The sequence below is a fragment of the Gordonia asplenii genome, assembly GCF_012933505.1.
Taxonomy (GTDB): domain Bacteria; phylum Actinomycetota; class Actinomycetes; order Mycobacteriales; family Mycobacteriaceae; genus Gordonia; species Gordonia asplenii.
The window spans coordinates 1-57,671 of record NZ_JABBNB010000024.1; the positions used below are offsets into that span (position 1 = coordinate 1).

50 protein-coding genes (1 of these 50 running past the window's edge) are annotated in these 57,671 nt (G+C 66.6%); 29 read left to right on the top strand and 21 right to left on the bottom strand.

Going from position 1 to position 57,671, the window contains the following annotated elements; all coding sequences use genetic code 11:
- A partial coding sequence (locus tag HH308_RS19980; protein WP_211188665.1) for a hypothetical protein occupies nucleotides 1–1,003 on the top strand: 1,003 nt, incomplete at its 5' end.
- 136 nt (nucleotides 1,004–1,139) lie between these two features.
- Nucleotides 1,140–1,598, top strand: coding sequence for a fimbrial biogenesis chaperone (locus HH308_RS19985; RefSeq protein WP_170196008.1), 459 nt, complete (start codon nucleotides 1,140–1,142; stop codon nucleotides 1,596–1,598).
- Nucleotides 1,599–1,696: 98 nt separating this feature from the next.
- Here HH308_RS19985 and HH308_RS19990 read toward each other — a convergent pair whose 3' ends face one another.
- The 5 genes from HH308_RS19990 to HH308_RS20010 all read right to left on the bottom strand — a co-directional run bounded on the left by HH308_RS19990 (nucleotide 1,697) and on the right by HH308_RS20010 (nucleotide 7,619).
- Nucleotides 1,697–1,948, bottom strand: a complete 252-nt coding sequence (locus tag HH308_RS19990) for a DUF6752 domain-containing protein (protein ID WP_170196009.1) — start codon at nucleotides 1,946–1,948, stop codon at nucleotides 1,697–1,699.
- Nucleotides 1,936–3,501, bottom strand: coding sequence for a class I SAM-dependent methyltransferase (locus HH308_RS19995; protein WP_170196010.1), 1,566 nt, complete (start codon nucleotides 3,499–3,501; stop codon nucleotides 1,936–1,938). The genes HH308_RS19990 and HH308_RS19995 overlap by 13 nt, the downstream gene beginning before the upstream one ends.
- Nucleotides 3,502–4,005: 504 nt before the next feature.
- Nucleotides 4,006–5,394, bottom strand: coding sequence for an NAD(P)/FAD-dependent oxidoreductase (locus tag HH308_RS20000; RefSeq protein ID WP_170196011.1), 1,389 nt, complete (start codon nucleotides 5,392–5,394; stop codon nucleotides 4,006–4,008).
- Between the two features lie 28 nt (nucleotides 5,395–5,422).
- On the bottom strand, nucleotides 5,423–6,883 hold the full coding sequence (locus HH308_RS20005) for an MFS transporter (protein ID WP_170196012.1): 1,461 nt from the start codon (nucleotides 6,881–6,883) through the stop codon (nucleotides 5,423–5,425).
- Between the two features lie 31 nt (nucleotides 6,884–6,914).
- On the bottom strand, nucleotides 6,915–7,619 hold the full coding sequence (locus HH308_RS20010) for a transporter (RefSeq protein ID WP_170196013.1): 705 nt from the start codon (nucleotides 7,617–7,619) through the stop codon (nucleotides 6,915–6,917).
- A gap of 270 nt (nucleotides 7,620–7,889) precedes the next feature.
- Here HH308_RS20010 and HH308_RS20015 point away from each other — a divergent pair, with 270 nt between their 5' ends.
- Genes HH308_RS20015 through HH308_RS20025 form a run of 3 tightly spaced genes read left to right on the top strand, consistent with a single transcriptional unit; the run spans nucleotide 7,890 to nucleotide 11,810 of the window.
- Nucleotides 7,890–9,425: a flavin-containing monooxygenase gene (locus tag HH308_RS20015; protein ID WP_170196014.1), complete on the top strand. Its 1,536-nt coding sequence runs from the start codon at nucleotides 7,890–7,892 to the stop codon at nucleotides 9,423–9,425.
- Nucleotides 9,418–10,362, top strand: a complete 945-nt coding sequence (locus HH308_RS20020; RefSeq protein ID WP_170196015.1) for an alpha/beta fold hydrolase — start codon at nucleotides 9,418–9,420, stop codon at nucleotides 10,360–10,362. Before HH308_RS20015 ends, HH308_RS20020 begins: the two co-directional genes overlap by 8 nt.
- Entirely contained in the window at nucleotides 10,359–11,810 is a 1,452-nt protein-coding gene (locus tag HH308_RS20025) for a flavin monoamine oxidase family protein (RefSeq protein ID WP_170196016.1), read from the top strand. Before HH308_RS20020 ends, HH308_RS20025 begins: the two co-directional genes overlap by 4 nt.
- Here HH308_RS20025 and HH308_RS20030 read toward each other — a convergent pair.
- Complete coding sequence (locus HH308_RS20030) at nucleotides 11,738–12,967, bottom strand: PucR family transcriptional regulator (protein ID WP_312870739.1); 1,230 nt, start codon at nucleotides 12,965–12,967, stop codon at nucleotides 11,738–11,740. The two genes, HH308_RS20025 and HH308_RS20030, sit on opposite strands and share 73 nt — an antisense overlap.
- 10 nt (nucleotides 12,968–12,977) lie before the next feature.
- Entirely contained in the window at nucleotides 12,978–13,661 is a 684-nt protein-coding gene (locus HH308_RS20035; protein ID WP_170196017.1) for a TetR/AcrR family transcriptional regulator, read from the bottom strand.
- Nucleotides 13,662–13,855: 194 nt separating this feature from the next.
- Here HH308_RS20035 and HH308_RS20040 point away from each other — a divergent pair, with 194 nt between their 5' ends.
- From HH308_RS20040 to HH308_RS20070, 7 genes are read left to right on the top strand one after another with little or no spacing between them, the layout of a single operon-like run.
- A complete protein-coding gene (locus HH308_RS20040; RefSeq protein ID WP_170196018.1) occupies nucleotides 13,856–15,367 on the top strand; it encodes an APC family permease in 1,512 nt (503 codons plus the stop codon).
- Nucleotides 15,368–15,408: 41 nt separating this feature from the next.
- Nucleotides 15,409–16,059, top strand: coding sequence for a hypothetical protein (locus tag HH308_RS20045; protein ID WP_170196019.1), 651 nt, complete (start codon nucleotides 15,409–15,411; stop codon nucleotides 16,057–16,059).
- On the top strand, nucleotides 16,052–17,398 hold the full coding sequence (locus tag HH308_RS20050; protein WP_170196020.1) for a glutamine synthetase family protein: 1,347 nt from the start codon (nucleotides 16,052–16,054) through the stop codon (nucleotides 17,396–17,398). Before HH308_RS20045 ends, HH308_RS20050 begins: the two co-directional genes overlap by 8 nt.
- Nucleotides 17,395–18,159, top strand: coding sequence for a gamma-glutamyl-gamma-aminobutyrate hydrolase family protein (locus HH308_RS20055; protein WP_170196021.1), 765 nt, complete (start codon nucleotides 17,395–17,397; stop codon nucleotides 18,157–18,159). Before HH308_RS20050 ends, HH308_RS20055 begins: the two co-directional genes overlap by 4 nt.
- Nucleotides 18,149–20,548, top strand: a complete 2,400-nt coding sequence (locus HH308_RS20060; RefSeq protein ID WP_170196022.1) for an AMP-binding protein — start codon at nucleotides 18,149–18,151, stop codon at nucleotides 20,546–20,548. Before HH308_RS20055 ends, HH308_RS20060 begins: the two co-directional genes overlap by 11 nt.
- The gene (locus HH308_RS20065; protein WP_170196023.1) at nucleotides 20,545–21,663 is read left to right on the top strand and encodes a Zn-dependent alcohol dehydrogenase; all 1,119 of its coding nucleotides are present in this window, start codon (nucleotides 20,545–20,547) and stop codon (nucleotides 21,661–21,663) included. Before HH308_RS20060 ends, HH308_RS20065 begins: the two co-directional genes overlap by 4 nt.
- Nucleotides 21,660–23,108: an aldehyde dehydrogenase family protein gene (locus HH308_RS20070; protein WP_170196024.1), complete on the top strand. Its 1,449-nt coding sequence runs from the start codon at nucleotides 21,660–21,662 to the stop codon at nucleotides 23,106–23,108. Before HH308_RS20065 ends, HH308_RS20070 begins: the two co-directional genes overlap by 4 nt.
- A 1,154-nt stretch (nucleotides 23,109–24,262) precedes the next feature.
- Here HH308_RS20070 and HH308_RS20075 read toward each other — a convergent pair.
- From HH308_RS20075 to HH308_RS20095, 5 genes are all read right to left on the bottom strand, one after another.
- Entirely contained in the window at nucleotides 24,263–24,880 is a 618-nt protein-coding gene (locus HH308_RS20075) for a dihydrofolate reductase family protein (RefSeq protein ID WP_170196025.1), read from the bottom strand.
- Nucleotides 24,880–25,356: an SRPBCC family protein gene (locus HH308_RS20080; protein WP_170196026.1), complete on the bottom strand. Its 477-nt coding sequence runs from the start codon at nucleotides 25,354–25,356 to the stop codon at nucleotides 24,880–24,882. The genes HH308_RS20075 and HH308_RS20080 overlap by 1 nt, the downstream gene beginning before the upstream one ends.
- Nucleotides 25,353–25,688 (bottom strand): ArsR/SmtB family transcription factor, encoded by a 336-nt coding sequence (locus HH308_RS20085; RefSeq protein WP_170196027.1) that lies wholly within the window; start codon nucleotides 25,686–25,688, stop codon nucleotides 25,353–25,355. Before HH308_RS20085 ends, HH308_RS20080 begins: the two co-directional genes overlap by 4 nt.
- 73 nt (nucleotides 25,689–25,761) lie before the next feature.
- The gene (locus HH308_RS20090) at nucleotides 25,762–26,904 is read right to left on the bottom strand and encodes a hypothetical protein (RefSeq protein WP_170196028.1); all 1,143 of its coding nucleotides are present in this window, start codon (nucleotides 26,902–26,904) and stop codon (nucleotides 25,762–25,764) included.
- Nucleotides 26,905–28,445: 1,541 nt separating this feature from the next.
- Nucleotides 28,446–29,207 (bottom strand): enoyl-CoA hydratase, encoded by a 762-nt coding sequence (locus tag HH308_RS20095; protein WP_170196029.1) that lies wholly within the window; start codon nucleotides 29,205–29,207, stop codon nucleotides 28,446–28,448.
- A gap of 175 nt (nucleotides 29,208–29,382) precedes the next feature.
- Between HH308_RS20095 and HH308_RS20100 the strand changes: the two genes are divergently transcribed.
- Nucleotides 29,383–30,363 (top strand): alpha/beta hydrolase, encoded by a 981-nt coding sequence (locus tag HH308_RS20100; RefSeq protein ID WP_170196030.1) that lies wholly within the window; start codon nucleotides 29,383–29,385, stop codon nucleotides 30,361–30,363.
- Nucleotides 30,364–31,096: 733 nt separating this feature from the next.
- Here HH308_RS20100 and HH308_RS20105 read toward each other — a convergent pair.
- The 5 genes from HH308_RS20105 to HH308_RS20125 all read right to left on the bottom strand — a co-directional run bounded on the left by HH308_RS20105 (nucleotide 31,097) and on the right by HH308_RS20125 (nucleotide 35,126).
- On the bottom strand, nucleotides 31,097–31,603 hold the full coding sequence (locus tag HH308_RS20105; protein WP_170196031.1) for a nuclear transport factor 2-like protein: 507 nt from the start codon (nucleotides 31,601–31,603) through the stop codon (nucleotides 31,097–31,099).
- Between the two features lie 72 nt (nucleotides 31,604–31,675).
- The gene (locus HH308_RS20110; protein ID WP_170196032.1) at nucleotides 31,676–32,173 is read right to left on the bottom strand and encodes a flavin reductase family protein; all 498 of its coding nucleotides are present in this window, start codon (nucleotides 32,171–32,173) and stop codon (nucleotides 31,676–31,678) included.
- A gap of 44 nt (nucleotides 32,174–32,217) precedes the next feature.
- Nucleotides 32,218–33,381, bottom strand: a complete 1,164-nt coding sequence (locus HH308_RS20115) for an acyl-CoA dehydrogenase family protein (protein WP_170196092.1) — start codon at nucleotides 33,379–33,381, stop codon at nucleotides 32,218–32,220.
- Between the two features lie 7 nt (nucleotides 33,382–33,388).
- Entirely contained in the window at nucleotides 33,389–34,606 is a 1,218-nt protein-coding gene (locus HH308_RS20120; RefSeq protein WP_376767241.1) for an acyl-CoA dehydrogenase family protein, read from the bottom strand.
- Nucleotides 34,593–35,126, bottom strand: coding sequence for a hypothetical protein (locus HH308_RS20125; protein WP_170196034.1), 534 nt, complete (start codon nucleotides 35,124–35,126; stop codon nucleotides 34,593–34,595). Before HH308_RS20125 ends, HH308_RS20120 begins: the two co-directional genes overlap by 14 nt.
- A gap of 662 nt (nucleotides 35,127–35,788) precedes the next feature.
- Here HH308_RS20125 and HH308_RS20130 point away from each other — a divergent pair.
- The 3 genes from HH308_RS20130 to HH308_RS29935 are packed head-to-tail and all read left to right on the top strand — an operon-like array spanning nucleotide 35,789 to nucleotide 38,378.
- A complete protein-coding gene (locus HH308_RS20130) occupies nucleotides 35,789–36,241 on the top strand; it encodes a VOC family protein (protein WP_170196035.1) in 453 nt (150 codons plus the stop codon).
- A gap of 32 nt (nucleotides 36,242–36,273) precedes the next feature.
- Nucleotides 36,274–37,470 carry an amidohydrolase family protein gene (locus tag HH308_RS29930; protein ID WP_312870741.1) on the top strand — a complete coding sequence of 399 codons (1,197 nt, stop codon included), beginning with the start codon at nucleotides 36,274–36,276 and terminating at the stop codon, nucleotides 37,468–37,470.
- A complete protein-coding gene (locus HH308_RS29935) occupies nucleotides 37,467–38,378 on the top strand; it encodes an LLM class F420-dependent oxidoreductase (protein WP_312870742.1) in 912 nt (303 codons plus the stop codon). The genes HH308_RS29930 and HH308_RS29935 overlap by 4 nt, the downstream gene beginning before the upstream one ends.
- Before the next feature lie 855 nt (nucleotides 38,379–39,233).
- On the opposite strand, the gene HH308_RS20140 is transcribed toward HH308_RS29935, so the two are convergent.
- Nucleotides 39,234–40,286 carry a 2,3-butanediol dehydrogenase gene (locus HH308_RS20140; protein ID WP_170196037.1) on the bottom strand — a complete coding sequence of 351 codons (1,053 nt, stop codon included), beginning with the start codon at nucleotides 40,284–40,286 and terminating at the stop codon, nucleotides 39,234–39,236.
- Nucleotides 40,287–40,691: 405 nt separating this feature from the next.
- On the opposite strand from HH308_RS20140, the gene HH308_RS20145 reads away from it, so the two are divergent.
- From HH308_RS20145 to HH308_RS20170, 6 genes are all read left to right on the top strand, one after another.
- Nucleotides 40,692–42,383, top strand: coding sequence for a thiamine pyrophosphate-requiring protein (locus tag HH308_RS20145; RefSeq protein ID WP_170196038.1), 1,692 nt, complete (start codon nucleotides 40,692–40,694; stop codon nucleotides 42,381–42,383).
- Between the two features lie 82 nt (nucleotides 42,384–42,465).
- Nucleotides 42,466–44,136 (top strand): AMP-binding protein, encoded by a 1,671-nt coding sequence (locus tag HH308_RS20150; protein WP_170196039.1) that lies wholly within the window; start codon nucleotides 42,466–42,468, stop codon nucleotides 44,134–44,136.
- A complete protein-coding gene (locus HH308_RS20155; RefSeq protein ID WP_170196040.1) occupies nucleotides 44,133–45,614 on the top strand; it encodes an aldehyde dehydrogenase family protein in 1,482 nt (493 codons plus the stop codon). The genes HH308_RS20150 and HH308_RS20155 overlap by 4 nt, the downstream gene beginning before the upstream one ends.
- Nucleotides 45,615–45,624: 10 nt before the next feature.
- Nucleotides 45,625–46,542 carry an enoyl-CoA hydratase gene (locus tag HH308_RS20160; protein WP_211188668.1) on the top strand — a complete coding sequence of 306 codons (918 nt, stop codon included), beginning with the start codon at nucleotides 45,625–45,627 and terminating at the stop codon, nucleotides 46,540–46,542.
- Nucleotides 46,539–47,558: an acetyl-CoA C-acetyltransferase gene (locus HH308_RS20165; RefSeq protein WP_170196041.1), complete on the top strand. Its 1,020-nt coding sequence runs from the start codon at nucleotides 46,539–46,541 to the stop codon at nucleotides 47,556–47,558. The genes HH308_RS20160 and HH308_RS20165 overlap by 4 nt, the downstream gene beginning before the upstream one ends.
- 75 nt (nucleotides 47,559–47,633) lie before the next feature.
- Entirely contained in the window at nucleotides 47,634–48,626 is a 993-nt protein-coding gene (locus HH308_RS20170; RefSeq protein WP_170196042.1) for an oxidoreductase, read from the top strand.
- Nucleotides 48,627–48,695: 69 nt separating this feature from the next.
- Here the strand turns inward: HH308_RS20170 and HH308_RS20175 are convergent, their stop codons facing one another.
- Nucleotides 48,696–49,301, bottom strand: coding sequence for a TetR/AcrR family transcriptional regulator (locus HH308_RS20175; RefSeq protein WP_170196043.1), 606 nt, complete (start codon nucleotides 49,299–49,301; stop codon nucleotides 48,696–48,698).
- A 62-nt stretch (nucleotides 49,302–49,363) separates the two neighbouring features.
- Here HH308_RS20175 and HH308_RS20180 point away from each other — a divergent pair, with 62 nt between their 5' ends.
- The 5 genes from HH308_RS20180 (at nucleotide 49,364) to HH308_RS20200 (ending at nucleotide 52,913) form a co-directional block, all read left to right on the top strand.
- Nucleotides 49,364–49,702, top strand: a complete 339-nt coding sequence (locus HH308_RS20180; protein WP_170196044.1) for an NIPSNAP family protein — start codon at nucleotides 49,364–49,366, stop codon at nucleotides 49,700–49,702.
- A gap of 5 nt (nucleotides 49,703–49,707) precedes the next feature.
- Nucleotides 49,708–50,475: an SDR family NAD(P)-dependent oxidoreductase gene (locus HH308_RS20185; RefSeq protein ID WP_170196045.1), complete on the top strand. Its 768-nt coding sequence runs from the start codon at nucleotides 49,708–49,710 to the stop codon at nucleotides 50,473–50,475.
- Nucleotide 50,476: 1 nt separating this feature from the next.
- On the top strand, nucleotides 50,477–51,100 hold the full coding sequence (locus HH308_RS20190; protein ID WP_170196046.1) for a Clp protease/crotonase-like domain-containing protein: 624 nt from the start codon (nucleotides 50,477–50,479) through the stop codon (nucleotides 51,098–51,100).
- Between the two features lie 116 nt (nucleotides 51,101–51,216).
- Complete coding sequence (locus HH308_RS20195) at nucleotides 51,217–51,858, top strand: TetR/AcrR family transcriptional regulator (RefSeq protein WP_170196047.1); 642 nt, start codon at nucleotides 51,217–51,219, stop codon at nucleotides 51,856–51,858.
- Nucleotides 51,858–52,913 (top strand): helix-turn-helix domain-containing protein, encoded by a 1,056-nt coding sequence (locus tag HH308_RS20200; protein ID WP_170196048.1) that lies wholly within the window; start codon nucleotides 51,858–51,860, stop codon nucleotides 52,911–52,913. Before HH308_RS20195 ends, HH308_RS20200 begins: the two co-directional genes overlap by 1 nt.
- A 572-nt stretch (nucleotides 52,914–53,485) precedes the next feature.
- On the opposite strand, the gene HH308_RS20205 is transcribed toward HH308_RS20200, so the two are convergent.
- Nucleotides 53,486–54,784: an MFS transporter gene (locus HH308_RS20205; protein ID WP_170196049.1), complete on the bottom strand. Its 1,299-nt coding sequence runs from the start codon at nucleotides 54,782–54,784 to the stop codon at nucleotides 53,486–53,488.
- A gap of 62 nt (nucleotides 54,785–54,846) precedes the next feature.
- Between HH308_RS20205 and HH308_RS20210 the strand changes: the two genes are divergently transcribed.
- Nucleotides 54,847–55,299 carry a MarR family winged helix-turn-helix transcriptional regulator gene (locus HH308_RS20210; protein ID WP_170196050.1) on the top strand — a complete coding sequence of 151 codons (453 nt, stop codon included), beginning with the start codon at nucleotides 54,847–54,849 and terminating at the stop codon, nucleotides 55,297–55,299.
- A 1,368-nt stretch (nucleotides 55,300–56,667) separates the two neighbouring features.
- Here HH308_RS20210 and HH308_RS20215 read toward each other — a convergent pair.
- The gene (locus HH308_RS20215; RefSeq protein WP_170196051.1) at nucleotides 56,668–57,294 is read right to left on the bottom strand and encodes a CGNR zinc finger domain-containing protein; all 627 of its coding nucleotides are present in this window, start codon (nucleotides 57,292–57,294) and stop codon (nucleotides 56,668–56,670) included.
- A gap of 61 nt (nucleotides 57,295–57,355) precedes the next feature.
- On the opposite strand from HH308_RS20215, the gene HH308_RS20220 reads away from it, so the two are divergent.
- A protein-coding gene (locus tag HH308_RS20220; protein ID WP_170196052.1) for a VOC family protein crosses the window boundary here: on the top strand, nucleotides 57,356–57,671 show its 5' portion. The gene runs 158 nt beyond the window's last position; only the first 316 of its 474 coding nucleotides appear in the window; its start codon is at nucleotides 57,356–57,358; its stop codon lies beyond the right edge, outside the window.

Here is a 57,671-nt window from a genome sequence, read left to right on the forward strand (position 1 = left end):
GGCTGACCTCCGACAACGCATTGGAGACCAGATGCAGGAGCTCGTCGGGCGACTCACCGCCCTGGACCCGGTGGCCAGTGAAACCCTCAAGGTCGTCGCCTATTTCGACGCCCTGGTGGCGTCCGGGGTGGGGCTCGACGGGCTGTTGCGCGCGGCGGCGGCGATGTCGGGGACGGTCGCCGGCGCGCAGCGTCGCGGACGAGTCAGCAGGTTCAGCGCCGGCGGTCGACGCCTCGACGCGGAGGTCACGGCACGACACCCCGAACGCGTCCAACCAGGCTTCGACATCTGGCTGGAGCGCGACGGTGAACTGCATGCCAACGACGAGATGGTGGTCGAGCGGCTCGCATTGGCCGTCGAACTGCTCGACGCCCGACGCGGTTCGGGCAATGGGCTCGACACCGTCGTCGACGAGTCGACGCCCATCGGCGAGCGGGCAGCTGTGCTGGCACGGCTTCGGGTCGACGCGGGGGCGCGGATTCGGCTGATCGCGACGGCGATTGGTGACGCGATCCCCGGCGCGACGTCGACGATCGTCTCCACCCGCTACGGGATGCTGCGAGCGACTCTCGACACAACGGGAGTCGCGCCCGATGTCGTTGCTGGGCTCGGCCGGTGGGTACGGGCTGATCACGCCCCGACGTCGTGGAACGGTGCGATTGTCGCATACCGTCTGGCCGACACCGCCGATCCGGTCATCGACGCGACCTCTCTGGGAGCGATTCTCCAGCTCGCACAGGTCTACGACCCAGACGTTCCGCACGACGACGTGACCGCGATCGGTCGCCTCAGCGCCCTCGAATTCGAGGTTCTGCGTGCGCTCGTCGAATCCGACAGCATTCGCGCGGCGGCAGCCCGGCTCGGGATGCACCATTCATCGGTGCAGGCCCGCCACGAGGCGCTGACGAGGGAACTCGGCTACGACCCGCGAAGTCCGATCGGCCGGATGAGGTGCGGCGCGGCGACGATTCTCTGGCGATTGACGACGCCGGACGCGCAGTAGGTCCCCTGATCGGTGGACAGCGGAATCCTCCGCCCGATCAACCGGTCGGCGGAGTTCGCATCGGTCGCTTCAACGGCAGAGTAAGTGTCATCGCCGGAAGCGACCAACGCCCCCGACACCGACAGAAGGAGACATCATGAAGACCTCGCAGCGGATCACCGCAGGTGTGGCCGGACTCGCCGCCACCGTTGGAATCGCACTGGGCGCCGCCGGCGTCGCCAATGCCGGAACGATGCCCGTGACACACCCCGGCGAGCCCACCACCACGATGACCATCACCAACCGCTCGGCACAGCCGGAGTTCCTGATGGGCTCGTCCACCGGCGGCACCGGACACTGGATCAACGGTCCCCGCGGCTACCTCGCACCCGGCGCCACCGAAACGGTCACCGCCGTGGCCCCCACCGGCGACTACCTCACCGTCAACGTCGTCTACCGGGTGGGCATGGTCGGCCCCAAGGCCAACTACGAGGTGGAGAACATGAAGGGCAACGTCAACACCGCGATGAGCGGAGTCAGCGGCGGACACCACTTCCTCAACGCTCACGTGTCCAGCGGCTACCCCAACGTCAACGCCGACTTCACCCAGTGGTGACCGACTGATCCCGCATCTGCCGCAGAGCCCCGGCGCTCAGCCTGCGCCGGGGCTCGACCGCGCCGATCTGCAGGGCGGTCCACAGTCACCGCCCGAGCCTAGAACGACGTCGCGTTGTACTTCGTCAGCACCGCCTTGAGCCGCTCATCGTCGCGATCTGCCGCGGGCACAAGTACCTCGGCGACGATGTCGGTGAGTTCGGCGACGCGTTGATGCAGACGCTGCGTCTCCTGCACCTCGCGTTCCAATTCTCGCAAGCGCGTGGGCAATCGACGCAGCCTGGCCACCGCGTCCGTCGCCCGGGTGAACCGTTCGCCCGACGATGTGAGTATGGATTTCAAAGTCGCCATGTCGCCACCAATCTGCATACGTGAGGGTCTTCTTGCTTGTAGACGGCGAAACCATGACCGGCTTCGCAGTATTCGACGCGGCCGCCGGCCTCTTCGATTTCGGCCACCACGGCGTCGGGTTCGAGGTAGCGGCGGAAGTGTTCGCCGAACTCGTGCTCGGCGTCGGCGTCGAGCCCGGTCCGGAACTCGAGGTAGAACCGGCCGCCGCGCCGCAACGCCATTCTGGCGATTCGCCACAGATTCTTTCGTCCGGCGTCCTGCAGAGCATGAATGAGGAAGCGGCCGTATAGAACTGGCGCCTCGTCCCGGTGTGCGAGTTCGCCGCCGATGCCGAGCACCTGCCGGGCGTCGTAGAGGTTCAGTGTCTTGAATCGTGCCGGCAGACCTTCCTCGTCGGCGAGGATCCCGGCGCGCTCGGTTGCCGCCGGCACGTAGTCGAGGCCCAGCACCTGATGGCCTTGCCGTGCGAACCACAAGGCGTCCCGCCCGGTGCCGGTGCCGATGTCGACGATCTGGGTGTCCGGCGACTCCCGGCCGTCGACCCATCGTGCAAAGGCCGACGGCTCGGTCGGCACGGACTTCTGCGACTGCCCGAAGTAGAACGGCCACCAGTGGTCGTGGTTGCCGTCGTTGCCCCGGAACCAGCCGTCGAGTCGATGCCGCGCCCAGCGCGGGACGTCGAACTTGAACGACGGGTCGGGTACCCGCCAGCCCGGGCCGTAGGTGATCTCCAGCAGTGCCTCGGGGTTGTTCGGTGCGACGATCGACCGGCCATGCAGTTCGACTTTCCCAAGCGGCAGAACGACTTCGGGGCGGAACGTCGTCGATGCCACTTCCGGCAACAGGTAGAAGACATCCTCGACGACGAACCCGGCGAACACGTCGATCGCGCGTCCGCCCTCGGCGTCGGGCACGATCACCTTGAAGTCACCCGCGGAGAATCGCCAGGTCCAGTAGCTGGCCTCGATCATCAGGCGTTCGAGAGCGAATGACTCGCGCATCACCTCGACCGGGGTCCGGTGTCGGCTGAGGTAGGCGACGTCGGCGTCGGAGTCATGCGCGATGAACCTCCCCTCGCGGACCGCGCCGAGCAGAGCCCCGTAGGCGAGAAAGGCGTCGACGCCGGCGTCGGTCAGCCGTCCCAATACGTCTTCGACGGCATCGAGCAGGGTGTCGATGGTGGCCTGACCGCGCTCGGCGAAGGCGCACTGCAGGTCGCCCGCCTTGTCGACCGTCAGCGGGCGTCCCGCACGATCGACGATGCTGACGCGGCCACCCGAATCATCGAACGCGTAGTCGTCGTCGAAGAGTGTTCGTGCTGAAGTACGTTCTCGCACAGTCACATGCGCGGTTCCCCGCAGGTATGGACGTAGGCTCTGCGGCCACGTCGCGAGATGGTTCGGCGAACCGACTCGCCACACTCGACGCGTGTCGCGGCCCGATTGGAAGGACCACACCCACGTGTCGTCGAAGAGTACGTCGACGACGGTTGGTGCCGCCGAGCCGACGGACACGCCGTCGCCGTCGACCGTCGCCAGTCGATGCTCCGCCACGAAGGGCCGCCGTAACGCAAGGTGAACTACAGGCGTCTTGGAGGTGGACATAGGAAGGGGACGCTATCGCGGGTACCCGCCCGAGGTGATAGATGAAATCACGGTGAACTGAAGTTGACGCGACATCGCGTTGGGAGGGTCGGCCCATCCGCTGGTTGCCGCCGTTCATCCGCTGGTTGAGCCGGGCCATCCGCTGGTTGAGCCGGGCCGGAGCGTTAGCGTAGGCCCGTGTCGTAACCACCTGAGCACAACACGCCACCGCAACCGAACTCCTTGGGACAGTTGGGAATTTGTCTCGCCGGGTTTCGACACGAGCGCGGCTCGCTAGCGCTCGTCGAGCTCGGCTCAACCAGCGGGGAGGGGAGAGCTCGGCTCAACCAGCGCGGGGGAGGGGCGAGCTCGGCTCAACCAGCGGGGAGGAACGACCTCAGCGTCAACCAGCGGGGGAGGGGCGAGCACGACCCCGGCTCAACCAGCGGGGGAAGTAACGAGCACGACCTCGGCTCAGCCAGCAGACAGGAACGAGCGCTGCTCGACCTGCGGCTCCCCGACGTCGACCCGGCTGCCTTTCCGTGCGTTGCGTCGGCTCCCGTTGATCAGGTCGTTGAAGCGATCGACCAGCCAGATCGTCCGCAGTCCCAGTGGGCCCATCATCATCGGCGGGGCGAATTTCGGCTCGGCCTGCCATACGGCGTCGAGGTCGTCGTGCCGGGTGCCGTCGACGATCAGGTCGGCGATGAGTGACCCGAGATAGGGAGCTTGGGCCAGCCCGTGCCCATTGCACGCGACCGAGTAGTAGACGTGCTCGCCGAGCTGGCCGGCCAGCGGCAACCACGACGAGGTGATCGCGATCCAACCGCCCCAGGCACGTTGCACGCGCACGTCTGCCAACGTCGGGAACCGGGTTGCGAACCCGCGCGCCAGTTCGGCGACGAGTTTCGGATCGGGCGCTCGGTCGGGCAGCGGATAGCTCGTCGCGCGCTCGATCCGGCGGACCCCGAACACGATGGTGTTTCGCGAGGTCAGCCGGTAGTTCTCCATGATGTTGTGCTGGGTCACCAACCCGGACCGGCTGGTCCAGCCCAGTGCCGCGAGTCGTTGCGGATCGATCGGTTCGGTCTCCGCCTCGGTGACCCACATCGGTGAGGACAGCCGCCTCGGTGTGACGTCCCATTCTCCGGCGAACGCATTCGTCGCAAGCACGACCTTGTCGGCGCGAACTACTCCGCCCGGCGTCGACACCACCACGCCGCCCGCGCTGCGCGTCAAGTCGGTGACCTTCGACTGCTCGAACACTCGTACCGGCGACGCCAGCACGGCGTCGCGGACTCCGCGGGTGAACTTACCGGGGTTCATGATGCCGCCGTTCACCTCGCGCATGCCCCCGACGAATCCGCGCGGGATGCCGAGCTCTTCGCTGGTGCCGAGTTCGGTCTCGATGCCCGCGCCGCGCAGGATCTTCGCGACCCGCCGCACCCGACCGAACTGGCCGCGCGACACCGCGGCGAACACGTTGCCCGTCTGTTCGTAGTCGCAGTCGATGTCGAATGTCGCCATCAGCTGCTCGACGTAGGCGGCGGCGTGCTCGGTCAACCGCGCCATCGCCGGCATCCGCTTGCCGAAGAACAGATTGAGCAGCTGGATGTCGCCGCCGGGCGCGCTGGCCAGTTGGCCGGCGTTGCGGGAACTCGACCCGTGCCCGCAGAACCGCGCTTCCAGCAGCACCACGTCGACGCCCCGCTGGGCGAGTCGCAGTGCTGTCGACATCCCGGCCAGACCGCCGCCGATCACGGCGACCTGGCAGGTGAGGTTGTCGGTCAAGGCGTCGCGCACATCGGTCGGCGGGTCTACCCAGCCGGTGAACGTGCTGTACTGGACGTTATCGGTAGTCATCGAGATCATCTCCATTCGGTTGTTCAGGTCAGGCGGCGCTCGGTGCGCCGCGTCGCGATCGACGTGCTCGGGAGATCCCGACGGTGAGCAGGACACCCGCCGCGAGTGCGGCGGACAGCCAGTAGCCGACGCCGTACAGGCCCTTGGCCGCCACCTCGGTATGGGTCCCCGGTACCGGAATCAGTGCCGCGCTCAGATCGCCGCTGATCAGGGCGGTGCCCAAGGCGAATCCCACCGCCATGAAGGTGCCCGCGACGCCCGACGCCATCCCGGCCGCGGCCTCCGGCACGGCCCGCTGCACGGTGGCGAATCCGGCGGCGTAGCCGATGCTGCAGCCCAGACCCATCACCGCCGCTCCGACGAGGTACTGCCATCGTGCGTCGTGGAAGTCGGCGAGCCAGGCGAGACCCGCCACGCTGATGACGGCGCCGACCAGGAAGACCGGAATCACCCGGCCCGCCGCGACCGGCCGGTCGACGACGATGCCGCCGATCAGGAAGGTCACCGCGAACGGGACCATCAGCCACCCGGTCTGCAGCGCGGATAGACCGAGGCCGTAGGCGTCGGCCGGTCGCAGGGCCGTCGGGATGATCTGGGTGTAGGTGCTCACCAGCAGCAGGAAGGCCGCGTTCACGGCCGCGAACAGGGCGATGCACAGGCACGACGCGGCGACCAGTGGGGATTTCATCAGCGCGACGTCGAAGACCGCGGCCGATGTACGACGCTGATGACGCACCCAGGTGATACCGCCGACGATCCCGACCGACAGCGGAATCAACGCGGCGGCGCCCCAGACGAGTCCCTGCGTCAGCGTCAACAGGATCGCCGCGACCCAGCCGATCATCCACAGGGTGCCGACGACGCCGATACGTGCGGTGGGCTCGGCGGGCGGAGTGTGCGGAATGACGGCGAGCGCCGCCACGATCATCGCGGCGCACAGCACGGCGAGGATCACATAGAAGGCCCGCAGCGACAGATTCTCCACGACGTACCCGCCGCCGATCATGCCGACGACGATGCCCACCCCGGTCGCGACGACGAGCACTGCGACACCGATCGCGGTACCGCTCTCGCCCAGACCACGGCGCAGGAATCCCAACGGCAGCAGCTGGGCGGCGCCGCCGACACCCATGATCGCGCAGCCGACCAGCAGCGTCGGATACGAATCGCCGACTGCCGGGATGGCCGCGCCGGCGGCCATCAGCGCCGAGGCGAGGACTGCTGCGTTGCGGTCGCCGTGAACGTCGGCAAGCCGGGGTAGAAGGATGAATCCCGCTCCGCCACCGAGCGTGAGCGCGGTGTAGATCCAGGTGGTCTGGGCGATCGTCTCCAGGCCGTAGCTGGCTTGGATGACGGTCAGCAGTGGTGGCAGGACGAAGATCACCGCGTTGGTAATGGTGACCATGAATGCGCCCATCGCGATGAGCGCCCATCGTCGTGACGGGCCGGCGAGCACAGTGTTCTCGGGCACAAGGCCGATATCGGTCATTGTTCTTTCCTCGTGATAATCGTGGTGTCGATCACCGAAGTGCCGAGCGTTCACGGTCGGCCGCGGCGGAATCCAAGGCGTCGACGCGCTTGTTGTGAGCGTCGAATGCCGTGTAGCCGTAGTAGACGACCATCATCGCCAGACCCCATGTGAACAGGGCGAATGTGTAGAAGATGGTGTGATTGGCGTCGTCGCCGGGGATGTGCCAGAAGTCGTAGATCGAGGCGATCACGATATTGAGTACCGTGGCGACGCCGATCCAGATCGAGTGAGTGCGCTCGCCGATCGCCCACAGGCGCGCCGCGAAATAGAACAGGAATCCCGACACCGCCAATGCGGTGAACAGCATGAACGCTTTTCCTGCCGTACCGAGCTGAACCGAATATTCCGACAACACGAATCCCAACACCGCGGCCAGGGCGAACAGTGCGATATCGACCGACTTCGGCGGATGGAACCGGTGGGTGACTTTCATCAGCCCCAACGCGAGGATCAAGGTAAACCCGATCGATCGGGAGAATGCGTCGAAGAAGAATGCGAGGTGATAGATCGGCGTACCCGGGCCGGCTTTGATCAGACCGTAGATCAGGAAATTCGTTCCCGAGGTCGCCATGACGAGCCATTCCAGGCCGATGAGATAGTTCCGATGATTTCGGATGAATCGGATTCCGAAGACGGCTCCGATGATGATCATCCAGATATCCGAGACGGATATCAGTAATTCCCAGACGGCCATGACCTGCTCCCTGTGTGATGTGGGTCTCTTTCTCGATGCAGTAAGCGTCGCGCGAGCCGAGCGCCGCTCGCTACGGCGTCGTGCACCTCGAATCGCGAGCAACACGACATGGTGCAACATCGAGTGCCACATGGCAGGACAATTCGGGCACGATGGTGCATCCTGCAACATGCAGTCCATCGAGTTGGGGCACGACGGTGTGGTAGATCACATCGCGGGGCGGGCATTGTGTTGGACATACCGCAATCGCACCGACCGAAGGGAATCGCGATGAGCACATCGGCACCGAGTACCGACAAGCACCCCATCACCGAGGAATACGACCTCGTCGTCATCGGTGCCGGAATCTCCGGCATCGGTGCCGTGCAGTATTTCCGGGAGGCATTCCCGAATAGGCGCATCATCGTCTTGGAGGGGCGCTCCAATATCGGTGGGACATGGGACCTGTTCCGCTACCCGGGAATCCGGTCCGATTCGGATCTGCACACGTTCGGCTACGAATTCAAGCCGTGGGAGGATCGTTCCGCGATCGCCGACGCACCGCTGATTCGAAACTACCTCCGCGACACCGTCGACGAGTTCGACCTGACCGGCCTGATCGCCCTCCGACACCGGGTCGCGCGGGCGAGCTGGTCGAGCACCGACGCGCGCTGGACGCTGCATGTCGAGGTCGTCGACGCCGACGGCGCAGTCGTGGCCACCAAGTGCATCAGCACCAACTGGATCTTCGCGGGGACCGGCTACTACCGCTACGACGAGGGCTTCACCCCGCACTTCGACGGCCGGGAGGATTTCGCCGGCGACATCATTCACCCGCAGCATTGGCCCGAAGACTACGACTACAGCGGCAAGAAGGTCGTGGTGATCGGCAGCGGCGCCACCGCGATCACGCTGGTGCCCGCGATGCTGAACGGACCCGGCGCAGCCGCCCACGTGACGATGCTCCAGCGCACCCCGACCTATGTGCTGCCCTTCCCGCGCGTCGACACGCTCGCGCTGAAACTGACCAAGGTCTTCGGCGTACGCCGTGGCTACGCGCTCACCAGGTTCAAGAACGTCTGGATGGACCGCGGCATCGTCAAGGGACTGCGGACCTTTCCCCGTGCCGGCCGGAGACTGATCCGCTCGGTCAACAAGAAGGCGCTGCCCGCCGGCTACGACGTCGACACGCACTTCAACCCGCCCTATGATCCGTGGGATCAGCGGCTGTGCATGGCGCCCGACGGCGACTTCTTCGACGTACTCGGCACCGGTGCCGCCTCGGTCGTCACCGACCGTATCGTCCGCTTCACCGAGACCGGGATCCTGCTGGAATCCGGTGAGCACCTCGACGCCGACGTCATCGTGACCGCGACCGGGCTGGTGATGCGGATGCTCGGCGGCATCGACATCGTCGTCGACGACGAGCCGGTCGACATCACCAAGTCGGTGGTCTACCGCGGCACGCTGCTGTCCGGGGTCCCGAACCTCGCGATGGCCGTCGGCTACACGACGTCGTCGTGGACGCTGAAGATCGGCATGCTGTGCCGGTACGTGGTCGGACTGGTCAAGCACATGGACGAACACGGCTACGACACCGCCCGCGTCGAGCCTGACCCGGCCATGGCGCTTCGCCCGATCATGGACTTGAGCTCGGGCTACGCGCTACGCGCCCGCGCCACCATCCCCAAGCAGGGCGAGGGGCCGTGGAAGATGTCGATGTCGTACCCGGAGGACGCCAAGCGGCTGCGCGGGCCGCTGCTCGACGCCGCCAACTTGAAGCTGAGCTCCAGCGCGGTTCGGGCGAGCGAGGTGGCACATGTCTGACCACATCCCCGCCGACCACGTCCCGTCCGACTATGTCACTGACGAGTTCGCGACACTGCGCAGCGGCGTGCGTGTGTGCTACCGGGTCGACGGTGCACCCGATGCGCCGCCGATCCTGCTGATCGCGGGTCTCGCCGAAGATCTCACCACCTGGTCGCCGCGTTTCGTCACCTCCCTGGTGACCGTCGGCTACCGGGTGATCCGGCTCGACAACCGTGACTGCGGACGGTCGACCTTCATCGACGCCGCGCCGCCGAACACCCTGCGACAGCTGTTCGCCCGCCCCCGACGCGACGCCTACACCCTCGCCGACATGGCGGCCGACGCCGTCGCCCTACTCGACCACCTCGACATCGGGGCTGCGCACGTGGTCGGCCGGTCGATGGGCGGCATGATCGCGCAGACGATCGCGGCCCGGTATCCGGAGCGTGTCGCGACCTTGACGTCGCTGTATTCCACAACGGGCGACAAGAAGGTCGGGCAGCCGGCGACGTCGACGATGTTGATGCTGGTCAGTCCACCGCCGAAGAACCGCGTCCAGTTCGTCCGGGAACACCTGCGGATGACCGCGCACCTGGCCGGCGTCGGCTATCCGCTCGACGAGGTGGAGGAGACCGCGCATGCCGTGACCACCTGGAATCGCACCGACGGTGATTCTGCCGCCGGAACCGCCCGCCAGATCCAGGCGATTCAGGCCTCCGGTGACCGCACCGCCGAGGTGGCGACGATCACCGCCCCGACGCTGATCGTCAACGGCGACCGCGATCTCATCGTCGCACCGTCGGGCGGGGAGGCCACCGCGGCCGCGATCGGCGACAGCAGGCACATCGTCGTACCGGGGATGGGACATCACCTGCCCGACGCGCTGGCGCTCACCATCGCCGATCACGTCGTCGCACACGTCGGAGCCACCACCGGACAGGAGATCGGGAAATGAGCACGGCACGGCGCAGCGCCGACTACGTGATCGTCGGCGCGGGGGTGTCCGGCCTCACCGCGGCACGACGACTCGCCGGCGCCGGAAAATCTGTGGTCGTCGTCGAAGCGAGTGATCGAGTGGGTGGTCGTACCGTCAACCTCGACGTCGGTGACGGCGTGATCACCGAGGGCGGTGGGCAGTGGGTCGGACCCGGTCAGGACAGCGTGCTCGCATTGATCGACGAACTCCGGCTCGACACGTTCAAGACATTCGTCGACGGCAAGTCGATCTACCTGCGCAACGGAAAGACGAAGAAGTACGACGGCACGGTCCCGCCGCTGAGCCCGCTGGTACTCGCCGACTTCGCCCAGCTGCAGATCCGGCTGGAGCGGATGGCCAGGTCCGTGCCGATCGACGAGCCCTGGCGGGCCCGCAAGGCGCGTGCGTGGGACAGCCGGACCTTCGGACACTGGCTCGACGCCAACGCGTGGACCGACGAGGCGAAGCTGATCCTCACCGTCGCGCTCACCGTGACCAACGCCGAAGACCTGCACAGCACCTCGATGCTGGTGCAGCTGCAGCGCATCGCCGCGAGCGGCGGACTCAACCACATGATCGAGATCACCGACGGTGCTCAGGAGTCGCGGGTCGTCGGCGGCTCCGCGCTGATCGCGCAGCGGATGGCCGACGCTCTGGGGCCCGACGTCGTCCTCGACTCTCCGGTCACCGAGATCCGCCAGGACGCCGACGGTGTACTCGTCCGGTCCGCCCGGGTCGACGTCGACGCAAAGCGGGTCATCGTCGCGATGTCGCCCGCCGACGTCGGGCGGATCGCCATCGCCGATCTACCGGCGCGACGGCGGATGCTGCAACGCCGCCTGTCCGGCGGGTCGGAGAGCAAACTCTTCGCCGTCTACGACACGCCGTTCTGGCGAGAGCAGGGCCTCAACGGCCAGGCGCTCACCGACCTGCCGATGGCCGGCTACGTCGTCGACAATTCCCCGCCCGACGGCAGTGTCGGAATCCTGCTGACCTTCGTCGGGACCGCCGGAGCCGGGTACGGGCTGCACTGGCCCGACGCCGTCCTCGACGACCCCGACGCTCGACGCGATGCCTTCCTGCAGGCGCTGACCACGTTGTTCGGGCCGCAGGCCGCGCATCCGATCGCCTACTTGGAGAAGGATTGGACGCATGAGCCGTGGATCTCGGGCTGCGTCGCGTCACGCCCGCCCGGGTTGCTGACGCAGTACACCGACGCCGACCGAACGCCGGTCGGCCGGATTCACTGGGCCGGCACCGAGACGGCCGTGCTGAATCAGGGCTATCTCGACGGCGCGGTCAGTGCGGGTGAGCGAGCCGCCCGGGAAGTACTCGCGGGCGAATCAGCGCCGTCTCAGGGCGAATCGCGAAGCGCGACCAGTGACAGAGCGGCGACGACGCTGGCCGCATCGTCGGCCAACGGCTGAGGCAACAGCTGGTCGGCGCGGGTCAAGCGTCGTTCGATGGTGTTGCGATGGGTGAACATCCGCTCGGCGGTGCTCGACCCGTTGAATCGTTCGCGGACATAGGTCAGCACCGTTTCCCGCAGCACCCGATCGGCGGTCGCGAGGTCACCCAGGGTGTCGGCGACGAACTGATCGGCCTGCGCCATGTCGGTGGTGAGTACCGCCACCAGGGCGACGTCCTCGTAGCGGACCACCCGGCGGGCGGATCCCACCCGCGCGAGGACGCGCTGCGCCGAGGCGGCGTCGAGGTGGCTGCGCCGGAATCCGTCCAGGTCGCGTGCGGGGCGGCCGAACGCGACGTGCACGCCGGGAAGCTCGGCCAGCGCCGCCTCGCACCGCTGTACCTGCGGTGCGACACCGGCGGGCAGCCACAGCCAGAGCGTCGCGGTGCTGGCGTTCAGCGTCAGTCGGCGGGGAGCGTCGCACAGTCGAAGGACCACCTCGGCGGCGGCGTCGAGGCGGGTGGCGTCGTCGTCGTTCGAGTCGAGCCAGATGATCGCGGCGAGGTGGCTTCCCGCGAGTGAGTAGCCGAGCTGGGTCTCCGCGAGGGTCCGGCCGATCGGTGCACCTTCGAGCAGCAACTGGACGGTGGCCTGCCGCTGTGCGTTCACGCCGCGCACGAGTTCCGTGCGCTCCTGATCGACGTACGCGTTGAGTTCCAGGATCGAATCGTCGATGAAAGTCGAAACGGACCGTTCGGACACCTTGATCAACGCGCGGAGTTCGGTGAGATCACTGGTCGCCGCAAAGCACCCGTCCACCCAGCGGTCCCACATGGTGTGCTGGGCGCCGCGCCAGGACCCCAGGTCGTTCATATCCATCCCGCGCCGCACCGCGTCGCGGGCGTACTGCCGGACTCCGGAGTCGACGCACGGCGGCACACGCAGGCCGGGGTCCTGCAGGTTCGACGACAGCCAGTGGAACAGATATGTCTTGCCCATCTGTCGATCGGCCTGGACGAACTCGGGGTCGTCGACGATCGCGGGGTAGCGGGTGCCCTGTTGGGACGCGAGCTGCAGTTCGTCGATGATCTCGTCGGACGACGCCAGCATGCCCTCGGTGACCACCCTGATCAGCTCGCAGATCCGGTCGCTCGGCCGTGTCCAGAGTGGATCCACAGTCCGCACCTTACCGTTCACGCCAGACCGGGCGAGTGACTTCGCCCGGCTCCCAGTCGGCGCGCGGGATGTCGGCCGGGGCGAACAGCGGGACCTCGTCGAGCGTCGTTTCCCGACCGTCGCGCCGCGCGCGGACGGCGGCGAGTCCGATGCCGACCAGTTCACGCGAGATGGACGCGACGTCGTCGGCACCGTCGGGCCGATACCACTCGCTCGCACCTGAGCACATGGTGAGCAGAGCGAGCCGGGTCAGCCGTTGGTTTCCGACGCGGAAGACCCCGTCGTCGACGCCGTCGCGGATCGCGTCGCGCCAGAGGCTCTCATAGTCGTCGCGCATCGCGATGATCTCGGTGTGGGCGCCGCTGCCGGGCGTCAGGGCACGGATCTCGGTGTCGGCCACCAGGCCGGTCTTGGGGCTGGTGAGGTGTACCCCGGCCAAACCGCTGATGAGGATCGACAACCGCGCTTCGGGACGGCTGACGCCGACGAGCGCCCTGCGCGTCGCGTCGGTGAGCTTGCGCTGCATCTCCCGCATGACGTCGACGAGCAGGGCCTCCTTGTTGTCGACGAAATGGTAGATCCCCGCGTTCGAGACGCCCGCCTCCTTCGCTATCTCACGGATGCTGCTCGCGGCGTAACCACGACTGGCGAACAGGCCGACGGCGGCTGCCCTGATCCGCGTCTCGGTTTCCATCACACACCTCTCAATTGTTGTCTCGCGACGATATGCACCGATCTTCCGTCACAGTGTTGCACTGACACAAACAGGAGGGTGCAAGATGCACCTGGTTCCTTGCCGAACGATCGGTAAGCTCAAGTTACCTCGATCACATCGATTTCGGGTAATCACCCGGCCCTCCATCGAACGAAAAGACGAAAGAAGCCGCTATGACTCAACAGCGTGCGGATCAGCCGGCGCGTGTCGGCTCGGATCTGGACCGGACTCTCGGAGTGCCCCAGATCGTATTCATGGTGGTCGCCATGGCGGCACCGCTCACCGTCTTCGCCGGGCTGATTCCACTGATGCTCGGTACCGGCAACGGCATCGGCACACCCGTCGACTTCGTCATCGTCGGCGTGGTGCTCGGATTGTTCACGGTGGGCTACTCGGCGATGACACCCGAGGTCCGCAACGCGGGAGCGTTCTACTCCTACATCCAGCGCGGGCTCGGTACCACGGTCGGGCTCGGTGCGGCCGCGCTCGCCGTCGTGACCTACACGCTGCTGATGGTGGCCGTCTCGGCCTATCTCGGAGCCGCGGCGAGCAACGTCGTCCAGACGTTCGCGGGTGCGTCGGTGCCGTGGTGGATACCCGCGGCGATCGGCCTGGCCGCCATCGGCTTCCTCGGTTACCGCAACGTCGAACTGAGCGCGCGAGTGCTCGGGGTGCTGCTCGTCGCCGAGATAGCCATCGTCCTCGTCGTCGATCTGGCCATCGTGCTGCGTGGCGGCGCCGACGGACTGACTGCAAAGCCGCTGACCGTCGACGCTTTCACCGGCGGCGCCACCGGCACCGGCATCATGTTCGCTGTCTTCGGTTTCGTCGGGTTCGAGGCCACCGCCGTGTTCCGGTCCGAGGCGAAGGATCCCGATCGAACGATCCCGCGGGCCACCTACATCGCCGTCGCGCTCATCGCCGTCATCTACGCGTTCTCGTCGTGGGCGATGATCGTCGGACTCGGCGTCGACCATGCCGTCCAAGCGGCGGCCGACGATCCCGAAGGGCTGGCTTCCGGATTGGCCGCCCAGTTCGTGGGGAAGGCCGCCCACGACGTCGTGCAGGTGCTGCTGGTCACCAGCTTCTTCGCCTGCGTGCTCACCGCGCACAACGTCGTGTCTCGCTACCTCTTCTCGCTCGGTCGTCAGCGCGCATTGCCCCGCGTGCTCGGCGAGGTGCATCCCGTCCATCGGTCGCCGTCGGCGGCATCGCTGGTGACCTCCGCGGTCGTCACGGTGGTGTTGGCCGCGATGGCGATCGTCGGACTCGATCCCGTCGTCGAGATCTACGGCTGGTTCGGCGGTGCCGGCACCCTCGGGCTCATCGTCCTCCTGACACTCGCCTCGCTCGCCGTCGTCGTACATTTCCGCGGTGCATCCCGGCGGCCGGCGTCGATTGGCCCCGCTCGCCAGCGCTCCCGGCGGCCGGCGTCGATTGGCGCCGCTCGCGGGCGCTCCCGGCGGCCGGTGTCGCTCTGGGCCGGAACCATCGCGCCGACCATCGCCTTCGCTTGTCTCGCAACGATTCTCGCGCTCGTCGTCGGAAACTTCGAGCTGCTGATCGGCTCACGATGGGGAGCCGACGTGTTCCTCGCGATCATCGCGCTGGCCTTCGTCGGCGGACTCGGTTGGGCGCTCGCACTGCGTCGCACGCGCCCCGACGTCTTTCAGGCCATCGAATAGTCCGACCCGTTACCACTCCCGCTTTCTGAGAGGAACCACCAATGACTGAAACCGCCACACTTCCGAACCGACCGCCGACGACGGTCTCGATCGTCATCGACGACGACGCCACTCCGATCGTCCGACTGATCGGCCGCACGCTCGACGCCGCCGCCCGTACCGGCCACGCGTCCGACGTGTTCGACCGCTCGTCCGGCACCGTCGTCGTACGCTCCCACAACACTCCCCAATGCGCGACCATCGTATTCGACGACGGTCGGGTCACGGTCGCCGGCGGCGTGTCCGGCGAACCCGACGCGACCCTTGTCGTCGACGTCGACAATCGTTTCGCCCCGCGCACCGAACCGGCAGCCGACTCCGAACTCGCCGACGACGTGCAGCGCGCGCTGCGGCCCGCACCGCCGGCGTGGCGGGACGCGGCAGCCCGGTTCTGGGCACTCACCCGCGATATCCACGGCATCCCCGACGTCTTGATCGTCACCGTCGACGGCCCGGACGGCCCCGAGCAGGCGCAGTTCGGTGCCGGTCCCGATCGGTATCGGATGTCGGGCCGCGCCGACGTCTTGGCCGGGGTGTTCAGCGGTGCCGACTACCTCATCGACGCACTGTCGGCCGGATTGGCCGTGCAGGGCACGTTATCGCAGCTGTCGGTGATGACCGCTGCCTCCTGGAAGGTTCGATTCGATGTCTGAACTCACCACCGCCCCCACCGGGGCGTATCGCCTGGAAGCCACCAACCACGACGGCAGCTACCTGGGCAAGAACGTCTCGGCCGACAAGTTCGCGTCCGGTAAGGACTCCGGCTTCGCGTTCGCCGACATCCTGTTCGCCATCGACCTCGGTACCGAGATCGTGCTGGGCGATGCGTTCCCGGAGTGGCGGGGCAACCTCTACGACATCGCGTTGCTCCCCGACATGTCGACGCTGGTGCAGTGGAAGCCGGGCGTCGACTCGGTGATCGGTGACTTCTGGCTCAAGGACGGCACACCGGTCCCGATCTGTCCGCGCAACATGGTCCGCCGGCTCGTGGATCGGCTGGCCGGGCTGGGGTACACGGCGACCGTCGCCGTCGAGATCGAGACGACGCTGTTCGAGGAATCGATCCAGGAGGCCCGGGCCCGCGGCTATCGCGACCTGACTCCGCTCGGTGGCGACACCGGGTCCACCTACAACCTGGCCCGCTCGCAGGACTGGATCGACTACATGGAAGCCGTCGTCGCACGGCTCGACGAACTCGGTATCAGTTGGGAGGCGTGGACCGACGAGGCCGCTCCCGGTCAGACCGAACTCAACCTCGCGCCCGCCGATCCGCTCGGCGTCGGCGACGCCTGGATTCGAACCAAGCAGGTCATGCGCGAGATCGCCTGTGCCCGTGGCCATTCGGTCACCTTCATGGCCAAGCCGACGGCGGGCTTCGGCCAGGGCGCGCACGTCAATCTGTCCCTGCAGCGTGACGGTGTCAACCAGTTCTACACACCGGACGGGCCGTCGGAGCTGATGCTCAGCGCGATCGGCGGGTTGTTGACGACGATGGCCGGCGCGACGGCAGTGGCGATGCCGCAGATCACCTCGTACCGACGCCTCGTCGACCTCTCCGGACCGCCCACGATGATCAGTTGGGGAATCAACAACAAGACGGCGGCGGTGCGCGCCATCACCGGACACCCGAAATACTCGCGACTCGAATACCGCCTACCGGGATCCGACGTCAATCCCTATTACGCGCTGGCGGTCGTGCTGGCCGGCGTCATCGCCGGCATCGAACGGCAGCTCCCCGCGCCCGACGAGGTCACCGACATGGCGTGGTGCCTGCCCGACGACGCCGGAGTACGCCGCATCCCCGACACCATGTCGAAGGCGATCGCCGCGCTCGACGCCGACGAGATCCTCCGGGAGTACCTCGGCGACGAGTTCGTCGACTTCTGGGTGGCCTCGCGACGCTGGGAGTGGATGGAGTTCCACACCAAGGGCGGCGACCCGTACACCGAACTCTCGCAGTGGGAGTCCAAACGCTATTTCGAGTTCTCATGAGCCGCAAACCGCTGGTCGGGATCACCGGCCGCCGCTTTCGACTGAGTCTCGTCGCGGGCGCCGACGCGAGATACGGCGCCGCCTGCATGGACACCTACATGTCCGACTTCGCCACGCGGATCGCGCGCGTCGGCGCAGTTCCGGTCGAACTTTCCTACGACGCCGATCCGGCCGACGTCTGCGAGTGGCTCTCCGGGGTGGTGATCACCGGCGGCCAGGATGTACACCCCGCGCGTTGGGGCGGCGACGTCTCGGTGGTCGGCGGCATCGATCCGCGGACCGACCCGAATGCGCACGACCCCGAGCGCGACGACTACGAACTCGCGCTGGTCACAGCGGCGATGGCCCGTGGCATCCCGGTGCTCGGCGTCTGCCGCGGCATGCAGGTGCTCAACGTCGCCCTCGGCGGGACGCTCGTCACCGACCTGCCCGCCGGTCCGATTGCGCATCTGTCGGCGCTGGCCGCACCCTCCAACGGCGACGTCGAGCACGTCGTGACATTCGAGCCGGGCTCGACTGCCGCGGCGGTGTTCGGCGACAGCGCGACCACCAACTCGTGGCACCACCAGGCGGTGGATCGCTGCGGCGACGGAATCGTCGTCAGTGGCCGCACGCCCGACGGCGTCGTCGAGGCGATCGAGGTGCCGGGGGCACCGATCCTCGGGGTGCAGTGGCATCCCGAGTGGATGCGCGACGACGACCCGGCACTGGCCTGGGTGGTCACCGAATCGGCACGTCAGGAGGCGAGTCATGTGTGTTGACGAGAAGTTGTGGCGGCCGGCGGTCGCCGCGGATCAGATCGGGGAGTCGCCGACCGTGCCGACCGTGGTGGCGCTGTTGGCGGCCGGAGCAGCCGCGCGGCCCGACGCCGAGTTGTTCCGATTCGACGACGAGTCGTGGTCGTATCGGCGGATCGACGAGCAGACGTCGAGGTTGGCGCACCGGCTGATCGAGGTCGACGGCGTGGCACCCGGCGATCGGGTCGCGATCATGCTGCCCAACGTCGTGCAATGGCCGGTGGTGTGGCTCGCGGTGCTCAAGGCGGGCGCCGTCGCGGTGCCGATCAATTCGGCCTACCGCGCGGCCGACCTCGGGTTCGTGCTGCGGGATTCCGGTGCGCTGCTGGTCCTCACCGACGCCGGGCACGTCGAGCTGGTCCGCGACACCGTCGCCGCCGACGTCGGGCTGAGCGGCGTCGGCATCGTCGACGTCGCCGACGACGCTTCCGACCGGTTTTCCACGACTGCCCCCGACGTCGCCGTCGACGCGCAAACGCTGGCGAATCTGCAGTACACCTCGGGTACCACGGGTTTCCCCAAAGCGTGCATGCTGACCCACGACTACTGGGTGCGGATCGCGTGGACGTGTGCCGGCGCAACCGGACTCGGCCCCGACGACGTCCTGCTGACCGCCCAGCCGTTCTCCTACATGGACCCGCAGTGGAACACCGTGCTGGCGCTGACCACCGGCGCACCGCTCGTCGTGTTGCCGCGGTTCTCGGCGTCGGGATTCATGGCCGACGTGCGACGCCACCGCGTGACCTTCTTCTATGTGCTCGGATCCATGCCGACACTGCTGTTCAAGCAGCCGCCGAGCGACGACGATCGCGACAACGACCTGCGGATGGTCTTGTGCTCGGCGATCCCGACCGCGCTGCACGGTGCGCTGGAGCAGCGCTGGGGTGCGCCGTGGCGCGAGGTCTACGGAATGACCGAGTCGGGCATCGATCTGATCAGCCCGTTCGACGATCTCACCGCGGTCGGCGGCGGCAGCATCGGACACCCGGTGCCGAGCAAACGGGTCGACGTCGTCGGCCCCGACGGTGCCGCCGTCGCCGACGGCGAACCCGGCGAACTGGTGGTGTCGGGGCGTCCGATGATGCTCGGCTACTGGAATCGGCCGGAGGAGACCGAGCGCACCCTGCGCGACGGCTGGTTGCACACCGGTGACGTCGTCGTCCGCGACGCGGGCGGCGCGATCCGGCTGGTCGGGCGCATCAAAGACATGGTTCGACGCGGCGGGGAGAACATCGCCAGCGTCGAGGTGGAGGCGGCACTCGAGCGCGACGACGTGATCGTCGCGTCCGCCGTCGTCGCCGTGCCCGACGACGTCTTCGGCGAGGAGGTCAAGGCGTTCATCCAGCTCGCCGACGCCGTGGTCGCCGATCGGGCGACCGCGGAGGCGATCGTCGCGCGTGTCCGTGGCCAACTCGCCCGCTTCAAAGTTCCGCGATACATCGAATTCGTCACCGACCTTCCGCGCACCCCCTCCGAGCGGGTCGCCAAGTCGGTGCTCAAGGAAAGGACAACGGCAATGCCGGGTACGACATATGACATGGCGCCGCAGATCGCGTCGTCGACGGGCGAATCGGGGCACAACGAACTAGTCCGGTGGGAGGTGATTCGAAACGTCGGAGTGATCACCCTGAATCGGCCCGACAAGCTGAACGCCTTGAGCGTCGCGATGCGGCTCCGCCTCGCCGCGCTGATCCGCGAACACGGGACCGGCGAGCGGCTGCGTGGAATCGTGCTGACCGGCGCCGGCCGGGCCTTTTCGGCGGGTGAGGATCTGGCTGCGCCGCCGACCGACTTCGACGGGCTGCGACGCACCTTCGAGAGTTTCCACGACATCACCCGGGCCATCGTCGACACCCGGGTCCCGGTGATCGCCGCGGTCAACGGAATCGCGGTCGGCGGGGCATCGGAGATCACCCTGTGCTGCGACGCCCGCATCGGGACGTCGAACACCGTGTACTACCAGCCGGAGAACGCGCGGGGACTGACCATCTCGAACGCGACCAGCCTGCTGCTCACCCGATTGGTTCGCAATCACGCGATGCGCATGGTGCTGGCCTCGCCCCGCATCGACGCAGACGCGGCCGTGCGCATCGGGTTGGTCGACGAACTGGTCGAGCCGCGCGAGCTCGTGGCGCATGCGATCGATCTGATCCATGCCTGGACGCCGGACGGCAACACCACCGCACTCCATCTGGCGTTGCTCCGCCCGACGTCGGAGGAGATCGAACGGGCGTTCGCGCGCGAAGACGCCGCCGCCGACGAGTCGTGGCACAGCGGGGCACTGGCCGCGGGCATCGAAGGCTTCTGGCGAACCAAAGACGGGCGAATCAACGAAGCAGGAGTGAACAAATGATCGCGACCCGCGCCGCCGTCCTCACCACCGTCGGCGAACCCCTCGAACTGATGACGATCCACGTCGACGACCCCGAGCCGAACGAAGTCCGGGTCGCGGTCAGCCACGTGGGCCTGTGCCACAGCGACCTGCACTACATGACCGGAACCGTCCCGACCGACGTACCCGTCGTCGTCGGCCACGAGGTGGCGGGCATCGTCGAATCGGTCGGTTCGGCGGTCACCGACCTTCAGCCGGGGGATCGCGTGACCGGTGCGCTCACCCCGTCCTGCGGCGGCTGCGCCAACTGCGACGCCGGCTATTCCACCCAGTGCCGGCGGATCGACGAGGTGCGCCGACGCCCCCGTCCGGCGTTCACGATGCCCGACGGCCGCCCGATCGCGCGTCTCGGCGACGTCGGCGCGTTCTCACAGCACATCTTGCTTCGGCAGAACTCCCTGGTGAAACTGCCCGACGACGTGCCGCTGCAGGTGGGCTGCCTGCTCTCGTGCTGCATCGTCACCGGCGTGGGCGCGGTGTTCCGCGGCGCACGGGTACGTCCTGGGTCGACCGTCGCGGTAATCGGCTGCGGCGGCGTCGGCTCGGCGATCATCCAGGGCGCGAAACTCGCCGGAGCGTCGGCGATCGTCGCCGTCGACCTCGACGACGACCGGCTCAAAGCCGCCCGCGGCTACGGCGCGACCGACGTCGTCAACGGCGGCGGCGACGTCGTCGGGCAGGTGCGCGAGTTACTCGGTGACGGCGTCGACTACGCCTTCGAAGCGGTCGGTTCGGCCCGTACCGCGGCAACCGCGCTCGCCGTCGTGCGCCCGACTGGTACCGCGTGTCTGGTCGGCATCGCGCCCGGCGGCACCGAATTGAGCGTCCCGGCGTCGGACTTCTTCTTCAGCGAGAAGAAGCTGATCGGCTCGTACATGGGATCCGGGCAGGCGCGCGAAGACATCGCACAGTTCGCCCGGATGTATCAGCAGGGACGGCTGATGCTCGACGAAATGGTCACCGACGTCATCGATTTCGATCGAATCAACAGCGGCTTCGAGCGGATGACGTCGGGCGACGTCACGCGCATCGTCGTTCAACTACAAGACTCAGCTCGAACGGAGGCAGCGCAATGACCACCATCGCCCGACCGATCAACTACATCGCCGACGAGTGGGTCGAGGGCGACCCGCTCGACAGCGCGAACCTCGACCCGAACACTCGCGAGCCGATTCACCGCGCGGTGACCACCTGCTCGACCGACGTCGAACGGGCGGTACGGCATGCGCAGCGGACCTACGACGCCGCGCGATGGGACGACGACTTTCGCCGTGAACGCGCCGACCTGCTCGACCGTGTCGCCGCCAACGTCGAGGGTCGACTGGAAGAGATCGCCCGGACCGACTCGATGACCAGCGGCACGGCGATCAGCGCCACCAGGAAGGTCGCGGCGTTCCTGCCGGCCCGCATTCGGGCCGCGGCAGCCGAAGCCAGGAACATTCCCCGGGTCACCGCGTTGGCCGCCGGGGGACGCGACGTTCGGCTGTATCGCGTGCCGTGGGGGCCCGCGGCGATCCTGACACCGTGGAACGGACCCAGCTTCATTCCGGCGGCGAAGGTCGCCAGTGCGGTCGCGGCCGGATGCCCGGTGCTGCTGAAGCCGTCCGAGCATGCGCCCAGCAGTGCGCAGATCATCGTCGAATGCTTCGTCGACGCTGGATTGCCCAGTGGCGCACTGCAACTCGTGCATGGCGGTGGCGACGTCGGGGCGGCGCTCACCGGTGACCACCGGATCGCGGTCGTATCGTTCACGGGCGGACCGGGAGCGGGCCGCGCGATCGCACGGGCGGGCGCCGACGACTTCAAGGTGCTGCAACTCGAACTGGGTGGCAACAACCCGGTGCTGGTGCTCGCCGACGCCGACATCGACGTCACGGCGGCCGGCATCGTCGAGGGCATGACGAAGCTCAACGGGCAGTGGTGCGAGGGTCCGGGAAAGATTCTGGCGCATCGCAGTGTCGTAGAGCCACTGCGCGATGCTGTGGTCGCGCGGATCGCCGAGCTGCGCATCGGGCACTCGCTCGACGAGCAGGTCGACGTCGGGCCGATCTCGAACGCCCCGCACTTCGCGACGTTGACCGAGCGCATCGAGGGCCTGCGGGGCCTGGGCGCGCAGATCGATCAGCCCGCCGCCCTACCAGATCTACCCGGCTACTTCTTGTCGCCGACGGTGGCGTTCGGCTCGGATCCGGACAAGACGACGGCGGAGCTGTTCGGGCCGGTCGTGTCGTTGCACGGGGTCGACTCCGACGAGGACGCGTTGCGAGTAGCGAACGCGCATCCGTCCGGACTCGACGCCTATGTCTTCGCCACCGACACCGAACGAGCCATCGAGATCGGTTCGCGCGTCCGATCCGGCGAAGTGCGGGTCAACGGAGCCAAAGTCGCCGACCTCGGCGACGACTCGGCCCAAAGCTTCTGGGGCCCATCGGGTATCGGCGGCCACGGCCCCGCCGAGTCGGTGCGAGTATTCTGCGGCGACCGAGTAGTAGGAGTGGACTCACCGGACCTGCCGATGTAGGGGACCGCTCCCGCTTCCCGAGTGCCGAAGCGAGGAACGAGCTTCGGTGCCGACCCCGCTCCCCGAGTGCCGTCCCCGCTCCCCGAGTGCCGAAGCGAGGAACGAGCTTCGGTGTAACGAGGGGTCGGTGACCTGAAAGACCAAACCGGGGAACGACTTTCGGTACGCAGCCAGATCCCGAAGGATCACGGCACAGTGACCAGAGCTTCAGCGCCGCACCGACCCGCTCCCGAGTGCCGACGGGGGACACCACTTCCGCTGGTTGAGCCGGTCTTACAGCTAGCCGAGGTCCGTGTCGAAACCATAGTGACGCAAGGGCTTTGGGTGAGTGTGCGCTGGCATGGGCGTGCACTCTCAGTTGAAATCGATTGTTTTCGAAGAGGTTTCGACTCGGCTTCGCCTCGCTCAACCAGCGGATGGGGCGCCGTCGCCGCATCGGAACTGAGCGCCGAAGCGAGGTGCCGTGCTGAGTGAGGGCGAGCCGAAGTAGACGGGCTTCGGTGCCGACCCCCCCGCTCCCCGAGTGCCGAAGCGAGGCGCCGTGCTGAGCGAGGGACGAGTCGAAGTAAACGAGCTTCGGTGTAACGAGGGGTCGGTGACCCGAAGAACCAAACCGGGGAACGACTTTCGGTACGCACCCCGGACCCGAAGCATCACGGCACCGTGACCAGAGCTTCAGCGCCGCACCGACCCGCTCCCGAGTGCCGACGGGGGACACCACCGCCGCTGGTTGAGCCGGTCCGAGGCGCTAGCCGAGGTCCGTGTCGAAACCATAGTGACGCAAGGGCTTTGGGTGAGTGAGCGCTGGCATGGCGTGCACTGTCAGTTGAAATCGATTGTTTTCGAAGAGGTTTCGACTCGGCTTCGCCTCGCTCAACCAGAGGATAGCGGCGCCGTCGCCGCATCGGAACCGAGCGCCGAAGCGAGGTGCCGTGCTGAGCGAGGGCGAGCCGAAGCAGACGAGCTTAGGTGCCTTCCCCGCTCCCCGAGTGCCGAAGCGAGGAACGAGCTTCGGTGTAACCGCTGTGCTGAGTGACCGCGAGGGACGAGCGGTTGTACCGAAGTGGAGGGGTCGGTGACCCGAAAGACCAAACCGGGGAACGACCTTCGGTACACACCCCTACGCAAAGCATCACCGCACCGTCACCAGAGCCTCAGCGCCGCACCCGGTACTCCAGATGCGTCACCCGCTCCGACGCTTCCGTTGACACCATTTCCAGCCCCACACGTTCGACGTCGATCCCGTCGAATAGTCGCACCCCGGCTCCGAACAACACCGGCGACAACGCGATGGAGAACTCGTCCACTGATCCGGCGTTGAGGTACTGCAGGATGATCTCGCCACCGCCGGCGATCCGCACATCGCGATCGCCGGCGGCGTCGCGGGCCTGCTCGAGCGCGGATTCGATGCCGCTGTTGACGAAGTGAAATGTAGTGCCGCCCAATCGTTCCCAGGGATCGCGCCGCTCATGCGTCACCACGTACACCGGCGTGTGGAAGGGGGCGTCTTCGGGCCAGGCGGACTCCCCGGCGTCGAACATGCGTTTGCCCATGACGCTGGCGCCGGTCCGTTCGAAGGTCTCGCGAAGGATGTCGTTGTCCCGGCCTTCCTCGCCGCCGTCGCCGAGGCCGACGTTTCCCCGGAAGAAGCGTTGCGGAAAAACCCACTGCTGCAATGCCATCCACTGCTTGCCCATGAGTTCGTCGGAGGTTCTGGGTGCGATGAACCCGTCCAACGACATCGACACACTGAAAAACACTTTGCCCGCCATCAGCTCTGTCCTCCGGTTCGAATCGACGCGACGTAGGTCGCGAGGTTGTCCAAGGTCTGTCGTCCGCCCTCGATGGCGTGATACTTTTCGACGGCCTCGTCGTGTAATCGTTTGGTGGGGAACACTGTTCGCATCTGGATGCTGGTCGCGGTGCCAGCGGCGTCGAAGGTGAGAACCGAGTCGAAGGCGTTCGGATCGTCACAGAATTCGCCGTGGCGCAACGTGATTCGTTCAGGTGGAGTGATCTCGACGAATGTGATCCACTCGGGATAGTCGGTGCCGTCGGGGCCGTGCATCGTGAAGTTCCACACGCCGCCGGCGCGGAACTGGAACGACGCGGTAGTGGTCGTGAACCCCGACGGTCCCCACCACTGCGACAGATGTCGCACCTCGGTGAACGCCTCGAAGACCAGCTCGCGCGGGGCGTCGATCATGCGGGAGACGACTATCGTGCGGTCGGCCGTCGTCGACGTCATGAACGCTCCTTCTTCAATTCCTGCACGTAGGCGTCGAGGCGATCGAAGCTCGCATTCCAGAACTGCTCGAACCCGCCCGTCCATTCGTGGACGGTGCGCAGACCGTCGGCGTCGAGCTCGTACAGCCGCTGTTTGCCCGACTGACGGTCACGCACCAGTCCGACTTCCCGCAACACCCGCAGGTGCTTCGACGTCGCCGGCTGCGGTAGGCCGAGTTCCTCGGCGACTTGGGCGACCGGTCGTTCGCCGGACCGCAGCAGAACCAGGATGTCCCGACGCCGGGGTTCGGCGATCGCGTTGAAGACGTCCGACGTCGTCGATGCTCGTGCCATGACTGCCATCATATTCCCATATAGGAATTCGTCAAGCGGTGATCAGTGACCCATCATTCACAGTGCCAATCCGTCACAGCCCGGCTTTGTCCAGCCGTTCGATGAGACTGGGCTTCCGTCGGTTCGCGGTTCGCAGGTCAATTACCAGCGGTCTGAACGTATCGAGCCGATTCTCCCGCTGGGCAATCATTCGTAGGTCGAGCAGCAGGCTGACCGCGGCGTCGTACTCAGCGACCTTGGTAAGCGCGATATGTTCGTTGACGCGTTGCCAGGCGACGGGTTCGTCCGCGGCGACCCGACGCAGACGTGCTTCGACTGCGAGTCGTTGTTTCTTCCGTCGCTCCTCCTCGCGGGCCGCGTCTTCAGCTGCTTGTTTCCGCTCGGCGGCGGAGCGGATCTCGGCCGCCCGACCTGTGAGTTCGTGCACTGACACGGCATTGCCCGCCTCCGTGGCTGTGTTGAGTTTGCGAAACTGCCCGAGCATCTCGGTGCGCACAGCTCCGCCCTCACCGGTGAGTACGCGGAAGAGCAACCGGTCCTTGTCGATCGCGGGAAGGGTCGCAATCCACTCGCCGAGGTCATCGGGATCGTCGCCGACCTTCGTCAGCGGCGCCGACTCCGACTCGGCAGCAGCGAGCACCGCCGGATCGACGCGGAGGAAGTCCGCGAGCGCCTCTTGGCTGGCTGTCAGTGATTTGAGCCCGGGCGGCACGGGAGGCGCCGTCAGCCCGCTATCGTCGAGGTCGTCGATCCACGGACCCAGCCCAGCCAGCCATGCGATGTAGAGCGGCCGTAGATCGCCTGCCGCCAACTCGGCTCGCGTGCCGATCAACGATGACAGTATTCCGCGTGTATCCACGAAGTCGTCGTAGCCCTCATCGTCCTCGGAGCAGAAGTCGAGGACGATCGAATCGCCTTTCGTGCGGGTGAATACCGTCTCGTCATTGCAGTACAGCTCTACGTCGGCGTCGAGCAGTGCTAGTGGCAGCCGCAGCATGAAACGTCTTGTGCCCCAATTCGCCAAGTAGAGATGGGCGTCATAGAACCGCTCCATCAACACGTTCGGGTCGCCGTGGTAGGAGCCCCATTCGTACTCGTTGACGAAGCTCGTCGAACTGATAGACGCTCGCGTCGACGTCGAGCGCACGGCGGCGATCTCGTCGGCCGTCAGTGGGCGGTCGATCGCGAGGAATTCGTAGTATTGGTACTCGCTCATGGGCCGAGGGTACGGCGGGGGTGTGACAAGTCACCGAGAACCGGGAACGGCTCGGCCCGAAACGTCGAATCGTCGCCTGGTGAAAATAGATGTGGCCCGCCACGATCCACTCCTCGGTGAGCGTCGCCCATCCACGGCCACTGACCTCGTCACCTTCGTCGAAGCCCGCGAATGTGAACTCGACGTCGCGCCCGGGCGCGTCGGACGGTTGACGGGCTATCTGAGCTTCGACAGCGATGAACTTGAGTTGCCATCCCCGCCGTCAGCGAACTCAATCAGCCCTGGGCCGACCAAGTCGATGGAGTCGACGTCCCACAAGCTCATATCGACGATGCGCCAACGGCCGAAGATCGGGTGCTCCGATGCCGACTGGGGAGTGTCGCACTAAAAGAGTTGTATGACGTTGCGTTCCTCTGCCGGTTGAGCGAGCGGAGCGAGTCGAAACCCCGCCAGCCGGGCAATGACGAAACCTGCAGCGTCACAGTGGTTTCGACTCGGCTTCGCCTCGCTCAACCAGCGGGGTGCGGCGAAGCAGGGTGCGCAAGCTATCAATACCATTAGCCGCGGCACGCCAGTGGATTGTCGCGGCTGAACGGTCGGAGATGCCCGGCGGGTGTTCGACCGGGGCCGTGGTTGCGTATCGGAGGTACCGTTGCCAGTGTTGCCGCAGTTCAGATGGAACGCGCGTCTCTTGCGCACCAGTGGTATCAACGAATCGTTCGGCCCCCGGCTACCGGGGTGTCGACTCGCGTCTGGTTCGCGCGACGGCCGCGTTCGCGCTGCGGTAGTCGAGCTGCCGCGGCGGCGACTCGTTCCCGCGGACGTAGCCACCGCCGCGGGAAGAAGTCACCGTGGCGCGAATCCGGTTGCCGCAGTGCGAACATTGGCTACCGCAGTGCGAACGATTAGCGCACGAAGAACTGCTGCGCTGCCCAGCAGCATCACGACAGCAGTGTCCGACGCAAGCCGGGCCGCCGAGGCCTCCATCACCCCGGTTCCAGGGTCTTTACGACTGGCACCGACGCCCACGCCGAATACTCACCTGACACCTCGACTGCGGCAGCCACACAACCCTCATCCGCCCCAGCAGTGACAACGAATCGATTCACCCCTGCGACCGCCCCAGCACCGATACCGGAAATCAGACGCGACACTCCACGATGTTGACCGGCATGGCACAAAGTCATGAGTGCGGTCCTGACTCAGCTCTTGCGGGCGAGTCGGCCTCGGCCTTCGCCCCCTCCGAGTCGGAGGAGCGTCGGCGCACAGTACCGAGCGAGCCGCTGGCCGAAGGGGTCCGAGCCGGTCAGCCGTCAGGTGTCGGCAGAGATGTTCAGAGCGGTTGCGGCAGTGGATGACCCGCTGCTCGGACCGTCTCCGTATCCCAGCGTTGGGTGACGTGGCCGCCAAGCGTGCGGTGTGTATCAGCGCGCCGCCGTTTGACTTCTGACGTGGTGTTTGTCGAGGGTGCTCATCCGATAAGTCCGGCTCGACGACACAGCGCACGCGCCTGTCGCCCTCTCGGAGGTAACGTGCACGGATCAGCCCATCTGAGCCCGTCCGCGTTCGATCACCGACTGTGCGTCGATCGCCCCGACGTCGCGGCTCAACCAGGTGGCGGCCGTCGCCGCTTCGATCTCGACCTGTGGGGTCAGCACCTGATTCTGTACGCGCCGATACGAGCCGAGCAGTGACTGCACCGCGTCGCGATTGTTCGACGCGATGTCGAGGGCGAGGCGTCGAGCGGCCGGTATCAGGTCGTCGTGTGCCACCACCTCGGTGACAAGTCCGTGCGCGAGTGCGGTTGCCGCGTCGATGAAGTTGCCGGACAAGCTCATTCGGCGCGCGAATCCGAATCCGACGGCCTCGGGCAATCGCGCGGTCAAGCCCCACAGCGGCATCAGTCCGACGCGTGCGTGTGTGTCGGCGAACCGGGCCCGCTCGGAGGCGATCAGCAGGTCGCAGCCGAGGGCGAGCTCCAGACCGCCGGTCACCGCAGCGCCGTTGATCGCTCCGATGATCGGCTTGCCGATGGGCGTCCAGGGGTGCCCTGTCTCGACGTCGTCGGCCTCGGTGCCCATGTTCGCCCACCCGCCTTCTGCACCGATGACGCGCAGGTCGACGCCGGCGCAGAACGCGGGATCCGTTCCGGTCAAGATGACGACGGCGACCTCGGGATCGGCGTCGGCCGCCGATATCTGCGCACGAATCTCTGCTATCAGGCTGGGGGACAGGGCATTTCGTGATTCCGGGCGATTGAGTGTGAGGGTGCGGACGGAGTCGGCGTCGTCGATGAGGAGCATGACTGGATGCTATCCCGGCGCGACGAGCATGTACAGATCGATCTAGTGGGTTCGATTGGCGGCCGACAATTGGCGGGTCGTCGCTGATGGAAGAGTCGTGTTGGCGGGTCTCGGTGCGGACCGCCGAGGACCAGACTTGTGCTGACACCATGACCCGCACTGGAAGGCTGATTCGATGACCCCACAACGCACCATCTGCCCGCCGATCGATGCGGAGATCGCGCCGGTACTGCCGCAGATCCGCCAGATCGTGCCCCGCACCGACCAGGCGAATCTCGCGAAGGTCCGCACGGTGGTCGCCGACGGAATTCCCGGCATATCCAAGCCCGACCTCACCGCGGGTGGCTTAGTCGACGTCGAGCGTCGGACGGTGCCGGGGTTGAACGGGGCGCCCGACGTCGGCATGGTCGTGCTGCGACCGACCACCGGCAGCGGGCCGTGGCCGGCGATCTACCACATCCACGGCGGCGGAATGGTGGCCGGAACTCCCGAAACCGCGTTGGACGTGTTCGTGCCCTATGTACACGAGGTCGGTGCGGTCGTCACCTCCGTCGACTACCGCCTGGCCCCCGAACACCCGCATCCCGCGCCGATCGAAGACTGCTACGCGGGCCTGCTGTGGTTGTTCGAGAATTGCGAAACCTACGGCGTCGATCCCGATCGTGTGATGATCGCGGGCACCAGCGCGGGCGGCGGGCTCGCGGCAGCTGTCGCGCTCCTCGCACGTGATCGACGCGGGCCCGCGCTGACCCACCAGATTCTGCTCGCTCCGATGCTCGACGACCGGCTCACGACGCCGAGTTCACAGATGCTCGTCGACGAAGGGGTGTGGGACCGAGACGAGAACGCATTCGGGTGGACCGCGCTGCTCGGCGAGCATCGCGGCGGCGCCGACGTCTCCGCCTACGCCGCGCCCGCCCGCGCCGATGACCTCAGCGGGCTGCCCAGGACATACCTGGAGGTCGGATCGGTGGAGACGTTCCGTGACGAAGTAGTCGACTACGCGATGCGATTGTCCCAAGCAGGAGTGTCGGTCGACCTGCACATGTGGGGCGGCGGAGTCCACGGCTTCGATCTGCAGAATCCGCAGGCCGCGATCAGCCAGGCGGCGAGTGCGACGAGGGACCGCTTCGTTCGCCAAGCGCTCGAACCGTGAGGCAGTGCGTCGAGCGAGTAGTACTCCTGCTCCCCGAGCCGAGTGCCGAAACGAGCTGGCGGTGAAATGACTGCCCGCATCCCCCGCTCGCCGAGTGCCGAAACGAGTTCGCGGTGAAATGGCTGCCCGCATCCCCCGCTCGCCGAGTGCCGAAACGAGCTCGCGGTGAAATGGCTGCCCGCAACCCCCGCTCGCCGAGTGCCGAAACGAGCTCGCGGTGAAATGGCTGCCCGCAACCCCCGCTCCCCGAGTGCCGAAACGAGCTCGCGAGTTTCGGTGTAACGAGGGGTTCGTGAGACGAACGACCCAACGCGACCACATGCATTGCCAGACAAGCCACGCAGCCTCAACACCAAATCTCACGCTCAACACCGGAAAACCGGTGTTGAGCGTGAGATTTTCGGTTGACGACTCCGGTCGGAATCCCAGCAGACCCACCAGCAACAACGAACCGATCAACCGAGGCCGCCAGGTCGCATAAGCGCTGATACTTCCAAGACTTCGCCGTATTGCCCCCGAGCGGGGAACATCTCAGCGCCGCTCGACACTTCCCGGCGGACGACCGCCCCGATCAGACACACCAATGCCGTCGCAACACCCGGCTCACTCCTCGCAACCGACGCGGCGGAATCGGTGCAACTGCCCGCGCAACCGCCCCCGCCACCGCCACACCCGCGACGAGCAAACGAAACAATCCCCCGCCGCGCGCGACGAGGGATCGTTGAACTCGAGGTCAGTGGTTCGCGTTGGCGGCGTGCTCGGCTGCGCGATCGAGGCGGGGCACGGGTGTGGGAACGGTGTCCGCCAAGCGGGACACTCCGGGGATGTCGCCGAAATCGGGGCCGAGGATGTCGGTCATCGCCTTGGCGAAAGAGGTGTCCATGTACATCCGCTCACCGAGGATCTTGTCGCCCTCGAAGGCCATCACCGCGAAGTACTGGCCGGTGGTCCGACCCTCCGGAGTATCGAAGTACACGTAGGCCTCGCGGCACAGTTCGTTCTCGGAGATCGCGTGAACTCGCCTGTCGGCCCACACATTTCGGACCTCGCTGCCCGGCAGCATGCGGCGGTAGGTCTCCAGGACCGCATCGCGGCCCTCGATGTGCCACCCGATCGACGGGAGTTCGTAGACGGGATTGTCGACCAGCGTCGCCATCGTCGCCTCGAGATCCATTTCGAATTCGGCCTTCTCGTGAAGTGCGAGAAGATCTTCCATCTGTTGTTGGGTGAACTCGGACATTTCTTTCCTCTTTCATTGCGGGGTGGCCGGGCTTACGCGCCCGGCCGACGGTTTACTGCTGTTCGACGCCGATCATGCCGTTGCGAGTCGGCGAAATCGGCTGCCGTGGAACACAAGTGGTGCGGTCTGGGCTTCGACTCGCATGCCGTGGATCTCCAGTAGCGCGATGGTGTGGTCGCCCGCGGGAACCTCGGTGTACAGCGAACACTCCAGCCACGCGGTGGCGCCCTGGACGAACACGCCGCCGTGCGCCGCCCGATCCCACGAGATACCGGAGAACCGGTCGATCTTCTTGCGCGACAAGCTCATACAGATGTCGTCGTGCCCCTCGGCCAGGACACTGATACCCAATCGGGGCTTGTCGCGCAGCCTCGGCCACGTCGTCGACGAGCGCTGAAAGCACACCGACACCAGTGGGGGAGCGACCGACACCGAGGTGAACGAGCTCGCAGCCATCCCGACCGGTTGCCCGTCGACGAGAGCGCACACGGTGGTCACACCGCTGGGAAAGCAGCCGAATGCCTGGCGAAGCGGGCCGGGGTCGGCGGTCATCGGATCGAACGTGATCATTGGACGGACTTCCTCGTTGATCTCGGGTGGTGGGGCGCCGACGTTCAGCCGGCCGCGACGGGCAGTCCGACGCCGCTGGGTGCGGAGTCGAGAACCAACTGTGCGATTCGCTCGCGATGCTCCTCGGCGCTGCCCAGCAGCACCGCGTCGCTGAACGCACGTTTGAAGTACAGATGTGTCGGGTGCTCCCAGGTGAACCCGATCCCGCCGTGTACCTGGACGGTGTCGGCCGCGATACCGGTGAACGCCGACGAACACACCGCCTGGGCGGTCGACGCCGCGAGAGCGGGATCCTCGACACCGTCACGCAGCGCCCACGCGCCGTAGTACGCCGCGGAACGAGCGTGCTCCAGTTCGACGAGCATGTCGGCGAGCCGATGCTTGACCGCCTGGAAGGAGCCGATCGGGCGCCCGAACTGCAGACGGGTCTTTGCGTAGTCGACGCTGCGGTCCAGCAGGTACTGGGCGCCGCCGGCCTGTTCGGCAGCCAACAGCACCGACCCGGCGTGCACGGCATCTCGAACGACGCGAGCAGCGACGTCTGGCCCGGCAAGCAGGCTCGCCGGCGCCTCGGCGAAGCGGACCGAAGCCTGTGGCCGAGTCTGGTCCATCGTCTTGAGCGACACACGCTCGACGCCGGGCGCCGCTGCGTCGACGACGAACAGCGCGACACCGTCGGGGCCGTCGGCTGCGACGAGCAGATCATCTGCCGCACCACCGTCGATGACTTGCGCGACGCTGCCGGTCACGGTCCACGTGTCGCCGGTTCGCGTCGCACGGACGTTCACCGCGTCGACGGCGATCCCGTCGACGATGACCGGCACGGCGAAGGCAGCGGTACGCGTCCCGGCTACCAGCGGGGCGAGGGTCGCTGTCCGCGCCGGCGAGTCGGGAGCTGCGACGAGCGCCGGGATCGACGTCATGACCGTGCCGACGACGGGTCCGCAGAACAGTGCGGCGCCCAACTCCTCCACGACGATCGCGGCGTCGACGAGGTCTCCGCCGGAGCCGCCGAGTTCCTCGGGTACGCCGAGTCCGAGCACGCCGAGTTCAGAACCCAATCGCTCCCAGGCCTCGGCGGAGAAGGCGGGTGTCGATTCCATCAGCAGGCGAACGGTTGCCTCGTCGCAATGTTCGGTGCAGAAGCGTCGGACTGCCGCCCGCAGGTCGTGGTGTTCCGGGGTGAACGCGAATTGTCCACTGTCCATTGATATCTCAGCCACGGGGCACCTCTCGCCACGGTCCGGAATCGACGCGCGGGTCGCCGGGCAGACCCAGCACCCGTTCGCCGAGAATGTTGCGGAGCACCTCGGAGGTGCCGCCCTCGATGGTGTTGGCGCGGGAGCGGAGGAACCTTTCCTGCACGGTGGCGCCCGTATTCGAGTCGGCCGGGCCGATGTGGCGCATCGTGTAGTCGTCGTAGAGCGTGCCGTCGGGGCCCAGGAGGTCGAGACAGAACTCGTAGACCCGCTGATTCAGTTCGGCACCGACGAGCTTGCCGATGGATCCTTCCGGACCGGGTCCCTGCGCGGTCGCGGTTGCGTGCGCACGTTGAGCGGTGAGCCGCTGTGCCTCCGACCGCAGCCAGAGTTGAGTCAGTCGGTCACGACGGACTGGGCTGCGACGATCCGGCCGCTGCGCCCATAGTGCGACGGCGTCGGAGATCGTGCCGTCACCACGCCGCGAGCCGCTCGCGCCGATCGAGCTACGTTCGTTCATCAACGTCGTCATCGCGACACGCCAGCCCGCGCCGACGGCACCGAGCCGGTGCGCGTCGGGGATACGGACGTCGCTGAGGAAGACCTCGTTGAACTCGGCCTGGCCGGTCATCTGCCGGAGCGGCCGCGTCTGCACACCGGACGCATGCATGTCGACGACGAAGTACGTGAGCCCCTTGTGTTTCGGCGCGTCGGGGTCGGTGCGCGCCAGCAGCAGGGCCCAGCGCGCGCAGTGTGCCAGGGTGGTCCACACCTTCTGCCCGTTCACCACCCATTCGTCACCGTCGCGCACCGCCGATGTGGCGAGCCCGGCGAGGTCGGAGCCGGCGCCCGGCTCGGAGAACAACTGGCACCAGATGTCCTGTGCGGTGGCGAGCGGATGCAGCCACCGACGCTTCTGTTCGTCGGACTGCGCGTGTTCGCACAGCGTCGGCGCGGCCATGCCGGTCCCGATGGGATTGAGCGACACCAGTGAAGGCGCGCCGGCTTCGGCGAAGATCGCGTCGACGACCGGCTGCAGGCCCCGGGCGATGCCCCGGCCGCCGAGGCCGGCCGGAAAGTGGACCCAGGTGAGGCCGGCGTCGAAGGCGGCTTCGAGGAACTCGTCTGCGGAGACCGCGTGGGGATCATGGCTGCGCACGAGAGCGCGCGCGGCCGCGGCCACCTCGGTGGCGGCGTCGGTGATCACCGCGGTTCCGCCGTCAGCTGGCGGCACGGGTCGGATCGATGGTCTTGCCCGCCGCCTCGGCATATTTGTAGGCGTCGTGCTTGGCGATGGTCGGCGCGCTCGCGTCGATTCGGGAGACGCCGGGCAGGCTCTCGAAGTCGGGGCCGAGCTGTTCGGACATCATCTTGCCGAAGTTCGGGTCCATGTACATCCGCTCCCCGGAGATGAGTTTGAGGGCGGGATCGAACGCCATCACCACCAGGTACAGGCCGTTGACCCGCTCACCGTCGAGGTTGTTGAACGACATGTGTGCCTCCCGCAGGAGTGTGTTGCTGGCGACCGCGTGCACTCGCTTCTCAGCGGCGACGTCGCGGCTCTGGTTCGGCAGAATGCGGCGATATGTTTCTCGAACGGCGTCGATGCCGTCGATGGCCAGGCCGAGCGAGGCGAGTTCGTAATGCGGGTTGGGCGCGAGTGTCGCCAGTGTGGCCTCCACGTCCATTTCCAGCTCGGCGATCTCGTGCACGAGCAAGATCTCTTCCATTTCCTTCTTACTGAGTTCGGTCATGACCGTTCCTTCTGACTTGCTGGTGGGCTGTGCTGTATCGCGATTTTGACTATTGCTGATATGGCGGAAGTGAACTGACCGAGTGTGTCTCGGCAAGCGTCGCCCGGTCGCGGAAAGTAGATTGTGCTAGTACGGCAATGAGTGCCGCAACGATTTTGTTGAAGGCTGCAATTATTGATCGTTCACGTCGGAACGTAGGGGACTGGTGGTCGAATCCACTCTAGATAGAACAATCTAGAAAGAAGATACGATTGCGAAATCATGGTGTCAACCCATGGTGCGGGACGGGCCCGCGGCGGCGCGACCGCCGATTGTCGGTGGTTCGCGCCGGGCTGCGCCGGTTTGTCGGCTGCAGGAGTGATCGTGCTCACGCTTGACTGGGGACAGCGACTGCGCTCCCGTCGACCGGCGGCGGCGTCCCTAGCGCGGCGGTCTTGTAGAAATACTATGTGCCATAGGAGATTTCGATGCAATTCGGGCACAGAGCAGAGGCGAACCGAAGTGTCGGAGCCCAAGGGTTGACGTGACGGGGGCCACATGCTTAGTCTGGGCTAGATAGATCAATCTATCGCCCCCGACGTGCGGCTCGCGGACACAGAACCCCCGGCCCTGGCGCGATCAGCTACTCGAAGTCGGCGGGCTCGATGAAAGCGGAGGCAGAGATGGGAATTCAACGAGTTGGCCACGTGGTCGTGAAAATGCGCGACTTGGAGGAGGCGAAGCGATTCTACGGCGGAATCCTGGGTATGACGATCTCGTCGGAATCGCCGATCGCGATCTTCTTCCGGTTCGGCGACTATCACCACGATATCGGCGTGTTCAAAGTCGACGAGAATGCTGAATCGCCGAGTGAGGGGTCGGTGGGCCTGCTGCATTTCGCGCTGGTCGTCGACAGTGAAGCGGCACTCTTGGAGACGTATGAGCATCTCAAGGCGCAGGGCGTCACCATCGAGGCGACTTTCGATCACGGAATGACGCACAGCCTGTATGTATATGACCCGGATGGCAATGCGATCGAAATCTATTGCGAGGTGCCGGAATACGACTGGCGCGCCAATGACGATTTCGTCGGGCATCTGTTGCCGCTGGATCTCGAAGCAGCAGTCGGCGCCTGATCTCACCGAAAATACGACACTGGAGAAATGACGTGAATCTACTTGCGAACGACGTTGACAGCCACGAGATGATTCCCGGGCACCTGCTCGGCGACGTCCTGGGCAAACCCGGCCGGATCATGGGCCGGATATTCGAGGTCGCCGACGAACTGCGACCGGATCCGACGGCCACCAACATGCATCAGCCGGCCATCGTCGGGGACGTGAAAGAGGTTGATCCAGAGGATATTTGGAAGGTGAAGGGACCGTCGGCCCCCAGCGCCATCGATCTCGACCGACGCGTCGAGGTGCTCGACGTGATGGGCATCGAGAACCAGCTCGTATTCCCGACCACCGCGATCGCCGCGATGATGGTCGGAGGGATGAACGACATGGCATTCGAACAGCGCTTCGGTGGCGACGTCTCCATGTTCGAAGGCATGTCGCGATGGGACTTTCGCACCAGTTTCCTGAGCGCGTACAACGACTGGGTCATCGGTGCCCCGGTGCAGGGTGACGGGCGGATCCGGATGGTCGGCATCGTGCCCACCAGTGACAGCCTCGACGAGATGATGGCGACGGCGAAAAGGCTCGTCGATGCCGGTGTCCGCGCGGTCTACCTGCAGGCCGACCAGCCGCCCGGCGGTGTGTCGCCGGCGCATTCGTCGATGGATCCGTTCTGGCGACTGCTGGAAGAGGCCGACGTCGCCGTCACGCTGCACATCGGCACCGAGTTCGCTTTCCTCGACCCCCGATGGTCGTTCGCCGAGACCTTCCTGGATCTGTTCCAGTCCCCGGAGATTCCGAACACGACCATTCACATGTTTGCCACGGTGCACATGGCGGTGGACAACTACCTGTCCACGATGGTGCTCGGCGGCGTCTTCGAGCGCTTCCCCCGGCTACGACTGGGGCTGCTCGAAGTCGGCGCACACTGGGTCGGCAATGCGGCGCGACGGATGGACATGTACCTCGACGTGTTCCCCGGAGCCGCCGCCGCGAAGTTCTCGCTCAAGCCGTCGGAGTTCATGGCCCGCAACGTGCGGGTGTCGCCGTTCAACTTCGAGCCGGTCGACAGGTACATCCTCGACGACCCGAACCTCACCGACGTGTTCTGTTACTCCACCGACTACCCGCACGTCGAGGGCACCAAGGATTCGCTGAACAACATGCTCGCAAAGGTCGAGCCGCTCGGCGACGACGTCACCGCCAAGTTCTTCCGCACCAACGCGGAGTGGCTGCTGCCGTGACAGATCACGCGGGAACGACCAGACTCCCGGCGCCGCTCGGCGTCTGGTCGTTCCAGCTCGACGTCGCGCCCATGGCGCTCGCTCGCGACGCTGCCGCACAGCTGGAGAGTCTCGGGTTCGGGGCGCTGTGGCTGCCCGAAGCCGTTGCGCGCGAACCGTTTGCGAACGCCGCGCTGCTGTTGTCGGCAACCAGTCGGATGGTCGTGGCCACCGGCGTCGCGAATATGCACGCGCGGACGGCGATGACGATGAACGCCGGGTGGCAGACACTGAGTGAGGCGTTCGACGGCCGTTTCCTGCTCGGCCTCGGGGTGAGTCACCAGCCGCTCGTCGAGCAGAACCATCGCGGAACGTACAGCGGCAAACCGTACAGTGCCATGGTCGACTATCTCGACGCGATGGACGCCAGCGCCTACTGGGGTGCACCGGCTGGCGCGCCGCGCCGCGTGCTCGCCGCACTCGGCCCGCGGATGCTGAGTCTGGCCGCGCAGCGCGGTGCGGGTGCGCACACCTACTTCGTGCCCGTCGAGCACACCGAGTCGGCCCGCGCCACGCTCGGCCCGGATGCGTTTCTCGCGCCGGCACAGACGGTCGTCTTCGACACCGACCCGACGTCGGCGCGCGCGAGCGCCCGCGCGTTCATGCGCCGCTACCTCGCCCTGCCCAACTACACCAACAACCTGCGCCGTCTCGGCTGGAGCGACGCTGACCTAAGCGGCGATGGCAGCGACCGGCTGGTAGATGCGATCGTCGCCTGGGGGTCGCTGGATCAGATCGCCGCACGCGTGCAAGACCATCTCGACGCCGGCGCCGACCACGTCTGTGTGCAGGTCCACACCCCCGACCTGCACACACTGCCCCTCGCCCAGTGGCGCGAGCTGGCGTCGATAATTCCGTCGCTGCACTGACCCGAGCCGGTCCGCGTGGCCATCCCGCGATCCCCGAGTGCCGAAGCGAGGTACGGGCGGCGCCACCCCCGCTCCCCGAGTGCCGAAGCGAGGTACGAAGCGTCGCCACCTCGCTCCCCGAGTGCCGAAGCGAGGTACGAGCTTCGGTGTAACGAGGGGTTTGGTGAGACGATGTACCCGGGCCGGGGCGGAACATCTTGGGGGAGCGAGGTTTTCGGTTCCGAGTTCGGGTCACCCCATCTCGTTACACCGACGACTCGCTGCGCTCGCGTCGGTACTCGATGAGCGGAGAGGGGCGAACGGCAAGTTTGATCGCGCCATCCCGATCCCCGAGTGCCGTAGCGAGGTACGAGCTTCGGTGTAACGAGGGGTGTGGTGAGACGACGTGCCCGGGCTGCGACGGAACATCGTGGGGGAGCGAGGTTTTCGGTTCTGAGTTCGGCGCGCCGCATCTCGTTACACCGACGGCTCGCTGCGCTCGCGTCGGTACTCGATGAGCAGAGAGGGGTGAACGGCAAGTTTGATCGCGCCACCCCGATCCCCGAGTGCCGTAGCGAGGTACGAGCTTCGGTGTAACGAGGGGTCTGGTGAGACGACGTGCCCAGGCCGCCGCGACGGAACATCGTGGGGGAGCGAGGTTTTCGGTTCCGAGTTCGGCTCACCCCATCTCGTCACACCGACGGCTCGCTGCGCTCGCGTCGGCACTCGATGAGCGGAGAAGTCCTTCCTCCTACACAAGAATCGTCCCCACTGCGCTGCCCTGAGAGCCGCTGCGGTAACCCCGACATGCTGCGGAGAGGGAATCACCCCAGCGGGAAGGCGACGCGACCAAAAGCACTCGCGCCGCCGCGCACCCTAGCTCACACGCAGCAGAACTTTCGATCCCGTCCCGGTGCGCAGTTGATGCAGCGCGTCGACGATGTCGTCGAGGTCACGCTCCTGCACCCAGCCGGTGGTGTCGTAGAGGCCGTCGGACATGGCGGCGATCACGGCGTCGAACTCGTCGTGTCCGTAGCCGACGGCCCCGACGATCTCCTTCTGCGTCATCATCAGCTCGGTCGGGTTGAGGTGCGTCGGATGTTCATGCAGGGATACGACGACGACCCGCCCATTCGGCGCCAGGCTGGATATGCCGGACTCCAGGGCGGCTCCGGCGCCCGCCGCCTCGATGACGACGTCGAGGCCGCCGCCGTCGGTGAGGGCGGCCACGGCCGCGGAGAGGTCGCCACCTACCGGATCGACGACCGTGGCGCCCAGCGAGGCCATCACCTCGCGTCGCTGGGCACTCGGTTCGGAGACGAGGACCTTGTCGACGCCCCGCGCCTTGAGCGCGAACCACGCACCGATCCCGATGGGGCCCGCACCGGCGACCAATGCGGTTCCACCCGGCTGGACACCGCTACGCGCCACACCGTGCCAGGCCACCGACATCGGCTCTACCAGTGCGCCGGTGAGCAGGTCGACGTCGTCGGGCAGTTTGTGAAACTGCTCTGCGTTCGCGACGACGTATTCCGACAGACCCCCGCCGATGGCGGTCGCGCCGAGGGCGCCCATGAGCGGGCAGGTCATGGGAACGCCGCGCAGGCAGGCGGGGCATTTGCCGCAGGTGGCGAACGTGGGATGGACGGCGCCGCGGTCGCCGACCGACAAGCCGTTGACGCCCTCGCCGACTTCGACGATGGTGCCGGAGAATTCGTGGCCCAGGATCTGTGGCAGCCGGGCGCCGGTCAGCGGGTGCGGCGTGGTCAGGTCGTAGGGGACGCTGTCGAGCGCGAAGTAGAAGTGCAGGTCAGAGCCGCAGATGCCGGCATAGGCGTTGCGGATCTTGACCTGCCCGGGGCCCGGTGTCGGCTCGGGTACGTCCTCGATGCGTACGTCCTGCTGGCCGTGGAGTCGTGCTGCCTTCATGAGTTCCATCCTTCGTTTTGCCGACGCTGTGTCGCGGGTCTGTGCTGATTGTCGGCGGGTCCGGTCGGAGGGATAACCCGACGATCGGAGGGCATTTCGGCACCGCGGACCGCCAGTCGGTCAGGTGCGCTGTGCGACGTCCGACTGGCGGGTCGGCGAGTCGAATGCCCCGACGCCTGGCGGCTGCGGTTGGGTGCCGGCCGGACCAGACTTATGACCACAGCAGCCGCGGCGATCGGGTTGACGTGATGTGCGTCATACGCTTAACTGAGTCTACTAGATCAATCTATCTAGAGCTGGCATTGCACAACTCAGCTCCTTCCAGGCAGTCGCCAACCAGTCCACACACACGGCGATTACTAACTCCCACAACGTTTTCGACCGACACCACAGAGAAGGTTTGACATGGCCCACACCGCAGCCTCCCGGTACCTCACCGCTCTCGCCGAGCGCGGCATCGAGTCGCTCTTCGTCAACGCGGGCACCGACTTCGCGCCGATCGTCGAGGCATACGCCGCCAATCTGGAATCCGGCGGCCCGACGTTGCCGACGCCGATCATCTGCGCCCATGAGAATCTCGCCGGCGGCATGGCGCACGGGGCGGCTCTGCTCACCGGCAAACCGCAGGCGCTGATGGTGCACGTCAACGTGGGCACCGCGAACGTCGCGTGCTCGGTCGCGAACGCCTCGCGCGACCGCATCCCGCTGTTGGTCACCGCGGGCCGATCGCCGATCATCGAGTCCGGCGCCGTCGGCGACCGCGATCTGCCCATTCACTGGTCGCAGGAGATGTACGACCAGGCGAGCATCGTCCGCGAATTCGTCAAGTGGGACTACGAACTTCGTGACCCGCGGCAGGTCGACGCCGTCGTCGACCGCGCGCTGAGTATGGCCACCGCGCAGCCGCAGGGTCCGATCTACCTGTCGCTGCCCCGCGAAGTGCTCGCCGAGTCGGCCGACGAACCGCAACCGCAGCGGCTGGCAACTCCGGTCCCGACGACCATCGAGCCCGACCCGGCAGCCGTCGCGCAGATCGCCGATCGCATCGCAGCGGCCCGCTTCCCGGTCATCGTCGCAACCGGCGCCGGCCAGGACCCAGCCGCCGTAGCGCTCCTCGAAGAGGCCGCGAGCCGATTCGGCATCGGCGTCGCCGACCCGTGGGCGCGCTACCTCAACATCGCCTCCGACCATCCGCGCCGGATCGGCAGCCAGATCGCCGAGGTCTTCCGGCATGCCGACGTCGTGGTCTTCCTCGAGTCCGACGTCCCTTGGATCCCCAAACGTGAGGCGCCCGCGCCCGACACCTTTATCGCGCAGGTCGGCGTCGACCCGCTGTTCTCCGCATATCCGATCCGCTCGCACCGGTCCGATCTGAATGTGAGCGCGACGTCGGCGGCGTTCCTGACCGAGCTGATCGCGGCCCTCGACGCCCGCGCCGACGACATCGACCTGTCCCGGTCCGGCGCGATCGAAGCCGTCGCGACGCAGTACCGGGCCGGGGTGGCCGCACTCCGCGCACAAGAAGCAGCGGTCGACGACGAAACCATCAGCGCCGCAGCGATTTCCGCGGTCCTCGGTGAGCTGCTCGACGACGACGACATCGTCTTCAACGAGTACGTGTCGTACCCGGATCTGTTGGCCCGCACCAAGCCCGGCACCTACTACTTCCTGCCGGCGTCGGGCGGTCTGGGCTGGGGCCTGCCCGCCGCGCTCGGCGCGAAATTCGCCGCGCCCGAGCGCACCGTCGTCGCGACGCTGGGCGACGGCGCGTACATGTTCGCCAACCCGGCGGCCTGCCATCACGCCGCGGCCAAACACGACCTCCCGGTGCTCACCATCATCGCCAACAACAGCAACTGGGGAGCCGTCGACGGCGCGACCGAGCTGGCTTACCCGGCGGGCGTCGCAGTCGCCAACGCCGAGCGCCGCTTCTCCGACCTCTCGCCGTCACCCGACCTCGCCGCCTACTGCACCGCGTCGGGCGGTTTCGGCGTGACCGTCCGCAACCGAAGTGAACTCGCCGATGCCCTCAAGGCCGCGTTGCACGCGGTCCGCGTCGACAAACGTCAAGCGCTCGTCGACGTGCGCACGGCATGACCACCCAGTCCAGTCGCAGGTCCGGATTGCGTTCCCCGTCCGGGCCTGCGGCCCCTCACCTGTTCCCACGATCGGAGTTCTGATGAGATACAACCACGCCGCGTTGTTCGCCGGCGTCGCCGCAGCGACCCCCGACCGCACCGCCATCGTCTTCCGGGACCGCCGACTGAGCTACCGCGACGTCGCCGGACGGGTCAATCGGCTCGCGAATCTTCTTCTTTCCCAGGGGATTACGATCCATCGATCACGCGATCAGCTGCGGCCGTGGGAAGCGGGACAAGATCTCGTCGCGCTGTACCTGCACAACGGCAACGAATACCTCGAAGGCATGCTCGGCGCCGACGCCGCCCGCGCGGCGTCGTTCAATGTCAACTACCGCTACGTCGAAGCCGAACTCGCCTACCTGCTCGACGACGCCGCGCCCCGCGCGGTGATCTATCACGCGCGCTTCGCCCCGACGCTGAGTGCGGTCCTCGATTCGCTCGGCCGACGGCCCGATCTGCTGCTGCAGGTCGCCGACGAGTCCGGCAACGCACTGCTGCCCGGCGCGCTCGACTACGAGCGGGCGCTGGCCGCGTCGAGCCCCGACGTCCCGCCGACGTCGCCCGACGCCGACGACCTGTACGTCGTCTACACCGGCGGCACCACCGGAATGCCCAAGGGCGTGCTGTGGACGCAGGCGGAAATCCTGGAGAGTTCGCTGCTCGCCTTCCTGCCGGCCGGACTGTTCGAGGCCGAAACGCTCGACGACGGACTCGCGCTCATCGCCGCCGCCGAGCCGCGAGTCATGCTGCCGCTGCCACCGTTGATGCACGCGGCGGCGCAGTGGATCGCGCTCGCGGGTGTGCTGTCGGGTGGGACCGTCGTGTTCCCGGCCGTCGTCGACCGTCTCGACGCCGCGTCGGTGTGGGAGGTCATCGACGCCGAGGGCGTGATGTTGATGAACATGGTCGGCAACTCGTTCGCGACACCGCTGCTCGACGAGTTCGAACGCGGCGGCCACAGCGGCGCGACCCTGCAGATGATGGGTTCCGGCGGCGCGGTGTTGAGTGCCGCGGTGAAGAATCGCCTGCTCGACCTTCTGCCGCATGTCGTGGTCGCCGACGTCGCGGGGTCGTCGGAGACCGGATCGCAACTGACCAATGTCAGTTCCATTGCAGCGCAGGCGATTTCAGGCATCTTTACCGCGGCGCCGGGCAGCTGCGTCGTCGACGACGAGCACCGGCGGACCCTGCCGCCGGGCGACCCCGCGACCGGCTGGCTCGGCCGATCCGGAGCCATCCCGCTCGGCTACCTCGGCGACGCCGCGAAGACCGCCCGTACCTTCCCGATCGTCGACGGCCGTCGCGTCGCGATCCCCGGCGATCGGGCCCGACATCTGCCCGACGGCACCATCGAACTGCTCGGCCGCGACTCGGTCACCATCAACTCCGGCGGCGAGAAGATCTACGCCGAGGAGGTCGAGGACGCCTTCATCGTGCAGCCCGCCGTCGCCGACGTCGTCGTAGTGGGGCGCCCGAGTGCGCGGTGGGGCTCCGAAGTGGTGGCCGTCGTCGAGATGACACCCGGCCACGCGTCGACCGACGCGGAACTGATCACCGCGGCCGCCGAGCGGCTCGCGCGTTACAAACTGCCGAAAAGCATTGTCCGCGTGGACAAACTGCTCCGCAGCCCGGCCGGCAAGGCCGACTACCGCTGGGCCCGTGACATCGCAGCTCATCAACCGATCGAAGAGAAGGAACTCGTCCGATGACCGTAACCGCCGACATCACCACCGACCTCACGCCGGCCGAACTGCAACGGCTGCTCGACGCCCAGCGCGCGGCGCAGGCCAACGATCCCATTCCCGACGCCGCCACGCGCCGCGACCGCATCGATCGCCTTGTCGCGGGCGTGCTCGAACACCGAGTGGAACTGGCCGCGGCTCTCGACGCCGACTTCGGGGGCCGGCCGTCGACGACGTCGATGGAGATCGACATCCTCGGTGCACTGCAATCGATCGCGTTCACCCGCGACCACCTGGAGGAGTGGATGGCGCCGACCGAGGTGCCCGCCGGCCTCGACGGACTGATCCCGACCGTCGTCCAGCACCGGCCCAAAGGTGTGGTCGGCGTCATCGGCCCGTGGAACTTCCCGGTCGTCCTCGTCTTCGCGCCCGCCGTCGAAGCCCTCGCCGCGGGAAATCGCGTCATGATCAAGTTCTCCGACATGGCGCCGCGCACCGCCGAAGTGTTCGCCCGCGCCGTCGCGTCCCGGATGAGCCCCGACGAGGTCGTCGTCGTGGGCGGCGGTCTGGCCACCGCGACGGCCTTCAGCGACCTGCGATTCGATCACCTCTTCTTCACCGGCTCACCGAAGGTCGGGCGGATCGTGGCGGCCGCCGCCGGCAAGAATCTAGTTCCCGTCACGCTCGAACTCGGCGGGAAGAACCCCGCAATCGTCGCGCCCGACGCCGACATCGCAGGCGCCGCTCTGCGGATCGCGGGCGGCCGGATGCTCAACAACGGTCAGGTCTGCCTCTCGCCCGACTACGCCTTCGTACCGGAGGCGAAGAAGCAGGAGTTCATCGACGCCTATCGGCAGGCGATCACCACCTACTTCCCGACGTTCGTCGACAACCCCGACGTTGTATCGATCATCGACGACGCGAACTACGGTCGCGTCACCGGACTGATCGACGACGCAAAAGCCAAGGGCGCCACCGAGATCACCGTCGTGTCCGAGGACGAACGCGACCGGCTACCGGTGTCGGAGAGCCGACGTATTCCGCCGACGCTGCTGGTCGACGTCCCCGCCGACGCGGTCATCCACGGCGAGGAGATCTTCGGGCCCGTGCTGGTGCTGCACACTTACTCCGACGTGCGCGACGCCATCGACTACGTCGCGGCGGGGGAGCATCCGCTGTCGTCGTACTGGTTCGGCGGCGACACCCCGGATTTCGAGCGCTTCGTCGTCACGACGTCGTCGGGAGCGGTGTCGCGCAACGACTTCGCCCTGGCGTACAGCAACGACGAGGTGCCGTTCGGTGGAGCCGGAATGAGCGGCTCGGGGGCCTATCACGGCAAGGCCGGGTTCGACACCTTCTCCAATCACCGGCCGATCGCGCAGAGCGACCTGCCGGTGGCGCTGGTGCCCAACCTGCTGCCACCGCTCACCGCGGACCGCGCGGCGGGCGTCGAGGCGATGGCGGCAGGCGCCGTCGGCGCGATTCTCGAGCGCCTGCAGGGGTAGGAGGGCCGCCATGACTGACGTCGACGTGCAGCGGTTCGAGACCATCGTCTACGAGCGACCCGCTGACAAGGTCGCGCGGATCGTGCTGAACCGGGCCCACGCCCGCAACGCGCAGAGTATCCGGCTGCTGTATGAGCTCAATGACGCGTTCAACGTTGCGGCACAGGATGATTCGGTGAGCGTGATCATTCTCGCCGCCGACGGGCCGCACTTCTCGGCAGGCCACGACCTGCGCGACGAGGAGGGGCCGGAGTACTTCGCGGCGCACGATCGCGTCGGAACCTGGTGCGGCTTCGGGTGTGCGGGCGCACAGTCGCAGATGGCGGTCGAGAAGGAGGTCTACCTCGGCTTCTCCGAGCGGTGGCGCAACCTGCCCAAACCGACCATCGCGGCGGTGCAGGGCAAAGTCATCGCCGGCGGTCTGATGCTGGTGTGGCCGTGCGACATCGTCGTCGCGGCCGAGGACGCCCAGTTCCAGGACAACACCGTCGCCATGGGCGTCGCCGGTGCGGAATTCTTCAACCACCCCTTCGAAGTCGGGGTCCGCAAGGCCAAGGAGATGCTGTTCACCGCCGATTCGTTGTCCGCCGTCGAGGCCCGTCAACTCGGCATGGTCAACCACGTCGTCGAGCGAGAAGCCTTGGCGGACTTCACACTTGGTCTGGCATCCCGCATCGCCGAGATGCCCTTGTTCGCGCTGCGGTTGGCCAAGGAGTCGGTGAACGTCGCCCAGGACAATCAGGGGCGGGCCACCGCGATGCAGACGTCGTTCGCCTACCACCAGCTGTGCCACAGTCACAACCAGCAGGTGCATGGCATGCTGATCGACCCGTCATTTCTGCGAGCGACGTTCGGCGACAAGGTATCTCGTGACGTCACGGCTCGTGTGACGACGTCTCAAGTCAGCGCGGCCGGAGCGCAGTCATGAGCGGGGGTGTGGTGCTGGTCGACGCCGGCCGCTCAGCCGTGGTGCCCGACGGTGCGGAATCGACGCAGGCGCCGTCGCAGATCCTGGAAGGCGTCATCGGCGCGCTGCTGGACCGATCCGGGATCCGGCTCGACGACGTCGACGAACTGTTCCTGGCCGATCCGCGCTTCCTGCCGACGGAATCCGCTGTGGCAGAGGAAGGTTGGCAGTTCGCCCGGCCGCCCTTCGGCCTGCGGACTCGAGTCGACGCCACCAGCGCAGCGAGTCTGGAACGGGCGATCAACGCCGTCCGCGGCGATCCGGACCTCGTCGTGGTGGTCGCCGCGTGTGACGTGGGTGCCGCCGAGACCGGCTGCGCCGATGAGCGATGGCTCGGACGGGCCGTCCGGGCCGCGGCCGCTGCTCGGTGGGATGTGTGCGCCGACGACATGCGCGGCTGGATTCAGTCGTCGTATGCGCGCTCGTCGGAGTGTTCTCGCGCAGGCGATTTCGTGCGGGAGATCGTTTCGACGTCGCCCGGCTATCTGGCCGACCGGTTCCGGTCGAAGGGGACCGTGGTGGCCCTGCCGGCATGTGGTGCCAGCGCCGTGGTGCTCACCAGCCCACGCCGCGCGGGCGAATTGGGCGTGCGGTATCGGGCCGGACTGCACACGGCGTGCTGCGCGCCGACGACGACGGGCCCCGGCATCGAACCGCTCGACCCGCAGGCATTCGACGATCTGCTTGCGCCGTGCGGCGTCGACGCGGCGCACCTCGACCAGCTCGAAGTGCCCGAATACGACGCCGTGACCCCGCTCGCCTGGATCAAGGCGACCGGCATCAGCAGGTATCTGGTCAATCCGCGCGGCGGCGACCTGGGATTCGGCAGGCTGCTGCGTTCGGGTCCGCTGCGGTCGCTGGTCAGCATGGTCAACTCGCTGGAGGCGACCGGCGGCCGAGCGGGCGCGCTGCTGGCGACCGACGCCTGCCGGACGGTGGCTGTGGTGCTCACCGTCGGCCATCACGAGTTGGTGTGACGCGAGACCTCACCCCAAACAACATCCAAAATCGCTGTAGTCCAACAAGATCCACGAACCTAACAGGAGTAGTCAATGTCGAAGTCGTTCAAGGCTTTCGTCCTCAACAAGACCGACGGTCAATTCACCGCGGGTGTCCAGAGCCTCACGTTCGACGACCTTCCCGCCGGGGACGTCACGGTGCGCGTCGAGTATTCGAGCATCAATTACAAAGACGGGCTGGCGTGCCTGCCGGAGAGCCCGGTCGTCGCGTCGTATCCGATGGTGCCGGGCATCGACCTCGCCGGCGTCGTCGCCGAGTCGAACGATCCGCGATTCGAGGTCGGTCAGGAAGTGATCGCGATCGGCCGGGATCTCGGCATCGCCCATTTCGGCGGCTACGCCGAGTACACCAGGCTGCCCGCGGCGTGGCTCGAACCGTTGCCCGCGGGCCTGACCTTGAAGCAGGCGATGATGCTTGGGACGGCCGGTTTCACCGCGGGGCTGTCGATCCAGCGACTCGAGGAAAACGGCCTGGTACCCGGCGACGGCCGGGTCCTCGTCACCGGTGCCACCGGCGGCGTCGGCAGCACCGCGGTGAACATGCTCGCGGGCCTGGGCTACGACGTGTCGGCCAGCACCGGCAAGGCCGACGAGCACGACTACCTACGGTCGTTGGGCGCCACCGAAATCCTCGGGCGCGACGAGGTGTCCGCGGCGACCGGTGCACCACTGGAAGGCGAGCGATGGGCGGCCGGCATCGACCCGGTAGGCGGCGACACGCTCGCCTACCTCCTGCGCACCACCCGCTACCGCGGCTCGGTCGCGAACTGCGGGCTCACCGGTGGGCCCGCGCTGACCACGACGGTGCTGCCGTTCATCCTGCGCGGGGTGAACCTGCTCGGCATCGATTCGGTTCAGTGCCCACCGGATGTGCGGGCTCGGGTATGGCAGCGATTGGCCTCGGACCTCAAGCCCGCGGGGCTCGCGGACGCCATCGCCACCGAGGTCACCCTCGACGAGATCCCGGCGACCGCCGGAAGCATCCTGGCCGGAGCGGTGCGGGGCCGGACACTCGTGAGCCTGTAGCCCGTACTGTACGACGCCGGGGCGTCGCCTGCGCAGATGCGCGAGCGACGCCCCGGCGTCATGTGCAGGTCAGCTCTGCACGAGAGCCGCGGTGATGAGCGCGGTGGCGGCGCGGCCCGCGATGTGCAGCGGATCCGGCGACCGCGACGTGCGGGAGAGGAGTACCGCACCTTCCATGAGGCACAGGCACTGCACGGCGAGGTCGTGTGCGAGGCCTGGCGCGATACCGCCTTCGACGTAGCGCGTCTCGAGAACGTCGAGCCAGGAGTCGAACGCCGCGGCGGCCGCTTGCCGAAGTGGCTCGTGCGTGCTCGACGCTTCGAGCGCCGTCGTTGCAACCGGGCAGGTATGCGTGTAGTCGGAGCTGACCATGATCTCCGCGGCGTGCTCGAACGACGTTCGGGTGGCTTCGACCGGATCGGATCCCGGCGGGTGGAATACCTCGATCTGGGCGCGATATTCGGCTGCGCCGTAGGTGAGTGCGGCGGCACCGAGCTCGACCTTGCCGCCGGGGAAGAAGTGATACAGCGATCCGTACGGGGCTTCGGCGTCGGCGAGCACTGTCTTGATGCCGGTACCGCCGTAACCCTGTCGGCTGAACAGTGCGGCTGCGGATTCGATCAGCCGGGTGCGGGTCTGGCGCCGGTCTTCGGGTGCTTCGGCTGCAGTTGTCATGCCTCGACTATACGCTCTAGATCGATCTGTTCAATTCCAGATCGACTTGATAGATTGATCTAATGACAACTAACACACGCACCTTCGAACTCCGCACCTATGTCGCCATGCCTGGCAAGGTCGACGCCCTCGTCCAGCGCTTTCGCGACCACGCCGTCGGGCTGTTCGAGAAGCACGGGATGACCAGCATCGGATACTGGGTCGAATCCGACGACGACGGGAATCCCACCGACAACCTCGTCTACATCGTCGCCCACGACAGCAAAGACGCCGCCAAGGCGTCGTGGGCCGCGTTCTGGGCCGACCCGGAGTGGGCCGAACTGCAGGCGACCGGTGAGCGAGTCACGGCGAGCGCCAATGCCGTCTTCCTCGATCCGACCAGCTTCTCGCCGATCAGCTGATCGAGATGAACCCACTGTTCGATCTGACCGGTCACGTGGCGGTCGTGTCCGGCGGAAACTCCGGAATCGGTCTCGCGATGGCCCGCGGGCTGGCTGGGTCGGGGGCTGACGTATGCATCTGGGGGACCAACACCGCCCGCAACGACGATGCCGTCACCGCCCTCGCCGAGTTCGGCACCCGAGTGCACGGCATCCGCTGCGACGTCAGCGACGAGGCGTCGGTCGTCGGTGCCTTCGCCGAAGCGGTTGAGCATTTCGGCCGCGTCGATTCCTGTTTCGCGAACGCGGGCCGGCATTCCACCACGACCGCGTTCGTCGACACCGACCTCGCGGCGTTCCGCTCGGTGACCGCGGTCAACCTCGACGGTGCCTTCCTGACCCTGCGCGAGGCGGCCAAGCACATGGTGAGTCGGGCAGGCGGCGGCGTCCTGGTTGGAACGTCGAGCGTGTCCGCTCTGCACGGAACTCCGCGCGGACAGGCGTACGCCGCGAGCAAGGCGGGATTGTCGGCGATGATCCGGTCGTGCGCGATCGAGTTGGCACGCCACGGAATCAATGCGCACTCGCTGATCGTCGGTTGGACGCAGACGCCGCTGATCAGCGAAGAGCTGAGCGATCCGGCATTCGAGCGAAATGTCATGAAACGAATGCCGCAGCGACGCTGGGGGACACCCGCGGATTTCGAGCGACTCGCGGTCTATCTCGCCGGCGGGATCGGCGGATTCCACACCGGCGACGAAATCGTCGTCGACGGCGGCTATTCGGTGTTCTGAGATGACTGTCTCCGAGATCGACGCCCTCGAGTGTCAGCGACCGGCCGCCAAGGTGGCGCGCCTGGTGCTCGGCGATGCTCGCGTGCTCTATGACTTCGACGACGCCCTCGACCGCATCGGCCACGACGACGCCGTCAGCGTGATCATCGTGGCGACGCCGGCCGGATGTGCCGCACCCGATGCCCCGTCCGCCATCGGTGACGAGATGTATGCGCGCATCGGCGAGCGATGTCGCCGACTGCGCAAGCCGGTAATCGCCGAGGTGCACGGCAGCTGCCCGCCCGCCGTCGTGCGGGGGTGTGACCTCGCCGTGTTCGCCCGGGGCGCGGCGACCCTCGACGACGTCGATCTGTTCGACGCCGGTGCCCGCCGAGCCCGTCGATTGTTGTTCTCGGCGGGATTCGACGACGCTTCCGCGCTCGACGCCCTCGGCCACGTCGTCCCCGACGTCGACGTCGAATCGTCGACGCTGCGCCTGGCGTCGCGAATCGCTGCGCAACCGCTCTTCGTGCTCACGCTCCTCAAAGAAGCGTTCACCGCGGTCGTCGACAGCCGGGGAAGTCGGGCCGGATTATCCAGTCGTGCAACGGATTTCGATTCTCCACCGCATATACCACGGCGATAGACATCGACCCGCCTCGTCGACGCGATCCCGCTCGACGGGCCCGGACCGGGCTGATCTCTGGAGGATGAGTCCGCATTGTGACCAAACCAAACGGTTTGGTTTGGTATGGTGTGATGATGGTCACCGCTTCGGAAGCTACGCGCGATCGCATCATTGCTGCTGCCACCGACGAGTTCGCTCAATTCGGTGTCGCAGGTGCGCGCATCGACCGAATCGCGCGGCGCGCCAAGTCGAGCAAGGAGCGGGTTTACGCGCACTTTCGCAGCAAAGACACGCTCTATCGGTTCGTCGCGGAGCGTGAACTGGTCGAGATGTCGCAAGCCACTCGCCTCGATGCGACCGATCTGCCCGGCTACGCCGGCCGCGTGCACGACTATTTTCTGGCGCATCCCGACCATTTGCGACTCATGCAGTGGGGTCGCCTCGATGTCACCGCGGTCGACGACCCCGACGATCCGTTCCAGGACACGGTGCGCGAGACGATCCGACGCGGCGTCGAGCAGGTCCGTCGGGCTCAGGATGCGGGTCGGTTGGACGCCGCCTGGGATCCGATCGACGTCGTCGTCCTCGTCAATCAGATCGCCCTGTCGTGGGCGTGGCAGGTGGATCTGGTCGAGCTCGCCGGTCCCGACGTGCGCGATCGGTCGATCGCGGCCCGACGCGCGGCGATCGTCGCGGCGGTGTCCGCAATCTTTCCAGCGACCGTCGCCGTGCCGGTCGAAACATCGGGTGTCCGCGCAGAACAAGGAGTCGGCTGATGCGTGAACTGATTATCAAACTCAACACGCTCGACGGCGGCGCGGCGGATGCGCTGCGGGTCATCGAGCACTTCGACGCCCTGGTCGACAGCCGGTCGTCGGCGCTGGCGATGCTCCGGGCCGCAGCAGTACTGGCGGAGTGTCCGATCGGCCTGGAGGATCCCGACCGCGGACTGCGAGTCGGCGTGGACGCCGCGGGACGGACCGTCGCCGACCCGGGCGAGTCCACGGCGTCACGCGAGGTCGCGCGATTCGAGGAGATCACCGTGTGGCTCGATCGGGATGGGCCGTCGTGGCCGCTGGATCATCTGATTCTCGAGCGTTTCGCCCGCAGCTTGCACGCGGTGAAGAAGACGCGAGACGTCTCCCCGGCGGTTGCCGCTACCCGCACGCTGTGCGAACGCGACGCGACCCCCGCCGACCGCGCCGCCGCGCTGTGTCAGTTAGGGCTGGGATCAACCGTCACCGTCGTCGTAACCCACGTCGCCGATGCCCCGAAGATGCCGCCCGGGCTGATCGTCGACGAGTACCAGATCACCCTGTTTCCGGCGTCGGCCGCCGGCGCGCCCGTTCCGCGGGCGATCGCCGCCGGTCTGCATACCTGCGCCGGGGTGGATGTTCATCACGAATGGCGACACGCCTGCACCGCCCTGCGCATTGCGATCGACCTCGTCACCGGCAAACCCACCCACGTGAATTACGACGAGTTGGGCAGCATCGCCACCGTCGTCGACAGTGTCGACGCCGACCTCGCGTCGAGTGCGCCCGACGTGTGCCGGGTGGTCGAGCTGCAGGCCGAGCGGTCGTGGGTGGTCCCGACAATGGAGGCGCTGTTGAGTCATTGCAGCATCCGGGAAGTCGCGCGGACCCAGAACCTGCACCATTCGACGATGCGCCAGCGCATCGACTGGCTCGAACGCAAGCTGGGCTACACCTTCCTGAGCACCGACGGGTACGCCCGCGCCAGTACTACGCTGACTCTCTGGCGGATCGCGATGGCCGCCGAGAACGCGCAGCAGCCCTATGCCGCAAGCGCGCTCCTGCCCATACCCTGACCGCGCTGGACACACCTCCCTCTGCTGGTTGAGCCGGGCCCGACGAGCGCAGCGAAAGCGCCTCCCCCCGCTGGTTGAGCCGGGCCCGTCGAGCGCGGCGAAGGCGCCTCCCTCTGCTGGTTGAGCCGTGAGGAGCGTTAGCGACGAGCGTGTCGAAACCGTCGTGGCGCGAGTTACCAACTGTAGCTGTGTATTTGGTGCGCCGACATCGTCGGCGTGCGTGGTTTCGACACGGGCCTTCGCTAACGCTCCGGTCCGGCTCAACCGGCGGCAAGGACCGGCTCAACCGACGGTAGGCTCCTCCGCTGGTTGAGCCGGGCCCGACGAGCGGAGCGAAAGCGCCTTACTCCGCTGGTTGAGCCGTGAGGAGCGTTAGCGACGAGCGTGTCGAAACCATCGTGACGCGAGTTACCAACTGTAGCTGAGCATTTGGTGCGCCGACATCGTCGGCGTGCGTGGTTTCGACACGGGCCCTCGCTAACGCTCCGGCCCGGCTCAACCGGCCGAAGAGGCCTGCCGGCGGAAACCCCGGCTCAACCAGCCGAAGAGGCCTGCCGTCGATGAATCCAGTGTCAGCGACCGAACCGCTGATCCTCCAGCAGGGCGGTCTCGGCCAGAATCGCTTCCTCTTCGACAACGGGAATCTGGCTTACGGCGTCCTCGGCGTCTTGCCGCTCATGCGAAACCGGTTGGTGCTCTTCGGCATCGGCGTCGACGAGAGCCTGATGCACAGTCCTGAGCACAAGGGCGGCCACGACGGCGGTCACCGCGCCGACGATGAATGGGACATGCACGCTGTAGTGCTCGACGAGCTTGCCCGCGGCGAACGGAGCCAGGCCGCCGCCGATGAAGCGGACGAATCCGTAGGTCGCCGACGCCACCGGCCGCGGTACCGGAGCGATACTCATGACCGCGGTCGTCACCAGTGTGTTGTTCAGTCCGACGACGACGCCCGACGCGATCACCGCCCCGATCACCACCCACCGGTTCTCGGCCCACACGCCGATCACCGCCGACAGGATCGCCATCGTCGTCAAAGCGCCGTAGAGCGTTCGGGGAGTGCCGAATCGGGCTTTCAGCATCGGTGCGCCGAACACCGCGAACAGTGCGACGAGAATGCCCCAGCCGAAGAACACGAACCCGAGCTGGATTGCCGAAAGTCCCATCAGGAACGGCGCATAGCCGAGGATCGTGAAGAACGCCCAGTTGTACAGCAGGCCGGTGACGCTGGTCGTCGCGAGGCTCCGATGGCGAAGTGCGGCAAGGGGTTCGATGATCGACGACGTCTTCTCGGGTTTCGGCGTCGGATCGACGAACACCACGGTGGCGACGAGTGCGATCAACATCAGTACGGCGACACCGAAGAACGGTCCCCGCCAGCTGATCGTGCCGAGCAATCCGCCGACGAGTGGTCCGGCGGCGATGCCGACCCCCAATGCGGTCTCGTACAGCACGATGGCGCCCGCGAAACCGCCCGTCGCCGATCCGACGATCACCGCCAGCGACGTCGCGATGAACAGCGCGTTGCCCAATCCCCAACCCGCGCGGAAGCCGACGATGCCGGCGATCGAGTCGCTGCTGCCGGCCGCCGCGGCGAAGACGATGATCAGCATCAGTCCGGCGATCAGTGTGCGCTTGGCACCCAAAATGCTTGACACCCAACCGGTTACGAGCATAGCCACCGCTGTCACGACCAGATAACTCGTGAACAGCAGGGTCACTTGCGACGGCGACGCCCCCAGTTCCTTCGACAAGGCGGGCAGGATCGGATCGACCAGCCCGATGCCCATGAACGAAACGACGCACGCGAAGGCTACCGCCCACACGGCGCGCGGCTGTCGGAACGCGGTGGATACAGAAGACGCTGACATAGATACATAGCTACTCTATATAGAGTAGCTATGCAATTATCGGACTCGAATACACTGAGGGGATGAGTGAGTTGCCGACGCCAGTCGAGATCGAATCGCTGCCCGCCGTCGTCGACGCCGCTGACTCGCTGTACACGCTGTTGACTCTGCTGATCGTGAGGCAGCCCCGTGACATCAGCATGACGACGGCGTCGACGCTGGCCACCCTTCGTCGGGAGGGTCCCACGCGGATCACCGCGCTCGCGACGGCGCAGGGCGTCACCCAGCCGTCGATGACTGCGCTCATCGCATCGCTGGAGAAGTCGGGAATGGTCGTACGCCGCACCGACCCCGACGATCGTCGGGCGTCGCTCATCGAGCTGACCGACGCCGGCCTGGAACGTTCCATCGCGCGACGCCGCGACGCGACGGACCGGATCGCCGGCTACTTGGCGCAACTGCCCAACGATCAGCGCGAAGTCCTTCTGGCGGCGATCCCTGCCCTGCGCCGCCTGGAACAGATCGTGCGCGGGTGATGGCGGAAATCTGTAGATAATTGCCGGAGTAGGGGCCGATGATCACCCACACTCTGAAATACCCACTGCCGCAAATCTTTACACTCGGTGTTGCGGGGATCACTTGAACTTGCCCTCTCGCCGATCACCTTATCTGCGGTTTTCTGCGACCCCGACGCTGCGCCCGCCGCCTCCGAGAGGCAACCGTCGTCCCGGTCGACCTCCCGTCGGGGCATTTCCGACCGTTCAGCCGCGACAACCCCCCAGCGGAACGTCGTATCTAGATCATTGGGTGCAGTTGCCGAGGTTTGGGTGCCGTGGTTGTCGATGGCCGCCACGTCCACCTCGTTTCCTCCCACACACCCGCCGTCAACGGCGAGGTGACTGCGAGTAGACGAGGTGAACCGTTTGCGAGCGTCAACACGCACTCCCGGCACAGCGGTCGGGCACTCGACTCACACCCCGTGTACATCACCTGCCCCACCGGTAACAACGGATCGATGTTGCATGCACCTCGGGGGCGCGGACGCACGCTGGTGTTGAAGGTTGCGGCGAGTGTGATCGGCCGGCAGAGTGCACTGGCCGTGATTGGAAACTGCCTGCTCAGTGGTGGCGGGGTGAATGTTCCCCCGGCGTCGGTGACGGGGCAGAGTGCAATTGGCCGCTCGGGACCAGAGGGCCGCAAGACCGCACTGTTTACAGCGACACTCCATTGGTGACGTGTCGCGTCTAATCTCCGGTATTGATGCGACGGCGGTTGCGGTGCGGTCGCAGGGTGAATCGATCCGTTGTCACTGCTGGGGCGGGTGAGGGTTGTGTGGCTGCTGCAGCGCAGGGTTTTTCGTGCGCTAGTCGATGCCGCTGCAGTAGCCAATGTTGTACTGCGGTAACCGAATTCGCGCCACCGTAACCTCTTCCCGCTGCGGTAACTACGTCCGCGGGAACGGGCTACCGCAGTGGCAGTCCGACTACCGCCGCGTAAACGCACAACCGCAGTGCGAACGCGGCCGACGCGCGAACCAGACGCGAATCGACACCCCGGCGGCCAGGGGTAGAACTATTTGTTGATACCCATGGCGGGCAAGAGAGACGCGAGTCCCTCTCCAACCGTGCCGCGGCAAGGATGGCGTCCCGATCGAACACCCGTGGAGCACTCCCGAGCGTTTGCCGCGACAATCCGCTAGTGGCGTGTCGCGCCTAATAGTATTGATATCTTGCGCGCAACCTGCCACGCCGCATCCTGCTGGTTGAGCGAGGCGAAGCCGAGTCGAAACCACTGTGACGCTGCAGGTTTCGTCATTGCCTGGCCGGTGGGGTTTCGACTCGCTCCGCTCGCTCAACCGGCAGAGGAACGCAACGGGCATGCAACTCTTTAGCCGCGACAATCCGCTAGACAGATCGTTCATCCGCCTCACGCGTCGACCTCGCCGGTCGACTGCGGGCGTGGTGGGCTGCGACTTTGCTGCGGTTGCCGCAGAGTTCCATGCTGCACCAGCGTCGGGTGCGACTTCGTGACGTGTCGACGAACATCAGCACGCAGGTGTCGTGGTTGGCGCATCGGCGCAGGCGCCGACGCAGGTCGCTGCCGAGGAGTTTCGCGGCGGCGTCGGCGAGGATCCACGAGGTCCATCGGTCGTCGTGGGCCAGGTCGACGCGAGGGACCTCGACGATGTCGCCCTCTGCGGTCGACCGCAGTTCGGTGCCGGGGGAGTCGGTGAGCACCGCGTTGATGCCGGCGAGCGCCGCGTCGGGCACCGGGCGGCCCTCGGCGAGCGAACTGAAGGCGTCGCGCATCGCCGAGCGCAGGCCGATCGCCTGTTCGTGAACCGACTCGTCGACCTTCGTCGGCGCACCGAACTCGGCCGCGATCGGCGACGACCTGAGCCATGCGCCGAGGTCGGCGGGAGTCGCGATGAGGTCGGCGGGACGACCGCCGACGACCATCACCGTGTTGACGAAGTCGAGCGCCACGTCGCCGCCCAGGAAGAGAAAGTCCGGTTTCTGCTGCTGTTCCATACCTAACCTGCTATTGATGATTAAGACAGTTAGTCACAATCCGCTCGCACCAGGAGTCATCATGCCACTGCAGACCGGTCACATCGGCCTCAACGTCACCGACCTCGCCCGATCGATAGCGTTCTACCAGCAGATCTTCGGACTGGAGGTCCTCGGGCAGTCCGACGCGGACGGTCAGCGTTTCGCGTTTCTGGGCAATCCCGACGTCGCGTCGGAGGTCTTCCTCGATAAACTCGCCATCACGCTGTGGGAGCAGAGCGCGGGAGCATTCTCGACCCGCACGCCCGGCCTGCATCATCTGGCGTTCCACGTCGATTCGGTCGACGAGGTCGAGCGCCTGCGGACCGCGGTGACGCAGGCAGGCGCGGAGGTGCTGT

Bases quoted from the DNA above. Each gene is read 5' to 3' on its own strand.
- HH308_RS20100 (WP_170196030.1), top strand. From the start codon at position 29,383: ATGACCCCACAACGCACCATCTGCCCGCCGATCGATGCGGAGATCGCG.
- HH308_RS19990 (WP_170196009.1), bottom strand. From the start codon at position 1,948: ATGGCGACTTTGAAATCCATACTCACATCGTCGGGCGAACGGTTCACC.
- HH308_RS20125 (WP_170196034.1), bottom strand. From the start codon at position 35,126: ATGACCGAACTCAGTAAGAAGGAAATGGAAGAGATCTTGCTCGTGCAC.
- HH308_RS20200 (WP_170196048.1), top strand. From the start codon at position 51,858: ATGCGTGAACTGATTATCAAACTCAACACGCTCGACGGCGGCGCGGCG.
- HH308_RS20010 (WP_170196013.1), bottom strand. From the start codon at position 7,619: ATGGCCGTCTGGGAATTACTGATATCCGTCTCGGATATCTGGATGATC.
- HH308_RS20210 (WP_170196050.1), top strand. From the start codon at position 54,847: ATGAGTGAGTTGCCGACGCCAGTCGAGATCGAATCGCTGCCCGCCGTC.
- HH308_RS20070 (WP_170196024.1), top strand. From the start codon at position 21,660: ATGACCACCATCGCCCGACCGATCAACTACATCGCCGACGAGTGGGTC.
- HH308_RS20175 (WP_170196043.1), bottom strand. From the start codon at position 49,301: ATGACAACTGCAGCCGAAGCACCCGAAGACCGGCGCCAGACCCGCACC.
- HH308_RS19985 (WP_170196008.1), top strand. From the start codon at position 1,140: ATGAAGACCTCGCAGCGGATCACCGCAGGTGTGGCCGGACTCGCCGCC.
- HH308_RS20155 (WP_170196040.1), top strand. From the start codon at position 44,133: ATGACCGTAACCGCCGACATCACCACCGACCTCACGCCGGCCGAACTG.
- HH308_RS20040 (WP_170196018.1), top strand. From the start codon at position 13,856: ATGACTCAACAGCGTGCGGATCAGCCGGCGCGTGTCGGCTCGGATCTG.
- HH308_RS20140 (WP_170196037.1), bottom strand. From the start codon at position 40,286: ATGAAGGCAGCACGACTCCACGGCCAGCAGGACGTACGCATCGAGGAC.
- HH308_RS20170 (WP_170196042.1), top strand. From the start codon at position 47,634: ATGTCGAAGTCGTTCAAGGCTTTCGTCCTCAACAAGACCGACGGTCAA.
- HH308_RS20080 (WP_170196026.1), bottom strand. From the start codon at position 25,356: ATGACGTCGACGACGGCCGACCGCACGATAGTCGTCTCCCGCATGATC.
- HH308_RS20090 (WP_170196028.1), bottom strand. From the start codon at position 26,904: ATGAGCGAGTACCAATACTACGAATTCCTCGCGATCGACCGCCCACTG.
- HH308_RS20020 (WP_170196015.1), top strand. From the start codon at position 9,418: ATGTCTGACCACATCCCCGCCGACCACGTCCCGTCCGACTATGTCACT.
- HH308_RS20045 (WP_170196019.1), top strand. From the start codon at position 15,409: ATGACTGAAACCGCCACACTTCCGAACCGACCGCCGACGACGGTCTCG.
- HH308_RS20180 (WP_170196044.1), top strand. From the start codon at position 49,364: ATGACAACTAACACACGCACCTTCGAACTCCGCACCTATGTCGCCATG.
- HH308_RS20025 (WP_170196016.1), top strand. From the start codon at position 10,359: ATGAGCACGGCACGGCGCAGCGCCGACTACGTGATCGTCGGCGCGGGG.
- HH308_RS20195 (WP_170196047.1), top strand. From the start codon at position 51,217: ATGGTCACCGCTTCGGAAGCTACGCGCGATCGCATCATTGCTGCTGCC.
- HH308_RS20190 (WP_170196046.1), top strand. From the start codon at position 50,477: ATGACTGTCTCCGAGATCGACGCCCTCGAGTGTCAGCGACCGGCCGCC.
- HH308_RS20105 (WP_170196031.1), bottom strand. From the start codon at position 31,603: ATGTCCGAGTTCACCCAACAACAGATGGAAGATCTTCTCGCACTTCAC.
- HH308_RS20075 (WP_170196025.1), bottom strand. From the start codon at position 24,880: ATGGCGGGCAAAGTGTTTTTCAGTGTGTCGATGTCGTTGGACGGGTTC.
- HH308_RS20165 (WP_170196041.1), top strand. From the start codon at position 46,539: ATGAGCGGGGGTGTGGTGCTGGTCGACGCCGGCCGCTCAGCCGTGGTG.
- HH308_RS20085 (WP_170196027.1), bottom strand. From the start codon at position 25,688: ATGGCACGAGCATCGACGACGTCGGACGTCTTCAACGCGATCGCCGAA.
- HH308_RS20055 (WP_170196021.1), top strand. From the start codon at position 17,395: ATGAGCCGCAAACCGCTGGTCGGGATCACCGGCCGCCGCTTTCGACTG.
- HH308_RS20035 (WP_170196017.1), bottom strand. From the start codon at position 13,661: ATGGAAACCGAGACGCGGATCAGGGCAGCCGCCGTCGGCCTGTTCGCC.
- HH308_RS20060 (WP_170196022.1), top strand. From the start codon at position 18,149: ATGTGTGTTGACGAGAAGTTGTGGCGGCCGGCGGTCGCCGCGGATCAG.
- HH308_RS20205 (WP_170196049.1), bottom strand. From the start codon at position 54,784: ATGTCAGCGTCTTCTGTATCCACCGCGTTCCGACAGCCGCGCGCCGTG.
- HH308_RS20005 (WP_170196012.1), bottom strand. From the start codon at position 6,883: ATGACCGATATCGGCCTTGTGCCCGAGAACACTGTGCTCGCCGGCCCG.
- HH308_RS20145 (WP_170196038.1), top strand. From the start codon at position 40,692: ATGGCCCACACCGCAGCCTCCCGGTACCTCACCGCTCTCGCCGAGCGC.
- HH308_RS20115 (WP_170196092.1), bottom strand. From the start codon at position 33,381: ATGGACAGTGGACAATTCGCGTTCACCCCGGAACACCACGACCTGCGG.
- HH308_RS20015 (WP_170196014.1), top strand. From the start codon at position 7,890: ATGAGCACATCGGCACCGAGTACCGACAAGCACCCCATCACCGAGGAA.
- HH308_RS20215 (WP_170196051.1), bottom strand. From the start codon at position 57,294: ATGGAACAGCAGCAGAAACCGGACTTTCTCTTCCTGGGCGGCGACGTG.
- HH308_RS20130 (WP_170196035.1), top strand. From the start codon at position 35,789: ATGGGAATTCAACGAGTTGGCCACGTGGTCGTGAAAATGCGCGACTTG.
- HH308_RS20160 (WP_211188668.1), top strand. From the start codon at position 45,625: ATGACTGACGTCGACGTGCAGCGGTTCGAGACCATCGTCTACGAGCGA.
- HH308_RS20000 (WP_170196011.1), bottom strand. From the start codon at position 5,394: ATGACTACCGATAACGTCCAGTACAGCACGTTCACCGGCTGGGTAGAC.
- HH308_RS20050 (WP_170196020.1), top strand. From the start codon at position 16,052: ATGTCTGAACTCACCACCGCCCCCACCGGGGCGTATCGCCTGGAAGCC.
- HH308_RS20185 (WP_170196045.1), top strand. From the start codon at position 49,708: ATGAACCCACTGTTCGATCTGACCGGTCACGTGGCGGTCGTGTCCGGC.
- HH308_RS20065 (WP_170196023.1), top strand. From the start codon at position 20,545: ATGATCGCGACCCGCGCCGCCGTCCTCACCACCGTCGGCGAACCCCTC.
- HH308_RS20150 (WP_170196039.1), top strand. From the start codon at position 42,466: ATGAGATACAACCACGCCGCGTTGTTCGCCGGCGTCGCCGCAGCGACC.
- HH308_RS20110 (WP_170196032.1), bottom strand. From the start codon at position 32,173: ATGATCACGTTCGATCCGATGACCGCCGACCCCGGCCCGCTTCGCCAG.
- HH308_RS20095 (WP_170196029.1), bottom strand. From the start codon at position 29,207: ATGCTCCTCATCGACGACGCCGACTCCGTCCGCACCCTCACACTCAAT.